The organism is Rhodococcoides fascians NBRC 12155 = LMG 3623 (assembly GCF_001894785.1).
GTDB lineage: Bacteria > Actinomycetota > Actinomycetes > Mycobacteriales > Mycobacteriaceae > Rhodococcoides > Rhodococcoides fascians.
Genome location: NZ_BCWW01000003.1, coordinates 1 through 54,691, shown reverse-complemented (window position 1 = coordinate 54,691; position 54,691 = coordinate 1). Strand labels below are relative to the sequence as shown.

Sequence of the window (54,691 nt, the reverse complement as noted above, 5' to 3'; positions counted from 1 at the left end):
GCCGAGACTTCATGTCACGAACCAGTCTCGATCCCCCCAATTGATCACTGTAGCGCGTCGGTGCGGCTGCGCCGCAGTGGTGCGTTCAGGTGCCCCCTGGGGCACCCAGCCACACCACTACAGTTGCGGCATGCGAGTTCTGTTCGTCTGCACCGGCAACATCTGCCGATCTCCGACTGCCGAGCGCCTTGCGGTCGCCTTCGCCCGTGAGGGCGGATTCGAGCTGACCGCCAGCAGTGCCGGGACACAGGGACTGACCGGGCACGCGATGGACCCGACGGCAGCGTTGGTGTTGTCGCAACTCGGCGGCGATCCCGAGGGCTTCGTGGCTCGACGCCTCACTCCGGCGATCACCGCCGACGCCGAACTCGTTCTGACGATGACCGCGTCGCATCGCGACGCCGTGCTCGCGCTGTCGCCGAGGCACATGCGTCGCACCTTCACCTTGCTCGAGGCGTCGAGCCTGGCCGCGGCGTCGGGCGCACGATCGGTTGCTGCCCTCGCCGACGCGCGGGCCGTCCACAGCGTCGAGACGCTGGATATCGGCGACCCGTACCGGCGCGACCCGTCCGTGTACGAGGAAGCCGGCGAGCTGATCGCAGCATCGTTGCCGAATGTTCTCCGACTGGCGCAGCCGTAACCTTCGACCCACCACGAATTCGCACGCTGCGGTAACGTTCTCGCATCATTGCCGACCACCCGGGTGCGGCCACGGCGTTAGGGTCTGTTCATGCGCGACAAGGTCATCGCGTTGGCAGCAGTGGCGAGTGCCGGAGTCGCCGTCACCGTGGGTCTGGTCATCGGTGCCCTCGGTGGCGCGTTCGACGATTCGAGCCAGGACGTCAGGCCGCCTGCGCTGAAGTCGGACTCCCTCAGTTCGGTCCAGGCGTCTCCGACGTCCGCAATCGTCGTGGTTCCGCCGTCTCCCACCTGGCAGGTCGCGGTGCCCACCACCGCCAAGCCGCCGACGACGACGCCGGAGCGGCCTCAGACGACGACGCGGACGCCCCGAACAACCACCAAGCGGTCGGACCGAACTACCACGACCACCACCGACGAGGACTCGACCGACGAGCCGACGACCGACGAGCCCACGACCACCGAGTCGGGCCGGTAGATCTCACGGACGGCCCGCTGTCAGATCGGGCGCGCTGTCTCCGATTCTCAACGCGGCCACAAGTTCTCGATACAGCTCGTCCGACGCCATGAGCTCCGCATGCGTTCCACGTGCGCGAACCACCCCGTCGTCCATCACCAGGATGGTGTCGGCGTCGAGCACGGTGGACAACCGATGCGCGATGGTGACGACGGCAGCATCCTCGGCGATGGAACGGATCACCTCGTGGATCGCCGCCTCGGTGCGTCCGTCGACCTGAGCCGTCGCCTCGTCGAGCAGCAGGATCTGTGGGCGTCGAACGATGGCCCGCGCCAACGCGATTCGTTGCCGCTGCCCACCGGACACCGTCGAGCCGATCAGGTCGGTGTCCAATCCCTCGTCCAGAGCGCGGATGGTCGAATCCAGGTGCACCGACTCGAGCGCCGCCCAGATGTCACCCTCACTGGCGTCCGGGTGACTGAACAACAGGTTCTCCCGCACAGAACCGGGGATCACCGGCGTCTCCTGCTCCACGTAGGACAGTCGAGAGCGCACCTCGTCGATCGTGAGCTCGCTGTACGGCGTTCCGCCGAGCCGTATCTCGCCGCTCTCGGGCGTCAGGAACCGCAGGATCAGCGAGAACACGCTGGTCTTGCCTGCACCGGAGGGACCGACGATCGCTGTGTGGCCACGCGCGGGGACGTCCAGGTCGATTCCTCGCACGGCCGGATCTCGTCCCGGACCGTAACGTGCTGTCACACTCCGGAATTCGAGCGCCGGAGCAGCGTCGTCAACGGATTGGGTCGGCGCGGGGGCACCTTCCTCCCCCACTTCGACGACGAGGTCGTCGATCTGACGTATCCGCGCCGCCGCGGCCATACCCGCCTGCAACGCGGTGATGTTGGTGGCGAGGGTGGAGACCGGGCTCATGACCTGAAATGCATAGAGCAGAAACGCGATCAAGCTGGATACCGCAAGATCCCCGGTGCTGACGCGGTAGCCACCGAGGCCGAGAATGCCGATGATGGCCAATTGCACGCCGCCACCCGCGAAGGTCCACGCCAGTGCCGAGATCTTGACGGCGTGCACGCTGTGCCGAGCGGAGGTCCGCGCCTCCGCGATGACGCGTTCGGATTCGCGAGTCTCGGCTCTGCTGGACTTGACCGTTCGGATGGCCCGCAGGGTGCCGTCGAGAATGCCGCCGAGTCGTCCGATCGCTTCCTGTGATTGCCTCTGCGCGATGGCGATCGGAGGCATCAGCCGGGCGAACAACACTGCGATCGCCACGATGGCCACCGCGATCGCGCCCAGCAATACCAGATCCAGAACCGCCATCAGGATCAATGCGCCCACCAGACCCACGACGCTGTTGACTATGGCCACCAGCGCATTCGATGTCGCCTCACGCAGCAGCACGGTGTCCGAGGTGACGCGGGTGACCAACTCACCGGTGGGCCGAGTGTTCAGGCTGCCGACCGTGGCACCGAAATACTTCCGCACGATCGACTTGCGTGCGTCGAGCACGATCCGCTCGGCCAACACCCCGAGCACGATCCACTGCAGATACAGAACGGCCGAGCCGACGACCAACAGGGCCACCAGAACGACGACGGGAACGATCAGCGACGCGTCGGTGCCGAGTCCGTCGAGCACACCCTTGGCGACCATCGGCGTAGCCAACGCCGTTCCGGTACCGATCAGGCCGAGCATCATGCCCAGGATCAGGGTGCGCCGATGAGGCCGCACGAACTGCCACAACACCCGTAGGTTGGGTACCGTTATTTTCTTCTTCTCGGCTGTCGCGATCTGCACATCGACCATGTAGTCAGTGTGCAGCAACGATCAGCTGGTACCGATCGCGTCCCAGATCATGTGGACCGTGGTGCCGTTCTGGTCCGACGTCACCGCCGCCGTATCGGCCAGAGCCCGCATCAGTGGGACGCCTCGACCTCGGTTGGGATCGGAATTGCGGGTCGCCCAATCGCCGCGGTCGGTCACCTTCACATCGATCCGGCCCTGCGCACCGCACAACACTCGAATGTCGAGGGTTCCTCGGTCGGTGTGATCGCGATACGCATGTTCGACACTGTTCGCTATCGCCTCGTACGTCGCCAACACGACGTCGTACGCGCGATCCGGGTCGACGCCCAACTCGTTCAACCAGTCACCGAGTTCACGCCGAAGCTCCGACGCTCGATCCGGATCGGCAGGCTCGTCGGTGAACAGCAGTTCTTCCATTCGCGCACCTGCCGTCGAGATCGAACTGTCGGTACGTGAGTCGTCACCTCCGAAGAGAGTCGCCATCATGAGTCCCGTCTACCCAAAACTTCAGGATCTACCCGCATGAATCGCAACGAGCGCCTCGTCGACCGTCGCATAGATGCCGAACACCTCGTCGAGCCCGACCAAAGTCAACGGACGCCCCGTCGCCGGACCGTCCGCCACCACGGCAAACCCGGCACTACCGCCCAGTTGCTGATGCGTCGAAGCCAGCAGCGACATGCCTGCCGATGCGAGGAAACCCACATCGCTGAGATCGATGACCACAGCCGACGGCGACTTCTCGAGCACCAGAGCCACGGACTCGGACAGATCAGGAGCCGTCACCAAATCCAACTCACCCGACACCGACAGAACAACATCCTGATCACGCCATTCAACAATCACATCGAAATGCTGGGGTCCGAGCCCCGATTCGTCCGCAGTCACACGAAGACTTTACCTCGCTCCCCCGCCCCGCCACCGCCGCCGAAGTCCACTCGACGTGACATCGACCCCCGGCAGGTCCACTCAACGTGACATTGACCCCCGAAAAGTGTCGATGGTCGTTCCGCAGGCTCCACTCCGGACCACCGAACGTGACATTGAGTCCCCTCGGGGTCGGCTTCGGGTTGGTTTGCCGCCGTCGGCTCACTCAGCCGAGGGGTATCGATCGCATTAGGCTCGTCCAGGTGATCGAGGGCCTGCATTCCATGGACGGTCGCGGTCTGCGTCGTCGCTCGCTCGGGGAGTACGTCGCGGTCGTTGTGGGCGGCGCGGTCGGTGCGGCGCTTCGGTACGAGGTGTGGACGTGGCGGGCGACGCCGCGGTGGCAGTTGTTGTCCACGTTCGGCGTGAATGTGTTCGGCTGTCTGCTCGTCGGCGCTGCGTTGGGGTATCTGTCCGGTCGTCGGGCTCCGGTGACTCGGGCCGGGCTGTTCGGTCTTGCGTGCGGTCTGACGACTTTCGGTCTGTACGCGTTTCAGGCGGTCACCCATCGCGGGGCGTGGAATTCGGTGATCTATCTGGTGGCGACGCCGGTGTTCGCGTTGATCGCGATGGCCGTCGGGGCTGCGATCACGAGACCGGCACGAACGAGCCAGACGCTGTGACGACGTTGATTCTGGTGGCGGCCGGCGGCGGACTCGCGGCTCTGGGCCAGTTCGTGTTCTCGTTCGCCCTGCGGTCGAGGCGACGGGCGACGGCATTGAATCTGGTGGCGTGTGCCGCGCTGGGGTTGGTGTTCGCACTCGATCCGCCGAATGCTGTTCGCTCCGTGGTGGCGGTCGGGTTTCTGGCGTCGGTGGCTCCGCTGGCGGGGACGACACTGGCGACGATCGGGCTTGCGCGAGATCGTCGGTATCGCTCGGCAGCACTGTTCTTCGGCGCGAACGTGGTGGGTGGAATCGCCGCGGTGATGTTCGGGTTCCTGGCGTGGAAGTCCGGTGTGACGCTCTATCACAAGATTCTGTGACCGAATCCGGTCAGTCGGTTCCCGAATCCTGGCAGGAGCCCTGCACTCCGGCCTTGACGAACCCTGCAATCTGGTACAGGTACGTGAATTCCCATTCGACGAGTGAGAAGTCGTATGAGCGAGGCGTCGGACGCATCGTGACGGTTCCGTCGAAGCACTGATCGAAGACGAATCGAGCCCGCGGGAGGTGGTATCGCCACGTGACGACGATGACGTGGTTCCAGCCGCGTTCGCGGGCAAGGGTTTCGGTGAACATGGCTTCGCCACGGGTGGTCGAGGGCGACGGCGGAATGCACAACACCTCGAACTGCGACGTGGACGCCGCGCAGGCTTTCTTCATCGTCGGATCGCTGGAACCGTAGGGATCGGACAGCACCACTGTCGTGGCCAGGCCTTGTTGGGCGAGCGAGATGCCGTAGGCCTCACGTCCGTCGTGTTCGCCGCCGAGCACCACGATGGCGTCGGCGGCAACGAGCGGATCCACCCGAGCTTTGGTGAACGCGAGGTAGCCGCCGACACCTACCGACGACACCAAGACAACCGGGATCGCCAGGGCGAGAAACAGCAACCAGCGTCCGCGGAACACCTCACCAGGTTAGGGAAGGCGCTCCGCGAGCGCGCGGTCAGCGACTCAGATCACTCGCTGGGCTGCGGCACGGTGACGTTGCAGTCCGTGACCTCGGGGTTGATTCCGAAGTAGTTGAGCGGACCTGCGACGACGGTCAGGGCGATGGTGCCCGCACCTGCACAGTTCTCGGGCGCGTTCTCGAAGTCTCCGCGCTGATACGACGCGAATGCGCCGATGATCAGCCAAACCAGAACGATCAACGTTACGAACCTCATTGGTGCCCCCTTAGGCGGTCAGCCGCCGTTCGGCTGTCGAAGGGCAGGTATGTCCGATTGTGGCAGGCTTCAAACCACGTCACGTGCGCTTCGACAGAGTCTCCGACAGATAATCGTTGAGGGCGCGTTCCTGTACCCGGTCCAGGGCGCGGGCCAGTTCTGCCTGTGCCGATTTCATGGCAAGGCTGCGCATCTTCTCGAACATCTCGGTGGTCTCGGCTACCTCTCCGGACTTGGGCAGCCAACCTGGCCCGTGTTTCGCGGCCAGATGGTCGGTCACGCTCCCGACCATCGACTCGGCGATTTCGTTCATTTTCGACGCGGTCCGCTCGTGCTGGTCGAGCAGACGTTCCAATGTGAAGCCGTACTGACTCAGGTCGACGAACACCTCGAGGAGGGTCGGATCGAGAATCTCGCACTGGTCACCGTCGATTCTGATCAGTTTCGCTTCGATCAGTCGGGCAACGATGTCGTCGTTGTCCTCACCGAGAAATTGCGCAATCAGTTCGACGGGAATGACCGTGGTCTCGGCCGACGACCACTTGCGAGTCACGATTTCCTGCAGGCCCAGGATTTCTTCCAGGTCTTTGCCCTGCTCCCAACCCGACAGGAAATCGGCTATGTGCGCCGAGGTGAACCCCCGCTGAAGCAGCGAGTCGATCACCTTCAATCGAGTCAGGTGATCGTCGTTGTAAATACCTACTCGTCCTCGGAGCGTGGGCGGCGGCAGCAGCCCGCGTTCCTGGTACGCCCGCACGTTGCGAGTGGTCGTCTTGGCCTCTCGGGCCAAGTCGTCGATTCGATACTCCACCGAGCTCCTTACCTCCGCCGCGCGTCGACCTTCAGGATATACGTCGACCACGCGGCGGAAGGAAGAGCCGAATCCGACCGTCATCGAAACGACAAGCGTGCTCTCGAGCGATTCAGGAGTGGGCGACGACCTGTGCCGGTTCCTGCGGCAGGTCGACGCGGCGCGGAACCATGGTGAAATCGCCCTGTTCGACACCTCTGAGTTGGTTGACGTACTGGGTGGCGAAACCCGGGAACATGGTCGCGTTGAAGCCGTCCTCGGTGAGATACCAACTGCTGCAACCGGAATTCCAGGTCGTCTTCGCCAGTTTGCGCTGCATGTCCTCGTTGTAGGCATCCTGGACGTCCTGGCGCACATCGGCGCTGTGCAGATCTCCTTCGAGTACCAGAGAGATCGCCTCGACGATGTAGTCGATCTGCGCCTCCATGTACACCAATGCCGAACTGTGTCCCGGGCCGGAATTCGGCCCGAAGGTGAAATACATGTTCGGATAGCCCGATACTGCAATGCTCTTGTACGCCTTGGCTCCCGCGCTCCATTCGTCGGCCAGCACGCGGCTGTCGCGTCCGGTGATCGGAATGGGTGTTCCGGTGTTGGACACGTCGAACCCGGTCGCGAAGACGATGGCGTCGAACTGATGCTCGACGCCTTCCACGGTTCGAATGCCCTTGGGTGAGAGCGTCGCGATCGGCCAGGTCACCAACGTGCAGTTCGGCTTCTGCAGGGCCGGGTAGTAGTCGCTGGTCATCAGCAATCGCTTGCAGCCGGCCCGGAATCGGGGTGTCAGCTGTCGCCGCAGCCACGGATCGCGAACCTGCTGACGCAGATGCGCGCGCCCGACCAGTTCGACGATGCGCGTCAACGGGGTCTTCCACACGACACCGAGGGCAACGGACTCGTGCCCCCAGAACCACAGCGACCGCGCCAGGGCCTGCGTCTGCGGGTACCGGGCGTATCGATGCTTGGTGCCTGCCTGCACCTTTCGATTGATCCTGGGCAGCGTCCAACCCGGGGTGCGTTGGAACACCTTGACCGTATCGGCGATCTTCACCAGTTCGGGCACGATCTGTACCGCGCTCGCCCCGGTTCCCACGACCGCGACCTTCTTACCCTCGAAGTCGTAGTCGTGATCCCACCGTGCACTGTGGATCTTGTGTCCCTCGTAGGTATCGATGCCTCGAATGTTCGGCAGGCTGGCATTGGCGAGCGGCCCCGACGCCATCACCACCGTGCGCGCCCGAACATCGGGGTGCCCGTCGATGCTCACGTGCCAATGCCCGGCCGCCTCGTTCCAGATGATGTCGACTACGTTGTGTCCGAATCGAATACGCGATCCGATGTCGAACTCACGCACCATTGTGTGGATGTAATCGAGAATCTCACCACTACCGGAATAGGTGTGCGACCAGTTGGGATTGGGCGCGAAACTGTACGAATACAGCCTCGACGGTATGTCGCAGGCTGCGCCCGGGTAAGTGTTGTCGCGCCAGGTTCCACCGACGGCGCTGCCGCGTTCGAGGATCGCGACATTCTCGATTCCACTGTTGCGCAGTCGGATAGCGGTACCGATTCCGGCGAATCCCGCACCGACGATCACGGCGTCGAGTACACCGTCGCGCACATCGAAATCGCTCATGCGACGGGCTCGTAGGTCAGTTCCTTGGCCCAGGTGGGCTCGGAATTGAGAGTCTTGGTCGGGTACCGGCGAGTGAGCTTCACCAGGCCATCCGCAACGCGGTGGTATGGATGCTTGCGGTTGATGACAATGCTGCTGTGCCACTGCACGAATCGATACATCGGCACGCGGAGCGCCTCGGGGCTACGCTCCCCCACACTGCGGAATCGCTTCATCGCGGTGTAGAGCCGCTCCTCGTCGACACCCATCTCGACGATGTTGTCGCGCATCTTGTTCAGCAGTGGGATGTAGCGCAGCAATCCGACGATGAGGGCCGGGTTCATCCAAGCACCGATGGTCTCGACCACCAGCTTGCGCATCCGGGAATGCCCGAGCAATTCGATGACCGCGAAATCGACCGCCAGATGCCGAGATTCGTCGGAGTTGATCTTCTTGAACACGGCCTGACACACCGGATCGTCGATCTCGTCCATGATGAACTTCACCAGCGCGCCGTCCAGGGCCACCTCGAGCATCGGTATGACGGTGCCCAGCACGGTCAGAGACAGCCCGTCGGAATGCTTGTCGAGCCAGTCGATGACGAGCTTGACGTTGACGTTCGGCTCGGGCATCCGGTCACCGTCGAGCATGCCCCAACGACGCATGAGAGCGAGCTCGGCGTTGGCGTGCTTCTGCTCTTCCGCGTGGAAGTAGCGATAGATCTCCGCGAGAGTCTCGTTCGGTGCCTTGAGCGCCATCGCCGCGAAGCCGCGAGCGCCCACGTTCTCGATCCACATCAGATCGGACATGAAGGGCTTGAGTTTGGCGTGCAGTTCGGGGCTGATGGTCTCGGCTCCCGGGCCGTCCCAGTCGATGTCCGCCAATGCCCACTGACGGTCCTTGATCTTGGTCAACATGTCTTCGAAGTCCATTGCCATGTCAGGCTCCTGTGGTTGTCGAGGTGAGGGATTCGTTCTTCGCCGGCTGCTGCTCGGCGGGCAGCACACGATTGAGCAAGCCGAGAAAGCGCACGTACACGGCGGGCAGCAATCTCTTGAACCGCCAGACGGCTTTGGCGTCGAACTGGGGCACGACGTAGAGCCGGCCCCGGTCGAATGCATCGAGCGTTCTGGCAGCGATCTTGTCGGGAGACCGTCCGGTCCAGCGCATCGCGAACTCGGCGAGCCTGGACGAACTCACGGTGATTCGCCCGTCGACGGCCACGTTGGTCTTGACGAACGTGGGGCACAGAACCGACACGCGCACACCGGTACCCGACAGTTCCGCAGCCATCGTTTCCGACAGGCTCATCACCGCGGCCTTCCCGACGTTGTACGGACCCATCAGCGGCGCGGCAGCGAAGCCCGCGGCGGACGCGACGTTGATGATTCCGCCCTCACCGGCGGCTCGAAGCGCAGGAGTGAACGCCTCACAGCCGTGGATCACGCCCCACAGGTTGATCCCCAGTGCCCAGTTCCAGTCCTCGAACCCGATGTCTCCAATGGGTTTTCCACCGATTCCGACACCTGCGTTGTTGATCAGCACCGTGGTCGGTCCGTCGAATTCGATGCCGGCACGAAGCGCCAGTTCCTCGACGTTCTCACGTACCGACACATCGCACTCGACGGCGTATCCGGTGGCACCGAGGGCGTTCACCATCGCTACTGTCTCTTGCGCGCGCGGCAACGAGATGTCAGCGCACATCACGACGCCTCCGCGGCCAGCCAGTTCGAGTGCGAAAGCACGGCCGATCCCGCTACCCGCGCCGGTCACCACCGCTCTCGAACCGTACGAGGGTTTTCCGGTCTTGCTTCTCATCGACTTACCTGCTCCTTCGACTCTTGTTGTACAACAGTGGTTTCGAGTGCATGTTCGATGAACTTGGCTGCATGCTCGAGTGCATGCGCTGCCTCGGGGATCAGCCTCGGGAGAGCGTGGAACACGTGCATCTGATCGGGCCAGATCTCTAGTTCGCTCCGTCCGCCTGCCGCGGTGATCATCGTGTGCAGGTGCCGAGCGTCGCCCCGGAGCATCTCGGCTCCGCCCACCTGGATCAGCGTCGGTGGCAGCTCTCGCACACGTCCGAGATCGAGCCGGAGACGCGGGAGATCCGCATCGTGGCCGTCGGTGTACAGCGCCACGAGTCCTCGCGCTGCCTTCGCCGAAATCATCGGGTCCTTGCGCGTGCGTTCCATGCGCGCCGATAGCTCGAAGTCGAGATCGATCAACGGCGAGAACAACACCAATGCTCCCGGCTGCGGCGTCCCGGTTCGGTCGTTCTCGATGATCAGGTCAGCGGCCAGGTGTCCGCCGGCGGAGTCCCCGGCGATGACGATGTTCGATGCGTCGTACCCCTGGCCCAGCAGCCAGCGGTACGCGGCTTCGAGGTCGTCGGCTGCGGCGGGAAATGGGTGTTCCGGGGCGAGCCGGTAGTCGACCGTGAACACCGGCAGGCTCGTCGCCCTGGACAATCGTGCGGTGAGACCACGGTGCGTCCGCGCCGAGCAGATGACGTATGCACTGCCGTGGATGTAGAGGATCACGCGTGGCCCCGGCGACAGGCCGGGCGCTCGCACCCACTCACCGCGAACCGGGCCTTCGGCCACGAGGTCCACTGCCGTTCCTTTCGGGACCGGACCGCACAGGTTCATCGAGGTGGCGACGAGGCGTCGAGAGAACTCGATGCCGCCGCGTGAGGTCGGCAGCAGGTTCGTCATCGGACGCAGAATCAGCCGAGTCATCAAGGCAGCCAGACGGGTTCGCCGAGACCCGGCCCTGAAAGCGCCGCGAGGCAGGTAGTCGTCGTCGGTGGTCGGAGTCACGTCATCACCCTCACCCGCTATTCGCCATTTGTCAATGGCCTATTATTTAGTGGTGAAGTGTGCGACAGTGGCGTCCAACACCGAAAGCGCAAGGGAGCGAGCACACGTGACGATGTTCAGGAGTAATCCACCGGCGGAACTGGATGCGTCTGCCATCGGTCCCGAGGACAGGATCTTCGAGTTGGAGATCGCCGAGGTGACCCGCGAGACCGAAGATGCGATCTCCCTCGGCTTTCTGGTTCCCGAGCATCGGGAAGCGCAGTTTCGGTACGAGCCGGGACAATTCCTCACCCTGGAGATTCCGTGCACGGACGGCGGATCGGTGGCCCGGTGCTACTCCTTCTCCAGCTCTCCGGTCCGGGCCCCGTTCCCCACTGTGACCGTCAAGCGCATTCAGGACGGTCTGGCATCACACTGGTTGCACGACAACGCTGTTCGTGGGATGCGACTCAAGGCGCTGAAGCCGTCGGGCATGTTCGGACCCAAGAGCTGGGACGACCATTTCGTCCTGCTGGCCGCCGGCAGCGGCATCACCCCGATCATGTCGATACTCGAGACCGCCCTGGTGCAGCACGAGAATCGGATCACCCTCGTCTACGCCAACCAGAATCGCGACTCGGTGATCTTCGCAGAGCGACTGACCGAACTGCAGTCGCGCTTCCCCGAACGACTCGACGTTCACCACTGGTACACCTCGGAATCGGGGTTACCCACCGCTGCCGGACTGGCCTCGATGAACGTGACGACTCCGTCCGACTGCGAGGCCTTCCTCTGTGGACCGACGCAATACATGAACGTCGCCGAGGAGTGGCTCGCTCGCACCGGTACGACGGCGCACAGAACACACCGCGAGGTGTTCTCCTCATTCGACTCGAATCCGTTTCAGGCCAGGGGCGCGTCGATTTCCGACGAACCCGGCGCGAACTCCGTGGCCGCTCATGTCGAGATCGACGGAATGGAGACCGAGTTCACCTGGAATGCAGACACGAAGCTGCTCGACCGACTTCTCGAGCTGGGTCTCGACCCGCCGTACGTATGCCGCGAAGGAACCTGCGGCGGTTGTGCGTACACCCTCACCGAGGGCACGGTGAACATGCTCGCCAACGAGACGCTCGACGAACACGAACTGCAGCACGGCGTCCGACTGGCCTGCCAGTCCGTGCCCGATTCCACGAGCGTTCGTGCGGTGTTCGACCGCTGATCCCGGAGGAGGGCGCTCAGCCCTCGAGCGTCAACGAATGCGGCTTCGAGGCGAACGCCGCGGCGGAGCCGGAGGCTCGTGCAATCCCCGCGATACCGCCCCAGACCATCATGGTGAGGTAGTCGATGAGCTCGTCGACCGTCATGGTCCGGTCGAACATCCACCAGTGCGACGCCAACCGGACCGCACCGATCATGGCGAAAGCGAAGGGCGTCGAGCCGGCCGTCGAGAACTCCCGCTCTCGAAATCTGTCGGCGATGACGGTCGTCAGCAACTCTGCGATCAGTTCTTCCGATGCGGTGACGATGTCCTGGTTGCCACCGACCGCATTGTTCGCATGCACGTAGATGTAGATCTCGGGATCTGTGGCAACCGTCGTGACGTAGGCGGAAATCACTGCGCGAGTGAGGTGATACTCATCGAGGTCCTCGGACATCGCGTCCTGGATCCGCGGCACCAGTGCAGTCTCGACGTATCGAGCCATCGCAGCGTCGGCGAGACCCTTTTTGTCCGCGAAGTGTTTGTACAGAACGGTTTTCGAGACACCGTTCGCTGCGGCGATGGCATCCATACCCACGTCGTGTCCATGCTCACGAATCGCTGCCAGTGTTCGATCGAGCAGTTCACGTCGCCGGGTGATTCTGTGGTCGCGCCACCGGTCGCTTCGCCCGTCCACCTTGACCACCGCGCTCATGCCGACTGCGGTACCGCTCGTGATCCCCTCAGCAGAATCGACGCCACCAGCTGCGGATCGTCCGACATCGGAACGTGCCCGAGACCCGGGTACGTCGTCACTTCGGCCTGCGGAAAGGTTCGACGCACGAGCGGTGCCTGATAGACCGGCAGAACCAAGTCACGACGGCCCCACGCGACGGTGACGGGAACGGTCTCGTCGACCGGAATGCTGAAGCGCGGCACTGCATTTCCGGCTGCGTCGATCGCACGGTTGGTGGTGATGCTGAGTGCGTCGATCGTGGCCGTCGCTGCGGGAACTCGCCACGGCTTGGCGTAGAACACGCCGTTGGCGATCGTGCGGCCGACGACCGAACGCATGACGGTAGGTGCGATCGGGCTGATCACTCGAGACAACGCTCGCAACAGTCGGAACACGAGGAGCGCCCGGGTCTGATCCCAGTGTCCGCGAAAGAATCCGGCCGGTGACAGGGCGGTCGCCGAGGCGACCGACCCGCGGGCAGCCAGTTCGAGCGCAAAGTAACCGCCCAGCGAATTTCCGGCCACGTGCGGCTTCTCGCCGTCCACCGCCACGTGCTCGAGGAATCGCTCCAACTCGGCCACGATCCACGGCCCCAGATCGAATTCCTCGGTGGGCAAGTCCGGTGACGCGCCGTGGCCGGGCAGGTCCACCGTCACTACTCGTCGATGCCGCGCCAGTATGTCGACGACACTGTCCCACGCATGTTGTCGGTGCACGATGCCGTGAATGAGCACCAATGTAGGGCCCTCACCCCGGATCGTGTGCGCAAGGGTCAGACCGTCGATGTCGGAAGTCACTGCGTGCCGACCTTTCTCGGCCAGATGCGGTGCACGGGCGCGATATCCGCCCCCGCCACACGTGCGTTGTCGGCTCGGCCGAATGTCATCGATTCCGTCAGATCGTCGAATTGTGCGTCGATCCTGTCGAGAATGTAGTTCTGCCGCACCGACCAGGGACGTTCGGTCCCTGATTTGGGTAGCTCGTTCAGGGAACGCGTGACGTATCCGGAGGCGAGGTCGACGACCGGACGAGAGTCGACGGCCTTGCCCTGCCGGTCCGGGATTGCATGGGTGTAGCCGTGAGACCGCATGTACACCAACAATTTTCCTACTGCCTGCGCCGTCATGTCGGCCTTGAGCGTCCACGATGCATTCGTGTACCCGATGGACCATGCAACGTTGGGTACGTCCTCGAGCATGTGACCCTTGTAGACGAACTTGTCGTGCACTTCGAGCCGCTCACCGTCCAGAGACAATTCGATACCCCCGAACGCCTGGAGCTTCAATCCGGTTGCGGTGACGATGATGTCGGCGGGGATCTCGTCACCGGATTCCAACCGGATCCCGTCGGCGGTGATCTCGGCTATCCGGTCGGTCACCACGGTCGCGCGGCCGGAGCGAATGGCCTTGAAGAGATCGCCGTCCGGCACGACGCACAGCCGCTGATCCCACGGGGCATACGTCGGCTTGAAGTGCTTGTCGACATCGTATCCACGCGGGAGCTGCGCCTTCGTCATTGCTCGGAACACCCTGCGGGCCGTCTTCGGGGCACGTCGACACAGCTGATACGAGCCGACCATCAACAGCGCATTGCGCCACCGCAGTGCAGTGTGCGCGAGGGAGTCCGGCAGCACACGCTGAGTGAGTGTGGTGAACGGATCGGTCATCGGCAGGGACGCAATGTACGTGGGTGAACGCTGCAGCATCGTCACCGACGCAGCATCGACCGCAAGCGAAGGCACCAAAGTGATTGCGGTCGCGCCACTTCCGATCACGACGACGCGCTTGCCGGTGTGGTCGAGATCTTCCGGCCACTGCTGGGGGTGCACCACCTGCCCGGTGAACTTCTCCATCCCGGGAAGGTCAGGGGTGTACCCACCCGAGTAGTCGAAGTAGCCGGTACACAAGAACACGAATCGACTTCGATACGTCCGCGGAACGCCGTCGGACAGCGTGTCGACGGTCCACAGGTCGGTCGACGAATCCCAGTTCGCCGCAACGACGGAGGTCGAGAAGTGCGTGTGCTCGTCTATGCCGTTGGTGTGAGCGGTATCGACGATGTAGTTGCGAATGTCTTCGCCATGGGCAAGCAGGGTGTTTCCCTGCCACGGCGTGTGCGGAAACGAGAACGTGAAGATGTCGCTGTCCGAACGAATTCCCGGGTACCGGAACAGGTCCCAGGTACCGCCTGCTCGCTCGCGCCCTTCGAGGATCGCGTAGCTGAGCTCCGGTGCCATCTCCTGCAGTCGATACGCGGCTCCGACTCCCGAGATTCCCGCACCGATGATGAGCACGTCCCTGAAGTTGTCGTGGGTCGAACCGTCGACCTCGGGCCAGGTATCTGCATTCATCGACGCGCCTCGCTGTCTCACCGAACACCATCGCCCGGACGCCGACCGAGCAGCGACACCGCGACTAACATCACATAATGTGCCATTGACTGGTGGCGGTGTCAATGGCAGCCTTGGTGACAACACAGACAGGAGCTGCCATGGACCGCACTCTCTTCGCTGGGTGTACACCCAACGCAACCGGAACCAGTAGCCGATGACTCCCGTGGCGGTCGGGGCTGCGGGAGTCATCGCGCTGATCCTGCTCACGTCGAGAGGGTCGGGACTGGACTTCGACCGGCGCTCGTTGTCGACGGCCTACTCAGCACGTGCGACGCGCGCACGCCGTCGAACGTGGTGGCCGCGTTCGACGAAGTAGTCACAGCACGCCGAGCAGCACAAATACGGCTACTCGTCGTAGTGACCCGAAACACCCGTGGTCGGACGTATGTTTCGGACCGTCGAGTTCGACTCATACTTACCGGCGTCGTCCGCGACGTCACCGCTCCGGTTTCCGGAGACGACCTACACGAAAGAGGGATACCGATGGCCGACTTCATCGACAAGGCTCAGCACAAGGCAGAAGAACTGGCCGGGACTGCGAAGGAGAAGGCCGGTGAGGCCACCGGTGACGACAGCCTTCGCGCCGAAGGGGCCACCGACCAGGCCAAGGCCAACACTCAGCAGGCTGCCGACAAGGTTTCCGACGCCGCCGAGAGCGTTGCCGACTCCGCGGCCGGCGCTACCAAGCAGGCCAAGCACGCGGCTGCAGACGTTGCCGACAAGGCAGCCGAGACCGCCGCAGACGTCAAGAGCGCCGTCCAGGACAAGGTCGAGAACGTCGACGTCGACGACGTGAAGGAGAAGGCCTCCCAGGTCGCCGACAAGGCAGCCGAGAAGGCCTCCGCCGTCGCCGACGACGTGAAGACCACGGTCCGCAACATCGACAGCGAGGATGTGGCCGAGGCCGCCAAGATCGGCACTCCGATCATCGCTGCCATTGCAGCCGCCGCCGGTGCCGTCGCATTCGTGCTGATCCGTCGCCGCAACCGTCGACGCAGCGCTGCACACTTGTTCGTTCCGTCGAAGCGCACCACCCGCAAGCTCGCCAAGAAGGCGCGTAAGCACAGCTTCTGAAGGTGATCACCCGAAAGCCCCGCCTCGTTTTCGGGCGGGGCTTTCGCTCGTTCTACAGCGGTTTCAGCGCCCGGCTGGGCACCCAGTGTGTGACGGTTTCGCTCCGGTCTCGCGACATCAGTTCGTAGGTGACGCGACCCAACCAATCGCCGTCGACGGTGATGGACCATTCGACCAGATCCCCCGGGACCACGCGTCGAACATCGAAGCCTTCCGGATTGAACTTCGACGCGTGATGTGGCGGTAGCGGGTAGAGGACGTTCAGATCGATCCACACCTTGAGTGGTGGTCTGAGCATCTTGAACGGACGCACGGCAGACGCGGGTCGAGGTTGAGCGCGTCGTGCCATCGTTCGATCATACGTTCGATTCGATCGCAGTCATACCTGTCCCCGCAACGAGAAACGGCCACCCGCACACGAGGTGCGGGTGGCCGTCTTCGATAAGAAGGAATCAGATGCCGAGCGATCCTGCCAGGAACGGCCAGGACTTGTGCAGGTCGTCCTGCCAGTAGCCCCAGGAGTGGTTGCCGACCGGACGGAAGTCGACAGTTGCCGGAATTCCCAGCTGGTCGAGACGCTTGGCCAGGTTGGACGTGCAGAAGTTGGTGGCCAGCTCGATGCCGCCGCCGACGATGACCTGGTTGGCGAGCGTCGCCGGGTCGTTCTTCAGGCGCGGGTTGGCGAAGGTGTCGTTCGGGATGCCGGGCAGTCCGCTGCCGGTGCTCATGTAGATCTGGGTGCCGCGCAGCTTCTCGGCGTTGAGTAGCGGATCGTTCTCGCGCCACACGGGGCCGTCGAGCGGGCCCCACATGTTCTCGACGTTTCCGCCGCCGTACGTCTCGACGACGAGCTTGACGAACTGCTGCCCGATCGGGTCCGAGGTCTGCGCGCAACCGCTGTATGCCGCGACACCGGTGAACTTGCCCGGGTACTTGATTGCGATGTTGAGAACCGACGTGCCCGTCATGGACAACGCTGCCAGCGACTGGCGACCGTTGGTGTCGAACTGGGCGTCGATCAGCGGAGGCAGTTCTTCACCGAGGAAGGTGCTCCACTTGTTGCTGCCGAGCTTCGGATCGTCCTGCAGCCAGTCGGTGTAGTAAGACCACTTGCCCTTCTGCGGAGTCACGATGTAGGCGTTCTTGTCCGACAGGAAGGCCTCGGCGTCGGTCTGCGACTGCCACGATGCGGCATCCTCGCCGCCACCTGCACCGTTGAGCAGGTACAGCACCGGACGCGACACGCTCTCGTCGGCGGGACGCTGCACCGTTACCGGAATGGTGCGGTTCATCGACGCGGAGTACACCTGGAGCTGAACCTGGCGGCCGTCGAGGGTGTTCACCGATTCGATTCGCGAGCCGTTGCTCGACTGAGTCGTTGCCGCGGGCAGTTCGTCCGCGGACGCGACGGGCGTCATCAGCGCGGTCGGAAGAATCGCCACTGCGAGGGCGACGGCCGCAGCCGAACCGAATCGCTGGAAGCCGTGTCGTCGAGATCGTGGCACGCTGTTTCACCTTTTCGTCGAGTTACACCGGTCGAGTTTCTACATCGGCCGAAGATGAGGTGACGTTACCTCGAGCAAACGTCCCGAGCGTTATGGACCGGACGAATCCGAGACGCGATCGTGATGCTCGCGCTCGGCCCTCGAACCGAGGACGAGACACACCAGGATGACGATCACCGCCACGACAACACCGACGGGAAGTGGCGAATACAGCCAGACAATGGGCGGCACATAGTCGTCGGATGTCCCATCCGTCCAACCGAACACCCGCGGCGGTACCGGTGCCGACACCGAGAACAGCGTCAGTGCGAACGGTACGAGCGGACCGATGGTCGACGCCACCGTGCGCGTCACTCGTGCCGATCCGACGAGCAATCCGACAGCGATGGGATGCAGCACGCAATAGCACACAGTCCCAACGGTATTGATCGAGTCGTCTCCGATGGGCAGTAGACCGGTGGCCGTCACAACGGTCAGCAGTGCACACGCGGCGGTGGTGAGATCGCGTCGCAGGCCCACTCCCACCGCTCCGACGAACAACACCGCGGCCACGACGAGTACCCACCACGACGCGTCGCCCCACCCGAGCGCATTGACTCCTGATGCCGCTATCGCCAAGCCCGACATCACGTATCGGCCGTCGAGGCCACCGAGGTCGAACGCAACACCGTATGCCACCAAGACGACGATGGCGACGGCGAACATCCACGTGGCCGCCGTCGACGTCGTATTGCCCAGATAGATGTAGACCACGAGACAGACGAATCCCAGCACGAGAGCGGCTACTGCGTCGGAGGTTTCGAGTCGGCCCACGGATGCCCGCCGGACGGCCACGAGCAGCACGACAGTGGTTGCGAGAAGGAGGAGTAGCGGGACCGTGGATTCCACCAGATACGGCCCCAGCCCGTCCATCCACCGACCCTCACGCGGTCCGCGTAGCCGGGAGATCGCGCTGTAGAACAACATCGAGCCCAGCAGTCCTCCTGCAAGGCCGCCCGACGGGAGCCTGCGTCCACCGGCGATGAATCCGCAGATGCCGACCAGAGCGCCGGCACCGAGCGCATTGGTCGTCACCGCTTGGTTGGCCGCGATCGGTACGAAGGACGGCAGCGCCACCAGCAGCGAGCCGAGAACGGTTGCTACGGCAGCCGATATCCGGGGGCGACGGCGATGGACCGCCACGAGCACGAGCACCGCCATCAAAACAGTGATAGAGCCAGCCCATTGCGCGGTGACGAACGCTCCGTACCACTTCCCCGTCGACTCGATGTGGAACACATCCTGGCCGAGGGATTCACGAATCGAATATCCGGCCACGAATCCGCCGATGGCCGTGACCACTACGGGCAAGACGCGATCCGCTGCAATCACGCGTTCAATGTAGAGGGCTTCCCAATCGACGGCCATGTGTGGTCTATTCGACGCGAACCCAACGTCAGGAGTGCGCCATGTTTCGTCGTATCGCCGTCACGGTTGCTGTCGTCGCAGGTGCCGCCGCACTCGGAGTCGGTACCGCCGACGCCGACGAATGGCCCGTCGCGCCGCCGTACCCGAGCCCGACTGCTCCGCAGGACGTCACCGGAGTGTTCCTCACTCCTCAGGACCCGGACTACTGGAATCCCTTCGTCAGCGAGAATCGACTGACCTCGCCCTACGGCAACAGCACTCGCATCGTGTGCACCGGATTCCATGGCGTACTGCTGGAGTGCTGGCAGGCCGACTCGAACGGCAACCCGCACAAGCTCATTCCGCTGAACATGAATTACCCGGGTTCGACGGGCCACTTGCTCCCCGGCGGCGGTCCACGGCACTTCGTCTACCCCGGTTACATCCCCGGCATCGGCTGACCCTGGTGCCCGACTAGGACTGCATCACACCAGTTCTCGATCGAGCTTGGCCAAGCGCGCTCGCACCACGAACAGCAGTCCCACCGCCATGGCCATGAAGGCACCCACCACCCAGAGGCCGGCTTTCGAGGTTCCGGTGGTGTCGAGCAGCCAACCCGTCATGTAGGGCGCTGCAAGTCCTGCCGATGCACCGATGGTGTTCACCAGTGCGATGCCCGCTGCGGCTCCAGCCCCGGTGAGGAAGGTAGTCGGCAAGTACCAGAAGATCGGCAGTGCGGAGAAGATACCCACTGCGGTGAGCGTGATGAACACCATCGTGAGGAACGGCGAGCTCATGTACATGGCGATCGGAACACTCACTGCAGCAAGGGCAGTCGGGGCAATGAGGTGCCACATCCGCTCTTTGCGGCGGTCGGATCGTCTGGACCACAGGATCATCGCAACCGAGGCGATAAAGAACGGCACCGCTACGATCATTCCGTTCTCGGCGATCGAGAAGGTGGTGTCGAACTGCTCGGCAAATCCGGCCACGATCGTCGGCAGGAAGAAGCTGATCGCGAACAACCCGTAGCCGATGCCGAAGTACGTCACGCCGAGTAGCCACACCGTCGGGTTACGCAGTGAATCACGAACGGACCCGTGGCCGGACTCGGCCTTCTCGGAGTGCTCGGAATTCATACGCGTGTCGAGCCAGGTGCGTTCATCTGCGCTGAGCCACTTCGCTTCACGCGGCCGGTCGGTGAGGTAGAACCATGCTGCGATGCCGAGCAGGATCGTGGGGATGCCTTCGACGAGGAACATCACTCGCCATCCCTCCAGGCCGAACAGCCCGTGCCAGTACTGGATGATCGCCGCGGAAATCGGTGCACCGAACGCGCTGGACAGTGGTAGCGCAACCATGAACACGCCTACGAGTCGGACTCGCACTGCCCTGGGGAACCAGAACGTCAGGTAAAGCATGATGCCGGGGAAGAAGCCGGCCTCGGCGATACCGAGCGCAACGCGGGCGATGTTCAGCCAGGTCGCGTTGGGTACAAATGCCATCAGCGCCGCAATAAGTCCCCAAGACACCAGGATTCGAGCAATCCAACGACGCGCACCGAACTTGTGCAGAGCCAGGTTGCTCGGCACTTCCAACAGGATGTATCCGACGAAGAACAAGCCGCTGGCGAGTCCGTACATTGTCTCGGTCAGGCCGAGATCCTCACTCATCGTCAACTTGGCGAACGAGATGTTCGTCCGGTCGATGTAGTTCAGGAAATAGGCGAGCCCGAGAAACGGAATCAGGCGCAGTGCGACTTTGCGCATCACGCGGTTGGCCATCTCGTTGTCCGGCGTCGCAGCGCCGGGCAGGTGGGTGCGTGACGTCATCTATCGCTCCAGTCTTCGATCCGAGACCCACCACATGAGGCGGGCTTACACACTGTGCTCCCGCAGTGACCTGAGTCACGACCGTTTACTGACGAACCTCGAGCTCCTAGTTTCCTCTCTTTGTCGAACGCACCGTATAGGGCCCCTTCGAGCCGAATTCACCACGCGTACGCTCGGCCCATGTCGAGAGACAGCGTCCAAGCTGTGGTCGACCGCTTCGCCGATGAGCTCGGCAGATCGGTCGTCGTCAACGACCCCGAAGTACGAATGCTGTTCGCCAGCCGCCACTTCGGCGATGAGGACCCCGTTCGGATCAGAGCTATTCTGAACCGCGATGCAGGCAGCGAGGCCATCGGTTTTCTGCTGTCCAGCGGCATCGGTCAATGGACCAAGCCCGGCAGGATCGACGGGTCCGAAGCGCTCGGTCTTCACGCCCGTGCAGGCGTGCCCATTCGCTGGCGCGGCGAGACACTGGGCATGATCCTTGTGATCGATGCCGAGAAAACTGTCACCGATGCCGATCTGGCTCGAATCGGTGAGGTGGCGAACGAGGTCGCCCCGTTGATGGTGGCAGACCGAATGCCACTCGATTCGGGTCGTTCCGAGGCCCTGGTGACTGCGGCACTCGGGCCTGAAAAGTCCGCGCGCGAGGGTGCCCTCGCGGAACTGGCTGTCATACCCGGAGGTGTACGCGTAGTCACCCTGGCCTTGCGGCAGGGTAAGGACAACGACCTGACTGCGATTGCGCTGCGGCATGCACTGGTCGCCGCTCGTTCCCGCAGTCGCGGCGATGCGCTGCACAGTGTGGACGGCGCCGCCGGGCATCTCGTGTACCTGGCGACTGCCGCACGCGACCTGGACACCGTCGTCGCCGAGGCCCGAACGATGGTGCGCGACGCAGCAGACGTGGCGGGCCGCGGCACGAGTGTCGAAGCCGGAATCGGGGCGCTCGTACCTGCGATGAACGAGGCGTGGTTGTCCGCACGGCAGGCCGGCCTCGCAGCCACAATCGCGCGCCGATTCGGTGAGGACTCGGTCGTCAGCTGGGAACGTGCCGGGGTCCTCGGCGTGCTGGCCAGGATCCCGACACAGGAATTCGACATCACCGCGGTTCCACAGGAACTACGCCGCCTCGCCGAGGTGGACCCGTCCGGCCGATTGCTCGATACGTTGCGGGCTTTCCTCGACCACGCTGGATCGGGCCCGGGAGCCGCGGAGGCCCTCTTCATTCACCGAACCACGTTGTACTACCGACTCGACCGCATCCGCGACGCGGTCGACATCGACCTCGACGACGGCACCGTTCGTCTGCACCTGCACCTCGGATTACGCGTCGCCGACGCCATGAGAGCCGAGGGATTCGATCCGTTCCCGCCCCTCACAGGGCGTTGAGCGACACGGCCGAATCACGAAGTTCCGCCGGCACTCCCTGCGGATAGAGGACCACTTTGCATGCGTCACCGGACAGCATCCCGATGGCCGTTTCCACATCTTCGAGTTCCATGCGGTGCGAGACCAGACGGGAAAGATCAACGCTTCCCGATGCCACGAGGCCGGCAAGTTCCGTCCACGAATCCCAGATCCGACGACCGAAACTGCCGCGCAGGGTCAGTCCCCGGCTGATCAACTGCCGTGTCGCGTTCAGTTCGAGAGGTCGGTTGGTCAACCCGACGCTCACGATGGTGCCCTCGCGGCGGACGACGTCGAACCCAGCCGCAAGCGCAGGGAGGGCTCCGGAACATTCGAGAACCAAGTCGACGCCTTGCGCCGCGCCGGTCCTTTCCCACACCCGCTCCACAAGGTGTTCACCCGACGCCACCAGCGATCCACCCAGTTCGACTGCCATTGCGGCGCGGTGCGAGTTCGGTTCGACCACAAGCACTTCGGCTCCCTTCGCGCGAGCAATCTGCAGCGCGGCCAGACCGACGGGCCCGGCACCACTGACCAGGACGTGCGCGCCGTCCAGGTTCAGCCCGCTCCGTTGCACAGCGTGCATCGCGCTCCCCGCAGGTTCGAGGAGAGCAGCCGTTTCGAGTGTCAGCTCGTCCGGTAGACGGAAACACGTCGACGCCGGGAGTACCACTCGCTCGGCGAATGCGCCGTCCATCGTCAGACCGAGAAGGTCCATCCGCAGGCAATTGTGGGCATTGCCGCGTGTGCACTGGTAGCAGGTCAAGCACCCGACATGAGTCTCGACAGCAACGCGATCTCCCACGCGCAATGTGGATACATCGGCGGCAACCTCGATCACGGTGCCTGCGCATTCGTGCCCCGTGACCACCGGCAACCGCAAGCCGAGGTCGCGGACTGCCGGACCGTACTCGTACGTCTCACGGTCGGTCCCGCACACCGACACTGCACCGACTTCGATGCGGACGTGTCCACGCTCCAGGTCTCGCTCGCGGTAGTCGTTCACCAGGTCGAAGCCCGGAGCAGGTTCGGTCTTGAGCACTGCGCGCACGTCAGCCCCTCATTCTGTGTCGATGTGCACCCAGTCTGTTGCGGCAGCCATCCCCGATCATCGAGCCGAGAGAGGGGAAACGAGTCCAGCTTTCCTCCCGCTGTCGCAACAGCGGCATTCGACAACGAGAGGAATTCGCCGCAAGTCCTCTCGTCCTGCGACGGTGCACCGCAACGTGGCGTACGACGACCATGACAGGGCGTGGGGACGTGATCCGCCTCATGCGACATGACGAGAGGACAGACGTGAGCGCACCGCACATCATCGGCTGGGCACATACCCGATTCGGGAAAAGCGAGAGCCCGGACGTCGAGTCGCTGATCGCCGAGGTGTCGGTCAGCGCTCTCGCCGACGCAGGACTCGACGCCGCGGACGTCGACATCATCACCGTCGGCGTGTTCAACAACGGCTTTTCCCGGCAGGGTTTCGAGGGCGCACTCGTCGGTGCCGGTCAGCCCGATCTGGCTCTCGTTCCTGCTGTGCACGTGGAGAATGCGTGCTCCACCGGCAGCGCCGCCCTCTACACGGGGCTCGACTATCTGCAGGCAGGGCGAGGCCGAGTCGCATTGATCGTGGGTGCCGAGAAGATGACGGCCACCTCGAACGACGCCATCAACGACATTCTCCTTTCTGGTTCTCATCGGGCAACCGAGGAGCACATGGGCAGCTTTGCTGGTGTATTCGCCTCTCTCGCCGATGAATACGCCGATCGCTACGGTGATCCGCGGGAGGCGATGTCCCGCATCGCAGCCAAGAACCACCGCAACGGTGTAGACAACCCCTACGCGCATCTACGACGCGATCTCGGGTTCGATTTCTGCGCGACACCGTCGGACAAGAACCCTGCTGTCGTGGGCAGGCTACTGCGTACCGACTGTTCCCTGGTGTCCGACGGTGCCGCCGCCATGGTCGTCGCGTTGCCGGAGGTTGCCAGCACTTCGCGCCGTTCGGTCCGAATTCTCGGTCGTCATCAAGCCAACGATCACCTCGCGTTGGCCCGACGCAATGACGTGCTTGCGTTCGACGGTGGTGCCCGCGCATTCCGCGGAGCCCTCGCCGCGGCTGGGGTCACCCTCGCGGACCTGGACCTGATCGAGACGCACGACTGCTTCACCATCGCGGAGCTTCTGCAGTACGAGGCATTCGGACTTGCCGAGCCCGGTAAGGGCGGCGAGGTACTGACCGAGGGCCGCACCGAGGCCGACGGGCTGCTGCCGGTCAATCGATCCGGCGGCCTGAAGGCGAAGGGGCATCCACTCGGGGCTACGGGCGTGTCCCAACACGTCATGGCGGCAATGCAATTGACCGGCGAGGCCGGAGACATGCAGTTGCCAAACGCGCATCGGGCCGCGGTCTTCAATATGGGCGGAGCAGCAGTCGCGAACTACGCCACCGTTCTGGAGGGAGTCCGATGAGCATGCCGAGACGTGCTGCGAATCTGGCAGAGATATTGAAGCAAACCGCTCGGCGCCTCCCCGGCAGTACCGCCGTCGTGCACGGCACCACGAGGTGGACCTGGCAGGATCTGGATCGACGTGTCGACGCATTGGCCGCAGATCTGCAGCGCCGTGACGTCCAGAGGGGCGATGTCGTCATGCTCGACAGCCCCAACCATCCCGAGTTCATCCAAGCGATGTTCGCAACGTGGCGCGTGGGTGCTGTTTTGGCACCGGTCAATTCGCGGCTGCATGATGACGACGTCGTGGTCATTGCAGGGGTGTGCAGGCCCAGTGTGATGATCGGACATGCGTCGACCGCCTCGCACGTCGATGCAGTCCAGGCCGCGCACGGTCTGCCCGCGGGAGTCCTGTGGATCGAGAGCGAGAATGCCGGCTCCGTCGCGGACATCGCGTCGTCGACGACGGTGCCCGAAACCCTGGCCACCTGGGAGGGAGATCCGGCCTGGTACTTCTTCACATCCGGCACCAGTGGCACCCCGAAGGCCGCAATTCTGACGCACGATCAGCTCGGTTTCGTCATCAACAATCACCTCGCAGATCTGATGCCGACCACCGACCGCCACGACGTATCACTCGTCGTCGCGCCGCTGTCCCACGGAGCAGGTGTGCACATGTTGCCACAGGTTGCACGCGGTGCCGCGACGGTTCTGCCTTCGTCGGCAAGCCTGGTTCCCGAAGACGTGTGGAGCCTGGTCGAATCGGAGCGAGTGACCAACATGTTCACCGTGCCGACGATTCTGAAGGTTCTCGTCGACGACGCTGCAGTGGACCGGCACGACCACTCTTCGCTCCAGCATGTGATTTACGCCGGCGCTCCGATGTACGCCCCGGATCAGCAGCGAGCGCGCGCGGTACTCGGCGAGGTCCTGGTTCAGTATTACGGCCTCGCCGAGGTGACCGGCAACATCACCGTCCTCCCCAGTGCCGAGCACGGACGGCCGATACCCGCCGGGCTCGCCGCGTCCACGTGCGGTTATCCGCGTACCGGCATGCTGGTCAGTGTCCAGGACGAAACCGGTCACGAGGTTCCGCCCGGCGACATCGGTGAACTGTGTGTCGCCGGACCCGCCGTCTTCGCCGGTTACCTCGACAACGACGACGCGAACGCAAAGGCATTCAGGGACGGTTGGTTTCGTACCGGCGACCTCGGCGTCATGGATACGGACGGGTTCGTCTACGTCACCGGCCGGTCGTCGGACATGTTCATCTCGGGTGGTTCCAACATTCACCCGCGCGACATCGAGGAGAAGATCCTCACCCATGACGCGATCGACGAGGTCGCGGTGCTCGGTGTACCGGACCCGAAGTGGGGTGAAGTCGGTGTTGCAGTGTGTGTTCGGAGCACCGACCGAACAGTGACGGCCGAGGAACTCACAGCCTGGCTCGGTGAGCGAATGGCTCGCTACAAGGTTCCGCGCTACATCCTGTTCCGCGACTCGCTGCCCAAGTCCGGTTACGGCAAAATCGTCAAGCGAACGATTCGTGACGAACTTGCCGAGCAGCAGTGGGGCCCGTACGCAAAGAACCTGGAGACGGCATCATGACCGCCTCCACGGTACTGAAACCGCTTGTGCACCCGGGTGAACAAGCGGTGCAACGACTCGAGTCCGTTACCACGGGGACCGCGGTCGAACGGTTGTCGCTGACTCCCGGCCGCCGCCTTGTCGACGCGATCGACGAGGCACTGACGCGCCTGGGTGCCGATTCGGCGCAGGTGGAACTACTCGGTGGACCATTGTCCCGCGTCTCCTATTGCATCCCCGCACTGTGCACCGACGGTTCCCGCGCAGCCTGGTACAGCGAGACGTTCGAGACCGCAGCGCCTGCCACCATCGTCGCGGGGAGTGCAACGGTAGGTCGCCGGGACGGCGAACGCTTCATGCATTGCCATGCAGCTTGGTTCGACGCGGACGGTGTCCTTCGCGGCGGTCATCTCTGGCCGGACACTATCGTCGGTGCCACTCCGGTGGAGGCAATTGTGCATGCTTTCGATTCGGTTGCTCTCACCAGCGGCGCGGACGACGAGACCGCAATGCCGGTGTTCACTCCGTCGCCGACAGCTGTGTCGCTCAGCAGTTCTCACCGTGCTGTCATGACGCGCGTCCGGCCAGGCGTCGAAATACACGACGCCATCCGACGCGTCATGATCGACGCGGGAATGCAGACCGCATCGGTCCGCGGCAGCCTGGGCAGCCTTGTCGGGGCCACGCTGATTCGCGGCGACGGCACCGCTGTCGCCGACGGGCCGGCAACGGAAGTGACTATCGCCGGCCACGCGAGCGTCGACGGTGACCGGCTCTCCGAGGCGCACGTGTCGGTCTGCGCCATCGATCGCCACGGGACTGTGCACACCGGCGAACTGGCCGAGCGCGGCAATCTCGTCGCGGTGACATTCGAGCTTCTGGTTGAGGAGATCTCGGGATGACCGGCCGACTCGAAGGCAAGGTTGCGCTGGTGTTCGGTGCCGGTTCGAGCGGCGCGGCGTTGAGCAACGGCCGCGCTGCTGCGCTTGCGTTCGCCCGCGAAGGTGCAACCGTTGCCGCAATCGACCGCAACCACGCCGAAGCCCAGTTGACCGCCGCGGAGATCACCGCCGCAGGAGGCAGCGCGGTGGCTTTGGTTGCCGATGTGACCGACGAGCAGCAAGTTCGATCGGTAGTGGCAGAGGCCATCGAGGCGCTGGGCCCACCGACCGTGTTGCACAACAACGTCGGCGCAGCGGGCGTCGGAGACATCACCGAACTCGATCTTGCACAGTGGAACAGATCGGTAGCCGTCAACATGACCGGAGTCTTCCTGACCTGCAAGCACGTCCTGCCTGCGATGCTCGCGCACGGCGGCGGCTCGATCGTCAATGTCTCTTCCACCGCCAGCATTCGCTACACCGGCTTCAACTACCCGAGTTACAGCGCAACGAAGGGGGCCGTCAATCAGCTGACCGTCGCACTGGCCCTGCAATATGCGACCCAGGGCGTCAGGGTCAACGCGGTTCTCCCCGGTCTGATCGACACTCCCTTGGTGACAGGCCAATTGGTGGACCCGAACGCTGCAGCCGAGGCAATGGCGGCTCGACATGCCAGCAGTCCGACCGGCCGGATGGGCTCACCGTGGGACGTCGCGAACGCCGCAGTGTTCCTCGCTTCGGACGAATCGGCCTACATCAATGGTGTCTGCTTGCCTGTCGACGGCGGATTGGCGGTGCGGGCACTGTGACCACCCCGAAGACAGGTGTTGTTGTGCCCCTCGGATCGAAGCGACCTGTTGTCGCACAGTCGACCTGGATTGCCCCGAACGCATCCGTCGTCGGCGCGGTGACACTCGAGGAGAACACGAGTGTTTGGTATGGAGCCTCGCTGCGCGCCGACGCCGAACCCATCACCATCGGCGCAGGAACCAATATTCAGGACAACTGTGTCATCCACACGGACCCTGGAATGCCGGTTCTTGTCGGCAACAGCGTGTCCGTCGGTCACGGTGCGATCCTTCACGGTTGCACCGTCGAGGACGGCGTCCTCGTCGGAATGGGTGCAGTGATCATGAACGGAGCCGTCGTCGGTGCCGGGTCGTTGATCGCCGCAGGGGCTGTGGTCACCGAGCACACCGTGATTCCAGCCGGGTCGTTGGTTGCGGGTGTTCCCGGCAAGATCCGGCGCATGCTCGATGCGGAGACTGTTGAGGCGAACGGCACCAATGCCCACCACTACGTCGAACTTGCTCGAGAACATCGGGCAGCTATCGAGGATCTCCGATGAATGCGCCGGCGACCACCGACATCGCAGCTCTCGTCGATGCCCTGCCCGCCGACATCGTCGTCGTGGACCCAGATATCGTGGCCGGGTATGCCCGGGATCAGTCCCAGTTCACCCACAGCGAGGTTCCGGCAGCGGTGCTCATGCCCCGCACCACCGCTGATGTCGTGGCCTGCATGGCGGCGGCAAGCAAGCATTCGATCGCAGTGATACCACGCGGTGCAGGGAGTGGACTGAGCGGCGGAGCCAACGCCTCTGCCCACTCGGTTGTGCTGAGTCTGCATCGGATGACCCGAATACGTGAACTGGACAGGGTCAACCGCCTCGCCGTCGTCGAACCGGGGGTCATCACTTCCGATCTGCGCACCACGGCATCGGAGGCCGGTCTGTTCTATCCGCCGGATCCAGGCAGCGTCACCTTCAGCACCATCGGCGGTAACGTCGCGACCAATGCGGGCGGAATGTGCTGCGTCAAGTACGGCGTCACCGGCGATTTTGTCCTCGGTCTCGAAGTGGTGCTGGCCGATGGGCGGGTCCTACGAACTGGCCGGCGCACCGTGAAAGGTGTTGCGGGATATGATCTGACGCATCTACTCATCGGCTCGGAAGGCACCCTCGGCATCATCACCGAAATCACCGTTCGGTTATTGCCTGCACCGCGTGCCCCGCACACCCTTGTCGCCGCCTTTCCCACTCTCGAAGGGGCAGGTTCGGCAGTATCGAAGATTGCCTCCGCAGGAATCACCCCATCGATGCTCGAAATCCTCGATCGCACCACGGTGAAGGCAGTCGACGAGATGACGAAGATGGGAATCGGCGACACCACCGCAGCGCTACTGCTGATTCAGAGCGACGACGCTGATGCCGAATCCGTTATGACCGTTCTGGAAACCATCTGTACCGAGTTCGGGGCCGAGGATGTGGTCGTCGGCTCCGATCCCGTGGAGGCGGCGATGCTGCTCGAAGCCCGTCGACTCGCACTCCCTGCGCTCGAACGTCTCGGCGACTGGTTACTGGACGATGTCGCTGTTCCCTGCTCTGCCATCACCGATCTGATCACCTCAGTGGAAGAGATTGCTGCCGAACACGATCTGACCATCGGCGTCTTCGGGCACGCGGGCGACGGCAACCTGCATCCGACCATCATCTACGACGCCGCCGATCCGGCCAGTAGCGCCGCAGCGGTGTCCGCGTTCGATGCGATCACCCGTCGCGCCCTCGCACTCGGCGGAACCATCACCGGTGAGCACGGTGTGGGCAGGCTGAAGAGCAGGTGGCTGACTGTCGAGCACGATGAAGTGTCGATTTCGGTGCAACGGGCGTTGAAAGAGTCTCTCGACCCGGCCGGAATCCTGAACCCAGGTGCCGTACTTTCGGCGGGGCATCCCGTCGACACCGGCAACTGATCTGAGTGTCCACAATTCGCCCTCGAAAGCGGGATTCCGTACGAGGGTGAAAATAGTGGGCGCTCAGGTCAGTTGTACGGTTTGCGCGCCGTTTCCGGGTCGCCGTAGGTGATTGCCCGTTCACGTCGTGTTCCGCTGAGAAGTGTTGCGCCCCAGTTGATCAGCGTCCCGGCTCGGTTGCGTTTACCGGCCAGGAATGCGATGTGGATGACGCCCCACGACAACCAGCCCAGGAATCCCGACATCTTCAGCGGCCCGGCCTGCACCAGTGCGTGTCCGCGGGCGATGTAGGCGGCAGTGCCCAGGTCTCGATACTTGAAATCCGAACGCGAAGAACCGGATACATCTGCTGCGATTGCTGCGCCCGCTGCCCGTCCACCCTGCATCGCCACTTCGGCGACACCGGCGAGACCGTTCAATGCCATGATGTCGCCGACGACGAACACGTTGCGGTGACCCGGCACGGACAGGTCGGGCTGCACAGCGATCCGTCCGGACCTGTCCTGCTCGACGCCCAGGGCGTCGGCCAGGTGCTTCACGAACGGAACCGCTTCGACGCCTGCGGTCCACAGCACGGTGCGAGTGTCGTGGCGTGTGACGGTCTTCGGTTCGGCCTTGGCCGTCACCTCGACGTCGGTGGCCGTGACGTCGGTGACGTGAACGCCGAGATGCGTTTCGACTCCGACCGTGTCGAGGGTGCGCTGAGCCTTCTTCGTCAGGGAGTCGGGGAACGATTCGAGCACTCGGTCACCGCCGTGGAACAGCAGAACGCGCGCTTCCGACGGGTGGATCGAATCGAACTCCTTCGCCAGCGCCCGGGTGGCGAGTTCCCTTATCTGCCCGGCCAATTCGACTCCGGTGGGCCCTCCACCGGCGACGGCGAAGGTGAGCCAGGGGCGACGCTCTTCGGGGGTGGGCAGGGACTCGGCCATCTCGAATGCCGAGATCAGTTTTCGCCTGATCGCCAAGGCGTCGTCGAGGGTCTTCATGCCCGGTGCCCACTGCACGTATTCGTCGTGGCCGTGATACGCCTGCTGCATTCCGACGGCAACCACGAGATAGTCGTACGGCAACTCGAACGTCGACCCGTCGAAGCGGCTCGCCGTCACCACTCCGCCATCGCCCACGGTTGTCACCGAGGTCGCTTCACCGAGCGCCACCTTCACGTTCTTCTGCTTGCGCAACAGGTGCCGCAACGGGCTGGCGATCGAGCCCTCGGAGAGGAGGCCGGTTGCGCACTGGTAGAGCAGCGGCTGAAAGACGTGAGAGGTGCCTCGTTCGAGAACGGTGATGTCGACATCCGAACCGTGCAGCCGGCGGGTTGCATACAACCCGCCGAAGCCGCCGCCGAGGACCAGGACCCGTGGACGTGACATCGTCGATACTCTCCCTCGATCCGACCCGCAGAACACAATTCCTCGCGCGTCACAGCGTACTCGAGGGCAACGGCGTGCAGCCGTCCCCCGCCGGGCCGCGCCCCGGTCTGGGGTGCGGCCCGGCAACGTACCGACAACGGATCAGCCGAGCATCCGCTGCATCGTGTCGATTTCCTGCTGTTGCGTGGCCACGATCGTGCGGGCCATCTCCTGCGCGTCGGGGTTCGAGCCGTCCGCAATCTCGTTGTTCGCCATCTCGATCGCGCCCTCGTGATGCTCGATCATCATCGTCAGCCACTGACGGTCGAACTCCGGGCCCGACAGACCGGTCAGGGCGTCCATGTCCTGCTGGGACATCATGCCCATACCCGAGCTGTGGTCCATTCCGCTCATCTCACCCATGTCCGACGGGGGTGCGGGCTGACCCCATTCGGCGAGCCAGGCCGTCATCCGGTCCATTTCCGGTTGCTGCGCGGCTTGGATCGCCGACGCCAGTGCCACGACGTCCGGATTGTCGGTGCGACCTTGGACCATGTCAGCCATGTCGACCGCCTGCGCGTGGTGCGGGTACATCATCCGCGCGAACATGACGTCGGCGTCGTTGAACTCCGCCGATGCCGATGCCGATGCCGATGCCGATGCCGAATCCTGAACGGAAGCCGATGAGGTAGTCGTCGTCGACGAATCCGACGTGGTGTCGCTACTGCAGCCAGCGACGAGGAATGCGCTCACGGTGGCGGCAGCCAGCGAAGCGACGAGTGTTGTACGCATGTGAATCTCCTTGAACAAGTGTGCAAAACAGGGCTCTAGGTATGCCGATCCGCCGGTGGTCGTGCGTCCACCGGGCCGCCTGTCACACTCGCAAGGTCACCGATCTGTCCAACTCCCACAGAGTCCACGGCGGCGCACGCTCCGATATGGAATGGACGCGCCCACCGATCCCGTCCTCCGGGATGACCGAGTGGACGCCATCGACGCTCGTCACCGGGACCGACAGCGCAGCCCACGACACGGTGGTTCCCGCGCACGGATGCATCATCTGATGTGCCGACGGGCAGTCGTGCTCACCGACTGCCACCTGAACCGGGTCCTCGTGGTGGGTCGCCGACGCCATGGCCGCATGCTCGCTTTGTGCCGACGTGGTCGGTGTCACCGAATGCATCAGCAGTACCCCGAGGATCGTCAGCGCGATCAGCAATCCGGTCGCCGAGGCAAAGCCCGGACGACGGCGTCGGATCACTGAATACATGTCACCGACGATAGCAAGACATACCCCCCAGGGGTAGCGGTCAGGGCATTCCGGCTCGAGCCGAGGGACTTCCGACTCTGTCTGCGCTCCAGCGAACCGGCCATGCTCGAGGTGTACCTGAACACGACAGTCAACGAACGGGAATACAACATGAATGCATCGAGTCGGGTCGTCGTCGGAGTCGACGGATCTGCCACATCGCTCGACGCGGTCCTTTGGGCAACGCGCGAGGCGATACGACGCCACGCCCCGCTCGAGTTGGTCACGTCGTCACTGTTCGCACCGGGAACCTACGGCGATGCCATCAGCCTCCGGATCGGCGCGTTCGCAGATCCGGACGTCGAGGCCAAGCGGGTCCTGACCGCTGCGGTCGACGTTGCACACAAGACCGCGGCAGGCAATTCGCTGATTCTCGACACTCGTCTCGAACATGGCTCGGCTGCACGCAATCTGACGCACTTCGACGTCGCCCCTGCCTTGATCGTCGTCGGTTCGAGAGGCCTCGGTGAGTTCACCGGTGGATTGGTCGGGTCGGTCAGTACCGCCGTCGTGTCACACGCCAAGTGCCCTGTTGCAGTGATCAAGTCGAACACGGTCAGCGACGGGCCGGTGGTCGTGGGTGTGGATTGCACGTCCAACAGCCAGCCGGCCATCGGATTCGCGTTGCGCGAGGCGTCGATGCGAGGTGTCGACCTCGTTGCCGTACACGCGTGGAGCGACCTCGAGCTCGGGAGCGTGCTGACCCGCGACGAAGAAGGTCCGTGGGCCGATTCCGAACTGGCAGAGAAGACTTCGCTGGCCGAGAGCCTGGCCGGATGGTCGGAGGACTACCCCGACGTCACCATCCGCCGGGTAGTGGTTCAGGACAGACCCGTTCGCGAACTGGTCCGCGCCTCCGAGAGCGCGCAGCTGATCGTGGTCGGTAGCCGCGGCCGGGGCGGCTTCGCCTCGATGCTGCTCGGATCGACGTCCCGCGCAGTGCTGCATTCGGTCGATGTTCCCGTCGTTGTCGTACCCACGAACCGATGACCGCGTCCACCACCGAGACCACCTACAGCTCCGATGAACTCGACGCCGATCTGCGCTACTGGGCTGCCGCGAACTACCTGACGGTCGGCCAGATCTATCTGCAGGACAATGTATTGCTACGGCAACCACTGAGGGTGGAACACATCAAGCCCCGACTGCTCGGGCACTGGGGCACCAGCCCCGGTCTGTCGATGATCTACACGCTGCTCAATCGCCTCATCTGCCGAACCGGTTCGGATTGGCTGTATGTCACCGGTCCCGGTCATGGTGGCCCGGCGTTGGTCGCGAACACCTATCTCGAAGGCACGTACAGCGAAATCTATCCCGACATCTCGCTCGACAGCGACGGTGTGCGTCGTCTGTGTCGCCAATTCTCCACTCCCGGTGGCATTCCGAGCCATGTGAGCGTGCAGAACCCCGGCAGTATCCACGAGGGTGGCGAGCTGGGGTATGCCCTGATCCACGCAGCGGGCGCGGCATTCGACAACCCCGATCTGGTGGTCGCCTGTGTCGTCGGCGACGGAGAGGCCGAAACCGGTCCGCTGTCGGGTTCGTGGAAGATCCCGGCGTTCCTGAATCCGGTTCGTGACGGCGCAGTGCTGCCCATTCTGCATCTCAACGACGCCAAGATCTCCGGCCCGACAGTGCTCGGGCGCAGCACCGATCAAGCGATTGCCGACTACCTCGGCGGTCAGGGTTGGGCACCGATCTTCGTCGAGGGCGACGATCCGCGAGAGGTGTTCCCGGCCTTGCAGTTCGCTCTCACCCGCGCCCACGACGATATTCGGAGAATCCAGCGTGCGGCCCGCGGCGGCGAGTCGCACCACGGAAGTGCATGGCCTGCAATCGTCTTGCGCACCCCGAAGGGCTGGACCGGGCCACACGAGGTGGACGGCAAGCTGATCGAGGGAACGCACTGGGCCCACCAGGTCCCGCTGTCCGGCGTCCGCGAGAATCCGTCGCATCTGGCGCAGCTCGAGCAGTGGTTGCTCTCCTACGATCCGAGATCCCTCTTCGACGACAACGGCGTACCCGCGGCGCACATCCGTGAACTCACTCCGACGGGAGACAAGAGGCTCGGGGCCACTCCCCACGCCAACGGCGGTGTGCTGTTGCAGCCCTTGGTCATTCGCGAGCTCGAGAACTACGCTCTTACGATCGACTCCCCGGGACGCGTCTCACACGAGACGACCACCGTACTCGGGGAGATGATGCGGGATATCTACCTCGACAACGCACGACCCGACGGCGGTGGCACTTTCCGCCTGTTCTGCCCCGACGAGACCGCCAGCAACCGTCTGCAGGCCGTGTTCGAGGCCACCGACCGATGCTGGCAGCTGCCGACCACCGAGTTCGACGACAATCTGGCCGCCGACGGTCGCGTCATGGAGGTGCTCAGCGAGCATCTGTGTGAGGGCTGGCTCGAGGCGTACCTGTTGTCGGGCCGACACGGATTGTTCGCGAGCTACGAGGCTTTCGCGATGGTGAGCGTGTCGATGCTGATCCAGCACACCAAGTGGCTGCAGCATGCGGCCACTCTGGCCTGGCGAGCACCCGTCGCCTCGTTGAACGTGCTGCTCACCAGCACGTGCTGGCGCAACGACCACAACGGGTTCAGTCATCAGGGGCCCGGACTGATCGACGCGGTGATTCCTCTGGCACCGGATGTGGTGCGCGTGTGGCTGCCACCGGACTCCAATACTCTTCTCGCCGTTGCCGACCACTGCTTTCGGAGCCGCGGACACGTCAACGTGCTGGTGGTCGACAAACAGAGCCATCCCCAGTATCTGACGCTCACTGAGGCTCGCGCACACGCAGCAGCCGGTGCCTCGCGGTGGGACTGGGCCGGTACCGAGAACACCGCTACTCCGCGCGATCCTGAGATCGTGCTGGCCTGCGCCGGCGACGTTCCGACCGAGGAGACTCTCGCTGCAGCGGACCTGTTGCGTAACTGGACTCCCGAGTTGCAGGTGCGCGTGGTCAACGTCATCGACCTGATGGCGCTACTACCCGTCGCCGATCATCCACACGGGTTCTCGGAGGATCAGTTCGCCGATCTGTTCACCGACTCGGTCGATGTCGTCTTCGCTTTCCACGGCTACCCCCGGGCGGTGCACCAGCTGCTGCACGGCCGTCCGAACGCGCAGAGATTCCACGTCCGCAGCTTCATCGAACAAGGTACCACGACAACACCGTTCGACATGGTGGTGCTCAACAAGATCAGTCGCTACCACCTGGCGATCGAAGCACTCGACCGAGCACACACGGTGCCGGCCGGTGCCGAGGAACTGCGGCAGCACTGCCGGGACCAACTGACCCGGCACGACGCCTACATCCGGAAACACTTCGAGGATCTACCCGAGATTCGCGAATGGCGGTGGTCGTGACGGATCGGTTGCTATCCGCGAGCGATGATCAGCGGACAGTCGACGCGGTGGGCCAGTGACCGAACGGTGGATCCGAGCAGCTGGCCACTGAAACCGGTGCGTCCGCTCGAACCGACCACCACGGCCTCTGCGCGCACCGCCGCGCCCAGGATGCGTTCGACGACGTCGCCGCGCAGCACTGTCTGCTTCACCACCACGTCGGGATACAGCTCGCTCCACCCGGACAGGTTCTCGGCCAACACGGTTCGGCCGGTGGACACAATTGCCTCGGACTTGTCCGACGTCGACGCGTCGGGTGACGAGACGAGTCGGTCCGTCGACACGTGGACTGCAACAAGGCCAGTGCCCCGAAGCGAGGCCTCCTCGAAGGCCAGCCGGACGGCCTCCTGGTTGTGCGCCGAGGCGTCGACTCCGAGGACGACCGGTCCCCGTGCCGAATGTAATTCCACGCTGCGCGGCACGATGACTACCGGACAGCGCGCCTGCACAGCCACCGCCGTGCTCACAGAGCCGAGCAGCTCGGCGAAGTACTCGCCGTTGCCGCGTGAGCCGACCACCATCATCGACGCGGTGGCGGACTCTTCGATCAGCGCCTGAACAGTCGGTCCGACAATCGGTTCGATCATGATCGTCAGCGCGTCGGGTTTCTCGACCGACCGCCGCGCGACGAGGGATGCCGACGTCAGAATCGAATCAGCACGTGCATTCTCCTCGGAGCCGAGGTGCGACGGGAGTGCGACGAAACTGGTGTAGAGGGCCCTGATTTGGTACGCGGACACCAGCTTCAACGGTGCTCCGCGTAATTCGGCTTCGCGTGCGGCCCAGCCGACCGCGTCGAGTGACGAACCGGATCCGTCGACGCCGACGACGATCGCCTTCGAGTTCACGGTACTCATGCGTGCGGCACAACGAGGACGGGGCATTCGGCGTGCCGCAAGACTTTCGTCAACGTGCTTCCCGGCACGCGATCGCGCTCGTGCCCCACCACCAGCAGCTGTGCAGTGTCGGACACCGCGATCAGTTCCGAACCCGCATCGGCCTCGGCGTAGACCGACGCGACCCGCACCGAAGGATAATCGGCGCTGAAGGGTTCCAACCGGACGTCCATTGCCGACTCGGGGTGCAGATGGTCGACCGGACCGCCGATGGCGCTGGCCAGAATGGTCGAGACAGTCTGGGTGTGCACGGCCAACACGCTGGCCCCGCGCATCGACGCTTCGTGGAATGCCTGCGCCACAACGAGGTCCGATGCCGAAACCTTCGCGTCTCCCAGAGCGGCGACGACCGCGCCGTCGCGCTCGGAATCGAAGGTGTGCACGATCGCCACGGGGTTCGGTGAGCATTCGACCACCGTGCGCACCATGGATCCGAGAACCCGTGCAGCGATCGAATTCTCGGTCTTGGCACCCAATACGATCAGGCACGCAGACGCTGCTTCGGACAGCATCACCGTTTCCGGGACACCCTGTAGAACAACAGCTTCCACGATGACGGTCGGGTCGCTCGCCCTCGCTATGATCGCGGCCTGGTCCAAGACGGTTCGCGCATAGTCACCGTCCACGTCGGGTGCTCCGTATACCGTTTCACGCTGAATCTGGGGTTCGATCACATGTACCAGTCGCAGTGATGTTCCTCGGCCTCGCGCCTCACGCACTGCGAAGCGCACTGCATCGAGCGCGGCCGTCGATCCGTCGATTCCGACCAGAACGGGTCCGGTGGTGTGTGAGATGTTCATCGGGTTCCTCTCGGTGGTGCGACGCAGGATCAGCACCGTCACCGAAAACGCTACGAGCTCATCGCCACTCGCGGTAACGGCCGGAGGTCATCGAAAGAGGTGACCAACGACTGGAGCCGTCAGGGCAGTGGTACCGCCCACGTAACATCGGTGCCGCTGCCGGAGGCACCGGGGCAAACGGTCATGGTCCCGCCGCACTCGGCCGCACGGGCCCCCAGGTTGGACAACCCACTGGTGGTGGTGTTGTCGGGCATACCGACCCCGTTGTCGGACACCACGATTTCGAGCTCGTTCCCCACCGACAGAGTAACGGTCACAGTGTCGCCCTGGGCGTGATGAACGACGTTGCTGACAGTCTCGCGGACAACGGCAACGGCATGATCGGCGAGTTTGGTGTCGACGACCGACAGTGGTCCGAACATCCGCACGACGGCACGGATATCGACGTTCTCGGTGAGTTCGAGTACCGCGCTGTTGATACGTTGCCGCAACCGTGTTGCGGAGTGGGATGTGCTCTGCAGGTCGAAAATGGTCGTCCTGATGTCCTGCACCGTGTCCTGCAGGTCGTCGATCGTTCTGGACAGACGCTGCCGTAGGTCCGGGGACTCGGTGCGCTGCAAAGTGCTCTGCAGCGCCAATCCTGCAGCGAAGATCCTCTGAATCACGTGATCGTGCAGGTCACGGGCAATACGATCCCGGTCGGACAACACGTCGAGTTGATGCATTCGCCGGCTGGCGTCCGCGATCTGCATCACCAGCGCGGCCTGGTTGGCGAAGTTCGAGACCAGTTCGAGTTGGGTCTCGACGAACGGTCCCCGGCCCTCTGTGCGAAGTACCACCAGGACTCCACTGACGCCCTCCGCCACGCGGAAAGGTGAAATCATTGCGGGTCCGAAAGCAGAGCCCAGTTCCTTGACCCCGTAGTCGAGTCGCTCCTTCCGCAACGCTGTTCGACGCCGAAAGGCTACTCCCGAGCTCGAGCCCTCGATCGGAACGACTGCCCCGATCATTCGATCGGCCCCGAGTCCCTCGCTGACCGTGACGACGAGTTGCGTGACATCCCCGAAGGCTTGGTCTGCGTCCTCGGGTACCGCGATGAACGCCGCATCGGACCCGGTCAGGTGCAACGACTTACGCGCCACCATCTGCAGCACTTCGTCGATGTCCGTCCCGGAAAGGAGCTCGGTGCCGATGTCCCGCGTTGCCTCCATCCACGCCTGACGCACCCGCGAGTCCTCGTACAGCCTCGAGTTGTCGATGGCGATGCCGGCGGCGGACGCCAACGCCTTGGTGACGACTTCGTCGTCCTCGGTGAACTGCTTGCCGCCCTTCTTCTCGGTGAGATAGAGATTGCCGAAGATCTCGTCGCGAACCCGAATCGGCACTCCGAGAAAGGTTTTCATCGGGGGATGGTTGGGCGGGAAACCCACCGATTCCGGGTGCGATGTCAGATCGTCCAGACGTAGCACTTTCGGTTGGTCGATCAACAGTCCGAGTACCCCGCGGCCGGTGGGGAGCGGGCCGATGGCCACCCGGGTGTCCTCGTCCATGCCGTAGTTGATGAACGCACTCAATCCGTGGCCTTCTCCGCGCACGCCGAGCGCACCGTACTGGGCGTCGACGAGCTTGACGGCCGATTCCACGATCGAACGCAGCGTCACCTCCAAATCGAGTCCCGAGGTGATGACGAGCATCGCGTCGAGCAGACCGTCGGCTTGAATCCTCGCATCGGCGATGCGACCGATACGATCCTGCACCTCGGCAAGCAGCTCCCCGAGCCGGAGTTGCGGTAGCGAAGACCGGGTTTCCCCGTGCTGGTCATCCATCCCGGGACCCCGGTTTCCGGTGGGCAGGCGGATCGCCGTCGGCGAGCTTCGACGCATACACCGCAGCTTGGGTGCGGCGTTCCATCCCGAGCTTGGCGAGCAGCCGAGACACGTAGTTCTTCACCGTCTTCTCCGCCAGGAACATCCTGGCCGCGATCTGTCTGTTGGTCAGGCCCTCTCCCAGCAGATCCAGCAGGGTGCGCTCCTGGGGCGTGAGGTGATCGATAGGGCCCGATGACGCCGTCCCGGCTCGCAATTTGTCCATCAACGCCGCGGCTGCACGGTTGTCGAGCAGCGACCGGCCGGAACCGACGTCCTTGATCGCTCGGGTCAGTTCCATGCCGGTGATGTCCTTGACGACATAGCCGCTCGCGCCCGCGAGTATCGCGTCGAGCATGGCCTGGTCCTCGGTGAACGAGGTCAGCATCATGGTCTTGAGGTTCGGCAGTCGATCGAGAAGCTCACGGCACAGTTCGATGCCGTTGCCGTCGGGTAGCCGCACGTCGAGCACCGCGACGTCGGGCTGCAGGGCCGGAATTCGGGCCAGCGCCTGCGCGCAACTGCCTGCCTCGCCGATGACCTCGAGATCGGGATCGGAGTCGATGAGGTCGATCAGACCGCGCCGCACGATTTCGTGATCGTCCACCAAGAACACCGTGACCACGTCGACACCCCTCTACCTGCGTCCATGTCGAACGCCTCGATTTCTGAGCCTACGGGGGACGGGCGGCGGTGGTCCGACCTTTCGTCACCGAAACAGAGGACCAAAGTCCTCGGTCCAGGTGTTGTTGTCCTGCCGCGCCCGAGGCTGTGCGCGGCGTCTGATGGATGTTCGACACCACGACCGAGGAGGAAATCGATGGGTCCACTTCCGACCATCGTCGGGGTCGACGGTTCGGCGGCGGCTCTGGACGCGGTGCGTTGGGCCGCTCTCGACGCACGATTGCACCTGTCCGATCTCCTTGTCGTCTCAGCGATGTCGCTGCCCAAGGTCTTGACCGGGTTGGGCGTCCTTCCCGATACCGTGGTGCACCAGGCCAGATCGGAAACCGACCGAATTCTCAGCGAGGCCCGGGAGACTGCGACTCGTGGGACGGCGACAGTCACCGTCGATACCGTCTCGTCCGAAGCCTCTGCGGTGTCCACATTGCTCGAACTGTCCGAGACAGCTCGCATGGTGGTCATTGCCACGCGGGGGCTCAGTGGCACCGAGCAGCGGTCACTCGGCTCGATCGGGTTCGCCGTCACCACTCATGCTCGCTGCCCGGTCACCGTGGTGCGTGGCTGGACCGACGGCAGTATCGACCACGCGAGCCAACCGGTGGTCGTGGGCGTGGACGGCACCAAGGCGAGCGCTGCCGCAATGACGTCGGCGTTCGAGGAGGCGGATGTTCGATCGGCACCACTGACTGCGGTGCACTCCTGGTCGGACACGGATCTGTCGATCGGCTTCCCGATTCGAGGAATGGAGTGGCCGGACAACCGACGCGCGGCTGCAGATCACTTGGCGCGGCTGCTCGAACCGCACACTCGACTCCATCCGACGGTGTCGGTGCGGTCCGTGGTGGTCAAGGACAAACCGGTGCAGGCACTTCTCGATCACGCCCAAGGTGCTCAGCTGGTGGTGATCGGTAGTCACGGACGCGGCGGCTACGCGGAGATGATGCTCGGCTCGACCAGCCGGTCGGTGCTGACGCGAGCGCACTGCCCGGTCACCGTCGTGCCGTCGCCCGGTCGCCTCGCCGCTGTCACCCACCGGCCCATCATGTGACTGTCCCCGACCGGACAATGCCGTTCGTCGACCTACGAGGGTCCTAATGCCCTACGACGGCCGAGCCGAGCCGAGCACGCTGTGTCCATGAGCCGACCGGACACCGCCGCCTACGCCATCGAAGTACGCGCACTGAGCAAGAGCTACGGCGGGAAGCTCGTCATCGAAGACCTGTCGTTCGTCGTCGAACCCGGCACCGTCACAGGCTTTCTCGGCCCCAACGGATCGGGTAAGTCCACCACGATGCGATTGATCGTCGGATTGGATCGCCCCAGCGCGGGCACCGCACTGATCGGGGGCGTCGAGTACGCGCAGCTGCACCGCCCACTACTCACGGTCGGCACCTTGCTGGATTCCGAGGCCGTCCACCCGGGCCGGACCGCATACGACCACTTGTTGTATCTGGCTCAGACTCAACGTATCCCGGTCACACGCATCATCGACGTACTGGAGCTGGTCGGTCTATGCGACGTCAGTGGCGAACGTGCCGGGTCGTTCTCGCTCGGCATGAGAAAACGACTCGGAATCGCCGCGGCCCTGCTCGGCGACCCCGCTGTGCTGATCTTGGACGAGCCGATCAACGGGTTGGATCCGGACGGCATCTACTGGATGCGCAACCTCATGAAGAACCTGGCGGGAGAAGGGCGAACGGTCTTCGTCTCCAGCCATCTGATGGGTGAGATGGCCCAGACCGCAGACCATCTCGTCGTCATCGATCACGGCAAGCTCATTGCCGAATGCACTCCCGCCGAGCTGATTGCCCGCAGCAGTCGGGCCTCGGTGCTGGTGTCGTCGTCCGATTCTGCGCGGCTGGCAACAGCCATCGAGGCAACCGGGGGTACCGCCGTTGCCCTCGACGACGATCGACTCACCGTCAGTGATCTCTCGGCGCATCGAGTGGGGGAACTCGCCCAGCAGCAGAACATCGCGATCTATCAGCTGACCCCGCAACAGGCATCGCTGGAGGAAGCGTTCATGACCCTCACCCACCTCGACGACATCGAGCACGACCGACATCTCGTCACTCACTCACTCACGCGGACAGGCGACACCATGAGCATCACCGCACCGGCTCCCCTCGAGCGCGAGCGTCTGCGCATGGATGTTCCAGGACTGCTGGCGTCGGAGTGGACAAAGCTCAGATCACTCAGATCGACGGTCTGGTCTCTCGTGGCGCTCGTGGTCGTGACCCTCGGCTTCACCGGACTGTTCACCTGGTTCACAGTTGCGTACTGGGACAGGGTCGATCCCGTCTCGCAGTCGCAGATCGTTGCCGACCCTGCACGTCAGATTCTCGGCGCGGGGTTTCAGCTCGGGCAGCTGGCGGTGTGCGTTCTCGGCGTTCTGGTGGTCACCAGTGAGTACGCGAGCGGCACGATCAGAGCCAGCCTGCTGGCGGTTCCCGCACGAATCCCTGTGTTGGCAGCCAAGACCGGCGTGTTCATGGCCGTTGTACTCGTGATCGGTGAGATCACGGCCTTTCCAACATTCTTCCTCGGCTCGGCCATCATGGATTCGCGGGCCTCGGTGTCGCTGACCGATCCGGGTGTGCTGCGAGCGGTGATCGGTGCCGGCTTGTACCTCGCGTTGCTCGGTGCCATGGCGGTGGCCGTCGGTGCCATCGTTCGTCACACCGCGGGTGCCATCACCGGCGTCATCGGATTCGTCCTCGTACTGGCCCCGCTGACACAGCTGATCCCCGGCACTGTCGGCCGACACATTCAGGCGTACCTACCCTCGCAGGCCGGCAGCCTGATCGCCTCACCTCGGCAAGCCCCCAGCGACTTGCTCACTCCTTGGCAGGGATTCGGAGTCGCCGCGCTGTGGACCGTCCTGCTGCTCGCACTCGCGGCCTATCTCCTGCGCCGACGCGATGCGTGAGTCCGGGGCGGAGATCGCCGAGTCTGCCGGTGGCGCAATCCTGATCGCGTTCCATGTCCTGGCCTCGGTGCCCCTGCGCAAGTGGCGCACGACGTGGGGCGCGACGCCGGCCGAGGTCGACGAAACACTGCCCGGTGACGAGAGCGTGCCGCACCCGGCCTGGGGATACACCCATGCGATCGAGATCGACACGACACCGGATCATGTGTGGCCATGGCTGATTCAGCTCGGTCAGCAGCGGGCGGGCTTCTACAGCTATCGAGGCTTGGAGAACATGGTCGGCTGCAACATCACGTCGGCGACGGGAATCGACCCTGGGTTCCAGACCCTCGCGGTCGGCGACTCCGTGCTCCTGCATCCGCAGTCACCACCGCTGACGGTGACCATGGTCGACGACGGGAGGGCGTTCGTGTTGTTGGGCGCAGACCCCGACTCGGCCGACCGGGCACTGTGGTCGTTTCATCTGCGCGCCCTGCCAGGGGGAAGGGCGCGACTGATCGAACGCGGAAGATACTCGCATTCGACGTCACTGAAGAGCCGCGTCATCTTCGGTCGCTACTTCATCGAACCCATCGGGTTCGTCATGAGCAGAAAGATGTTGCGGACCATCGCGGCAAATGCGGCTGCGGCGCAACAGATCTAGCCTCGTGGCAACATCGTGTCCAGGCTCCCTGTCGTGAGTAGGAGACGACCCGCAATCCCCTTGCTCTGTGCCGAGCGGTGTTGCACGTGTCATGACGGGCCCTTCTCGGTGGGAACCGTCGGGGCAGCCGACCGTGCGTCGGGCGAGAAATGCTCGCTCGGCCGAACACCTTCGGCGATCGGTGTGGGTCATAAGTCCCTGTTGTCCGATGCTCCGGCCCGGCAGAGTCATCGTCAGTGATGTTCACGCGCAACCGACAGGATCGATCGGCATGACACTCTCCCTCACCCTCGCTCTGGCGGTCACGGCATTGTGTTTCGGGTTGCTGCGGTCCGGTTTTCGGACTCCAGCGTGGGCGAGGCCCCACACCGCGGCCGGGCCCGACACGTTGGAGGAGTTGTTCGCCGCGCGGTACGCACGTGGCGAGATCGACTTCGCTCAGTACCGCGCATCCGTGAATCTCTTGGCAGCTCAACTTCATTACCGGCCAAACGCCGAGCCCAGAAAGAGAAAGAAGAAGACATCATGCGCATCCTGATCGCGACGGCAAGCCGTCATGGTTCCACCCGTGAACTCGGGCAGTGGCTGGGTTCGTCGATTTCGGCGAGGCTGGCGAATTCCGCGGTACCGGCGACGGTCGATGTCCGTGATGCCGCCGATGTGGACAGCATCGCCGAGTACGACGCCGTCGTCATCGGAAGCGGCGTCTACATGGGGCGTTGGCTCCGCGATGCCCGATCACTGGTTGCCCGTGAACAATCCGAGCTCGAGACCAGGCCGGTGTGGTTGTTCTCCAGCGGGCCGATCGGGAGTGATACACCCGCAGCGACAAGATCGAAATGGAACGAGGCGTCCTGGGCGATCGAGCACAAGGTGTTCGGCGGCAAGCTGGACCGATCGATGTTGTCGAGATTCGAGCGCGCAGTGGTGAAGATGATCAATGCCGACAACGGGGACGACAGATCACGGGCGGAGGTCGACGAGTGGGCCGGTGCCATCTGCGCAGCCGTGGTCGCCCGGACCTCGAGCCCCCGATGACGGCTACAAGGCCGATCAGGGTGCCTGCGGAGGAAACCATCCGCGGGCATCACGCAGGGTCCGTCGCGCCACTTCCGCTGTCGGCGTTCCTGATTGCGCGGCCAACCGATGCAGTTCGGCCCGGCCTTCCACCGCGCTGCGCCCGCCCGCGATGAGCACGCCGATCGCCTGATTCACCTCGCTCACCGAAGCGAGAGCATGGGTACCGGACTCGGTCGATCCCGACCCGTCGGCACCGCGCAGGTGTCTGTCCAGAACTGCGGACTCGACGCCGAGCCCTATCGACCGGCTCACGTCTGCGGCGAAGTCCGTGAGAGCGCCTGCGGTGCCGGACAGAATGAGCAGGTACTTCCGTGTACCGGTGCGGTGCGGGTCAGCGAGGGTGACTCTGAGCGACGACGCGGGCATGCGGTCGGCGCTGCCTCCCGTCGACGCCGACACCTCGAAGTATTCGCCGTCGACGATCACGGTGAGGGTTACCGAGACGACGGCCGGCACGGCCGCATCGATGTCCGACAACAGCCGGTCGACCGACTGTGCGAGGTCGACCGTGGAGCAGTCGAGTGCCGTGGTCAAGCGCGCCAGATCGGCGAGCGGACGAGTGTGTAGTTCCATAGAGGATCCCCGGGCGGCCCGACCGCCTGTTCGGTTCTTTCAGGTCCTGCCACGGTGGTACTCCACCGTCCGGTTCGAGTGTGAGGCCCGAGTCGGACTCCCAGCCTCGGATTCACCCGCAACCTCGACGCTACGCGCTTGCGCTCACCCGATCCAGGTGTGCCGGTGACGCGGCCGTGCAGCATTCCTCGACTCCGCCACCATCGCTTGTGCGACCACAGCGGTCCTCTTTTGCTCGGTCCGACCGATGGACCGCAGTGTGTCGTACCCTTCCGCGTCGCTGCACCCGGTTCTACTGATCAGTATGCCGATGGCCTGATCGATCGCAGCCCGACTACCCAACGCCTTCTCGAGCTGCTCGGTCAGCTGTACGGCATTGTCCAGCGCGCGCGCATTCTGCACCTGAATCGCTGCATTCATCACTGCTCGATTCCTTGTGAGCACACGCGCTGGTCCAGCGCGTGTCTGCCCACAAGGAACCTTACGGCGAATCGAGCCGAAGGGGAACACTCATCGAGATCGGAGAGCCCCTCAGAACTCCAAGACCTGACGAGCGGTGACGCGTCCGGCCATCAGGTCGTCGAAGCAGTCGTTGACCTCGTCGAGTTTGCGCGAGACCGCCGATACCGTCGTTCGTCCGGCCTCGTGCAGTGCGAACACTTCACGCAGATCTGTCCTGGTGCCGACGATCGAGCCGAGTACGGAGATTCCGCCGACCACCGTCTCGAAGATCGGGATCGGGAACACGCCGTGCGCCGGCATCGACACGCACACCAGACGTCCTCCGCGGCGTAGCGACCGGAAGGCCTGATCGAACACACTCGGGATGACGGCCAGGACGATCGCGACATCGGCTCCACCGAGCGCCTGAATTGCCTCCACCGGATCGGTCGTCACCGAGTTGACGGTGTGGTCTGCGCCGAGTTCTCGTGCGAGGTCGAGTTTTTCGTCCTCGATATCGACCGCGGTGACGAAGCCGCCGGCGATCTTGGCGTACTGCACCGCCATATGACCGAGCCCGCCGACACCGAAGATGGCCACGCGCTGCGCCGGGGTGACGCCACCGACCTTGACAGCCTTGTACGTGGTCACGCCGGCACAGGTCAGTGGGGCAGCGTCGAACGAGGAGATCCCGTCGGGAACATGGACGACATACTTCGCATGGGCGACAGCGTATTCGGCGTACGCACCGTCGATCGAGTAGCCGCTGTTCTGTTGCGTCTCGCACAGCGTCTCCCAACCCGAGACACAGTGATCGCATTCGCCACATGCCGAACCGAGCCACGCGATGGCGACTCGCTCACCGATTCTGTCCTTCGACACCTGCGACCCGACCGCCTCGATCACTCCGATGCCCTCGTGCCCGGGGACGAAGGGCAAGGTCGGCTTGGCCGGCCAATCCCCCTGCGCAGCATGGATATCGGTGTGACACACACCGCACGTCTCCATCTTCACCAGCACCTGTTCGGGCGCGGGCTGCGGTATCGGGATGTCCTTGACTATTAGGGGCCCGCCGAACTCGGTGACAACAGCTGCTTTCATCGTGAACTTCCTCCAACATCAGAAACCGGTGCCGTTCTCGACCGTCGAGCAATGCACACCGTCGATGATCGGCGCTGCGGCGGCGGGCACGTAGGGCCGGAAGTCATCGACCGGTCGGGACGTCTCCCGAGGTGCGCGTGGGGAGGCAAAAGGCACAGCAGTCATGGACTTTCGTCCCTGGTGACTCTGGCGATCAGGGGCCACACTAGGCACCATGGACACTTCTGCACCCTCCGATTCGAAGACTTGCGAACGATGAACCTGTGGAGAAGACATCCGGGCGTTCGAACCGGTGATGCACTGACCACGGGTGAGCGTGCGGCGGATTACGTCCGAAACGGAATGGGCTCCTGGCCGTTCGTATTCCTGTTCCTGGGCGTGATGGCGCTGTGGGCCGCGTACAACCAGAACGACGGGTTCGATCCGTACCCTTTCATCCTGCTCAACCTGTTCCTGTCGATGATCGCAGGACTGCAGGGCGCCATTCTGCTGATCTCGGCCAAGCGCGCGGACTCGGTGAGCAGTGAGGTTGCCGTACATACACTTTCGAATACCGCACTGCTGCAGGACATGATCGAAGCGAATACCGTCTTGACCGAATCGGTGGCACAATTGGCGGCAGAGATTCACGAGCACGTCTGCCCGTCCGCTCGGCGTGTCGGTGCAGGCACGTTCACGAAGGTCACGAGCCCGGTGTCCCAGCCGTGAGACAGGCAAGGATCTCTCGGGCCCAATTGCACACATGAACCCAGTCCCGGAAGTCTCCGGCAACCGCGCCGGAGTTGTCGAAGATCTGACGTTCGCCCACCGAGAGCCGTTCCGCGTCGAGCCGACAGGGAAATGTTCGATGCGAGGATGCATCCAACATCGATACCGCGCGTGCGGCGTCGGCGGTGTCGTTGACCGGTCGGTCGCTCGAATGCAATGGCCCGCAGGAGAACAGCCACACGGGTGGGTGCGCAGACCCGGAGACCCGCTCGACGAGCCGCTTGGCGGTGGGGACCCACCGATCGGAATAGACGGCACTTCCGATGACCAGGGCGTCGTAGCCACTGATATCGACGACGGAATCCGGAGCGCAGACGTCGACCTCGGCTCCCCCGTGCCGGAACACACGGGCCATCTCCTGCCCGAGCGAGTTCGTCGCTCCGTGCCGTCCGGCGGTCGAGACCAGGATTCTCATGCGATGCGACGTGCGAGGCGGTTCGTGTACGCCGTGATCCGCCACCCTCGGAGGGCGACGAGAACTCCCAGTACGCCGAACATGCCCTGCAGCCAACTCGTTTCGCCGATCACAAGCGGTTGGACCACTATCCAGGCAGCGAGCAGTACGCCCGCCGTGTGGGCGATGGGGCCGGTCTTGCCGCCACCCGCCAGAGCCGACGCCGCCGCCAGTCCCATCGGCACTCCGACGACCAGAACCAACGCGAGGCCGGCGAGCGCCGTATTCGACAGCGGTAGGCGTGCGTGCGCCTCGGTGCTCAGATCGATGGCGCCCGAGGCCAAACCGATCGCGCCACCGAAAGCGTTGATGGAAATTCCGGCGCACACTGCGCCCAGCCACGGCCATCGTCGGTCTTTCGTGGTGAGCGCTCGCGTAGTCGACATCATGAGCTCAGCGTGGCTGCCGAACAATCCGGGAGCTAGGGCACAAGGTCCGCCGCCACGAGGACTTCTCTCCACTTCGTGACTGAACCGTCCACCGCCCCCGCCGTATCGGGACCTTGTGCCCTTACTTACGAGTGCACGGCGTCGGAGACTCGTAATCGACGCCGAACACACGGCGGTGAGGGGTAGGTGACCGCATGCTCGCAGAACTCGCGCACCGGTGGTGGCGTCGAACTCCTTGGTGTTCCAATCCGCTGATGCGACTGCCCGACAGGATCGAACGAACGGCCTACGTCGTCGGTGTCGCGGTCCTTCTGTTGCTGATACCCGTCGCCGCGACGATCGGTTCGGTGACCTACAGCGACCTGTCGACGCGGTCACGTCAGCAACGGGCACACTACGTTCAGGTCGACGCCCGAGTGATCGACACCGCGCAGTCCACGAGTACCGGCAGCGACAGCACCACGCTCGCCACCGGTGTCGCAACGGTGCAATGGAGTGCACCGGACGGGTCGATTCGCTCGGAATCGACCGAGGTTCCCTCGGACGTCCACATCGGTGAGACCACTCCGATTTGGTGCGACGCGAACGGAACCCTCGCGCGTGCGCCCGTCAGCGAAGTCGGTGCCGTCATCAACGGGGCCTCCACAGCCGTGTTCGTGTGGGTTCTCGGCGCGGTCTTGGTCGGATTCCTGGTCTATCTCACCACCGTGGCCGGTGATCGAGTTCGCATGCGGCGTTGGGACAGCGACTGGAAAGACTTCCTGCAGGCGCGAAACCACCCCTCGCGGTAGAGCCGTCGAGCATCCACCGTTCGAGGAGACAATGACATGAGCGATCTCGACACCGAATATCGGTCCGCCCGCATCGACTACGAGCGCAAACTCATGCGCAGCCCTCTGACGGCGCAGCTGCGTGTTGTCGAGCAGCTGATGAGACTGATGATGGCCGAGCAAGGCGTGCTGCACCCTCGTGATCTCGTTGCGTCGGCGCTGCCGCCGAACATGCACCCGACGCTGAACTCTGCCTGACGTCGGCGGCGTCGTATGACCTTCGAGACGCTCGCCCTGTGTGCCGCGGTGGGTTTGTTCGGCCCACTTCTGGCGCTTCCGCGTGGGCTTCGGATACCGGTCGTCATCGGAGAACTCGTCGCTGGAATTGTCATCGGTCACACAGGCTTCGGCGTCATCGATCCGAGTGAGCAGACACTGAGTTTTCTGGCGCAGGTCGGGTTTGCGCTCGTGATGTTCGTGGCGGGCAATCAGGTACCGATTCGCGATCCTCGACTGCGGGTCGGCCTCCGGGTGGGCGCTGCGCGGGCTGTGGCCGTCGGGCTGCTGGCTACCGCACTCGGCTGGGCCGTCTCCACTGCGTTCGATCCACCGCACCCCGGTCTCTACGCGGCGTTGATGGCATCGTCCTCGGCCGCGGTCATCATGCCCATAGTCGAATCCAGCAAGACGGCCACATCCGGCGACACTTCGACCTCACCGGACTGCGTCGCCGAATCCACCATGTATCTGCCCAGCGTAAGTTCGCTCTCGAATTGCGACTCAACCTGGTTCTGCTGTTCGGCCTCGCGGCCCTCGCGGTCCACACTCATGCGTCGGTGATGCTGGCCGGCTTCGGCTTCGGACTGGCCATCGCTGCGATCGGAGAACCGCGACGTCTGGCGAAACAGCTGTTCGCCATCACCGAAGGTTTCCTGGGTCCGCCGTACTTCGTCTGGCTCGGCGCGTCACTCGACCTGCGTGCACTGGGTGGCCACCCGAGCATGATCGTGCTGGGGCTCGTGTTGGGTCTGGGTGCAATCGCGGTGCACGGTGCGATGCGCGCGACAGGCCAGCCCGTCGGGCTTGGGATACTCGCGGCCGCCCAACTGGGCGTTCCGGTTTCGGCCGTGACTCTCGGGGAGCAGAGCAGCGTGCTGGCACCCGGTGAAGGCCCCGCCATCGTGCTCGGCGCACTGGTGACCATCGCGGCGGCGGCCGTCATATCTCGGTCTGCTGCTCGTCGTCCTGCCTGAGCGGTGGGCCAGAACTGCGCGGCTCAACGGCGGGTCTTCGGCGCCGCAAGGCATTTGGTTGTTTCGAGTCTCCAGGGATGGGGAATAAGCGTTGTGGAACGATCGGCACGACGCGAAACGGATCACGACGATGACGGATGACCAGGTCTGGCGCCTCAAGGGTGCGTGCATCGAAGACATGGATGCATACGACTCGCAACAACTTCCTCGGCACGGACGCAAACGCGCAGAGAAGGCATGGCGGCTGTGCGCCGACTGCCCGGTGTTGCGGAACTGCGCCGAGCAGACGGCTCGCGATATCGAGTCGGGTCGAATTCCGGTCGGCGTGGTCGTCGCCGGCGCGGCGTATCACGACAATGCCAGCAACGGTCGGCGAACGGATGCCTACCGCACCCTCGAACTTCTGATCGGGAGACCTCTGGCCAACCCGGCTGCCTGATAACGAGGCGGTTACGGAACGCTACGCCACCGGTAACGGCTACGGCACGGTCTGTCGCTTTCACCGCGTGTCTTTCTGTCTCTGACCTGCATGGACGTCAGGTGCGCAACAATGACTGCATGAGCACAGCGCACGTGACGAGGATCGAGGGCCCGCTCGATCTCCAGGACGCGTTGGCGCGTCGCGCGCCTATCGAACAGGCAAAGGGAATCCTGATGGCGGTGCACCGCATCACTGCCGACGAGGCGTTCGCTTTGTTGGTCGAAAGGTCGCAACGTGCCAATCGCAAAGTGCACGACATCGCTCTGGATTTCGTGCACGAGATGTCCGAGTTGCCCTGACCGACAAGTCGACCCCGCACGCTGTGTTTTCAACGTACGGGGTCTGAGCAATGTGGCAGTCCGGACTACTTCATCACCTGTTGTGCCGTATGCCCTGCCGTGGCTGCCCGAAACATCCAGTACGCACACCGCCGACTCGATGGTTCAGAAGCGCGCGAGAATTGCACGGGCGCAACGGACTACGGTGGCGCGGTCGTACGACATCACATAGTCGAATTCACGATCCGCATCGGCTTCGCCCCGGTGTAGGTCGATGGCAGCGAGCACTCCGCAGAAATGCGGGCCGAGAACTACAACGTTCCATTCCTCGACGAGTGAGTCCGTCGGGTCGAGCGGGGCGTGCACGATGCCGCCCTCTTGCACGTAGCCCATCCCCACGCCGTAGACGCCGGCATACGAGATCTGCTCCGCCATCGACACCCACCGCGCACGGCTGGTCGGTGTGAAATGCTCGGCCCGCTGAAAGGTGCCGAGTACCAATGTTTCCGGGCCCGACGCCGATGCCTGCATCTCCAGGGACGTGCTCATGGCCACCAACAGACGCTTGGTGCTCCGCGTCGCGACCTTGCCTGCGGCGGCAATTGCGTACGGCGACTCCAGCGCGGTGGCGGGGGTGCTCCAGGTGGGGAACGGCGGCATGATCTCCGCGGCGTCGGCCGGCAACTCTTCGGTCGTCTGAGCAGCCGGGTACAGCTCGCCCACTCCGTAGGTGGCACCGAGACCGAGTGCCCGGCTGCGGTGCACAGCGGTGTCGACTCCGCTGGCCACGACCACGGCACCGGTTCGCTCCACCTGAGCCGACACCGCGTGCGCCGTACGGGCGGTGGCCAGATCGGGCCGGGTGGAGACCATGGAGGAAGACAGAATGATGACATCGGGTTCGATGAGCGGCAGCAGCGTCAGGGACTGCGGTCGGCGACCGACGTCGTCGACGGCAACCACTTTTCCGTCGCGACGTGCCTTGTCGATCGCGGCCAGTGTGCGCGCCGGGCTGTCCACGAGTGCCGCCTCGGTGACGACGACGATGTCGCGACGCAACTGTTCTTCGGTGGCTTCGTCGAGTGCTGCAAGCGAGTCGACATCCATCGAGACCAGCATCGGCAGCCGAACGGCGCTTTCCAGCCGGGCCACTCCCCACGCGAGAACATCGAGTTCACGCTTGGCGTCCATGGCGCGAGCAGCGCGCTTCAGTGCATCGGCGGAGGCGAGTGGCCCATCCTTCGGGCCGCGCAGTTGTACTTCGATTGCCGCCAGCGCACCGTTGTCCAGTCGACAGACCGGGGCGAAATACGGCTGCACCGTCAACTCTCCCGTGTCCGTGTCGACTGTTGAACCTACTTCGGCCAGCGCGAACGTCACACCACAGTTTGACATGGAAAAACCACCCCCGTCACCCAGGGGTTGCTATCTGTTTCAAACCTCTTCGGGTCGTCTTTTCTCGCTGACGCCAGCTTGAACGACTCAGGTGTCGCCGAAGCAATACGGCGCGTCTCGTTTCGGTAACGAACCATAACGGTTCGATAACGCCGCAGATGGGTGTTCGACGCGCCCACCATGCCGACTCCCCCAGGAAAAACGGGCCGAAAACCCATGAAGCGCATACCTTCCGAGGTGCCGACCGAAATCAATACCAAGACTTACAACAAACATACCGACCGGATTGTGACTTGTCACTGTCTTGCAAAAGAACATATCCGACATCCATTTCGTCGTCCTAATGTTCGTTTCGGCTGCCGGAGCACCGGTGCCACCGGATGCCCGTCTGGGAGCCGGAAGCTGCTCGGACTTGGAGGATCGATGACGCTCAACCTGCCGTCCCGTACCCGAACGTTCACCACTGTCGCTGCTGCAGTCGCGATTGCCGGGGCCACCCTCGGTGCCGGAAGTGCCGCTGCCGCCACCATCTCACCGGCGAATACCGCCTTCACCGCACCCGGCACGATCGTCGTCACCACACCGGCCTCGTTCGGGGTACCCGTCAGCTGCTCGATCACCCTGTCCGGATCCACCAGCGCGGACGGCTCGTCGGCGTCGATCACCGACGCGAAGATCAGCGGATCGAACCGCCTCTGCGGCCTGCCGCAGCTGAAGAACCTGCCGTGGACCCTCACTCCCACCAGCTCCACCACCGGTGAGGTCTCGAACGTCGGCTTCTCGCTTCTGGGCTACAACTGCGGGCCCGCAACGCTCGCAGGTTCGTTCGACAACATGACCAACACTCTGACGTCGAGCAACCAACCGATGTCGGGCAACTGCACGGTGAACAGCCTGTCGGTGCAGCCGAACCCGGCATTCACCTTGTCCTGATCGCCAATCCCTTTCCAGCACAACAACAATATTCAGGAGAGCACGTGAAGATCCGTAACAAAGCCGTCGTCACCGCGACGGCCTTGGCGTCGAGTGTCGCTCTGGCGACCTTGGTCGCCGGCCCGGCCAACGCTGCCGACACCCTTCCCATCACGTTCCAGGCCGACACCACGACCTTGATCGCCAAGACCGGCCAGCCGGTGGTCTTCCCGACCACCGCTCTGTCCACCGACGTCGACCTCGTCGGCGGAACGGTGACCGGCACTCTTGCCTTGCCGCAGGCGTCGGCCGATCTCAAGCTCGGCCCGGCGACGCTCGCCAACTTCACCATCTCGATCGTCGACGCCACTCCGGTCTCCGGCACCATTGCAGCCGGCGGTCCCGCCGAGGCACCGCAACTGGAGCTGAATGTCGCGCAGAGTTTCAAGATTCGCATCGACTCCGTCAAGCCCCTCGGCATCGGCGGCACCGGATCGTCCGGGTCGGCGGCACTCGACCTGATTCCCCCGGGCAGCAACTGTGTCACCAGCGAGACCACCGCCAATCTGACCGGTGCCCTCGACGCGATCGATCTGATTCAGAACAACGAGGCCGACACCCATGTGAAGGGCACGTACACGATTCCGCAGTTCCAGAACTGCGGCACGTACACCTCGTTGCTCAACGGTCTCATCGCCGGCCCCAACAACACCCTCGACGTGCACCTGACCAACCCGGTCTTCGACGTCGGAACGCAGCAGGCCATCGCGTCCAAGGTTGCTCTGTAGCAACATCTTT

General features: G+C 63.8%; 60 protein-coding genes and 1 pseudogene. 29 read left to right on the top strand and 32 right to left on the bottom strand.

What is annotated here, in order from left to right:
• Positions 1–130: 130 nt before the first annotated feature.
• Positions 131–640, top strand: coding sequence for an arsenate reductase/protein-tyrosine-phosphatase family protein (locus RFA01S_RS08110; protein ID WP_032366897.1), 510 nt, complete (start codon positions 131–133; stop codon positions 638–640).
• Between the two features lie 90 nt (positions 641–730).
• Complete coding sequence (locus RFA01S_RS08105; protein WP_032366898.1) at positions 731–1,117, top strand: hypothetical protein; 387 nt, start codon at positions 731–733, stop codon at positions 1,115–1,117.
• Positions 1,118–1,120: 3 nt separating this feature from the next.
• Here RFA01S_RS08105 and RFA01S_RS08100 read toward each other — a convergent pair whose 3' ends face one another.
• The 3 genes from RFA01S_RS08100 to RFA01S_RS08090 are packed head-to-tail and all read right to left on the bottom strand — an operon-like array spanning position 1,121 to position 3,760.
• Positions 1,121–2,917: an ABC transporter ATP-binding protein gene (locus RFA01S_RS08100; RefSeq protein WP_052060430.1), complete on the bottom strand. Its 1,797-nt coding sequence runs from the start codon at positions 2,915–2,917 to the stop codon at positions 1,121–1,123.
• A 21-nt stretch (positions 2,918–2,938) separates the two neighbouring features.
• The gene (locus tag RFA01S_RS08095) at positions 2,939–3,403 is read right to left on the bottom strand and encodes an ATP-binding protein (RefSeq protein WP_052060429.1); all 465 of its coding nucleotides are present in this window, start codon (positions 3,401–3,403) and stop codon (positions 2,939–2,941) included.
• Between the two features lie 21 nt (positions 3,404–3,424).
• On the bottom strand, positions 3,425–3,760 hold the full coding sequence (locus RFA01S_RS08090) for an STAS domain-containing protein (RefSeq protein ID WP_032372037.1): 336 nt from the start codon (positions 3,758–3,760) through the stop codon (positions 3,425–3,427).
• A gap of 287 nt (positions 3,761–4,047) precedes the next feature.
• Between RFA01S_RS08090 and RFA01S_RS08085 the strand changes: the two genes are divergently transcribed.
• Positions 4,048–4,467, top strand: coding sequence for a FluC/FEX family fluoride channel (locus RFA01S_RS08085; protein WP_080730144.1), 420 nt, complete (start codon positions 4,048–4,050; stop codon positions 4,465–4,467).
• Positions 4,464–4,829, top strand: a complete 366-nt coding sequence (locus tag RFA01S_RS08080; RefSeq protein WP_032389785.1) for a CrcB family protein — start codon at positions 4,464–4,466, stop codon at positions 4,827–4,829. The genes RFA01S_RS08085 and RFA01S_RS08080 overlap by 4 nt, the downstream gene beginning before the upstream one ends.
• A 10-nt stretch (positions 4,830–4,839) precedes the next feature.
• On the opposite strand, the gene RFA01S_RS08075 is transcribed toward RFA01S_RS08080, so the two are convergent.
• From RFA01S_RS08075 to RFA01S_RS08045, 7 genes are all read right to left on the bottom strand, one after another.
• Positions 4,840–5,415: a YdcF family protein gene (locus tag RFA01S_RS08075; RefSeq protein WP_032406179.1), complete on the bottom strand. Its 576-nt coding sequence runs from the start codon at positions 5,413–5,415 to the stop codon at positions 4,840–4,842.
• A 50-nt stretch (positions 5,416–5,465) separates the two neighbouring features.
• Entirely contained in the window at positions 5,466–5,672 is a 207-nt protein-coding gene (locus RFA01S_RS08070; RefSeq protein WP_027495611.1) for a hypothetical protein, read from the bottom strand.
• Between the two features lie 79 nt (positions 5,673–5,751).
• Positions 5,752–6,483: a MerR family transcriptional regulator gene (locus RFA01S_RS08065; protein WP_032406178.1), complete on the bottom strand. Its 732-nt coding sequence runs from the start codon at positions 6,481–6,483 to the stop codon at positions 5,752–5,754.
• A gap of 112 nt (positions 6,484–6,595) precedes the next feature.
• Positions 6,596–8,119, bottom strand: a complete 1,524-nt coding sequence (locus tag RFA01S_RS08060; RefSeq protein ID WP_032406177.1) for a flavin-containing monooxygenase — start codon at positions 8,117–8,119, stop codon at positions 6,596–6,598.
• Positions 8,116–9,036 carry a hypothetical protein gene (locus RFA01S_RS08055; protein ID WP_032366903.1) on the bottom strand — a complete coding sequence of 307 codons (921 nt, stop codon included), beginning with the start codon at positions 9,034–9,036 and terminating at the stop codon, positions 8,116–8,118. The genes RFA01S_RS08060 and RFA01S_RS08055 overlap by 4 nt, the downstream gene beginning before the upstream one ends.
• A 1-nt stretch (position 9,037) precedes the next feature.
• Positions 9,038–9,916, bottom strand: coding sequence for an SDR family NAD(P)-dependent oxidoreductase (locus RFA01S_RS08050; RefSeq protein ID WP_032406176.1), 879 nt, complete (start codon positions 9,914–9,916; stop codon positions 9,038–9,040).
• Positions 9,913–10,920 (bottom strand): alpha/beta hydrolase, encoded by a 1,008-nt coding sequence (locus tag RFA01S_RS08045; protein ID WP_307718870.1) that lies wholly within the window; start codon positions 10,918–10,920, stop codon positions 9,913–9,915. The genes RFA01S_RS08050 and RFA01S_RS08045 overlap by 4 nt, the downstream gene beginning before the upstream one ends.
• Positions 10,921–11,032: 112 nt before the next feature.
• Here RFA01S_RS08045 and RFA01S_RS08040 point away from each other — a divergent pair, with 112 nt between their 5' ends.
• Positions 11,033–12,121, top strand: coding sequence for a ferredoxin--NADP reductase (locus RFA01S_RS08040; protein ID WP_072692069.1), 1,089 nt, complete (start codon positions 11,033–11,035; stop codon positions 12,119–12,121).
• 16 nt (positions 12,122–12,137) lie between these two features.
• On the opposite strand, the gene RFA01S_RS08035 is transcribed toward RFA01S_RS08040, so the two are convergent.
• Genes RFA01S_RS08035 through RFA01S_RS08025 form a run of 3 tightly spaced genes read right to left on the bottom strand, consistent with a single transcriptional unit; the run spans position 12,138 to position 15,186 of the window.
• Positions 12,138–12,815, bottom strand: coding sequence for a TetR/AcrR family transcriptional regulator (locus tag RFA01S_RS08035; RefSeq protein ID WP_052060427.1), 678 nt, complete (start codon positions 12,813–12,815; stop codon positions 12,138–12,140).
• Positions 12,812–13,612, bottom strand: a complete 801-nt coding sequence (locus tag RFA01S_RS08030; protein ID WP_032406268.1) for an alpha/beta fold hydrolase — start codon at positions 13,610–13,612, stop codon at positions 12,812–12,814. Before RFA01S_RS08030 ends, RFA01S_RS08035 begins: the two co-directional genes overlap by 4 nt.
• Positions 13,613–13,629: 17 nt before the next feature.
• The gene (locus RFA01S_RS08025) at positions 13,630–15,186 is read right to left on the bottom strand and encodes a flavin-containing monooxygenase (RefSeq protein ID WP_052060426.1); all 1,557 of its coding nucleotides are present in this window, start codon (positions 15,184–15,186) and stop codon (positions 13,630–13,632) included.
• Positions 15,187–15,711: 525 nt separating this feature from the next.
• Here RFA01S_RS08025 and RFA01S_RS28505 point away from each other — a divergent pair.
• Complete coding sequence (locus tag RFA01S_RS28505; RefSeq protein WP_072692050.1) at positions 15,712–16,302, top strand: CsbD family protein; 591 nt, start codon at positions 15,712–15,714, stop codon at positions 16,300–16,302.
• 52 nt (positions 16,303–16,354) lie between these two features.
• Here RFA01S_RS28505 and RFA01S_RS08015 read toward each other — a convergent pair whose 3' ends face one another.
• From RFA01S_RS08015 to RFA01S_RS08005, 3 genes are all read right to left on the bottom strand, one after another.
• Positions 16,355–16,651, bottom strand: a complete 297-nt coding sequence (locus RFA01S_RS08015) for a hypothetical protein (protein WP_027495602.1) — start codon at positions 16,649–16,651, stop codon at positions 16,355–16,357.
• Between the two features lie 103 nt (positions 16,652–16,754).
• Positions 16,755–17,720, bottom strand: coding sequence for an alpha/beta hydrolase (locus RFA01S_RS08010; protein ID WP_205914390.1), 966 nt, complete (start codon positions 17,718–17,720; stop codon positions 16,755–16,757).
• Positions 17,721–17,897: 177 nt separating this feature from the next.
• On the bottom strand, positions 17,898–19,178 hold the full coding sequence (locus RFA01S_RS08005; RefSeq protein ID WP_139278417.1) for a hypothetical protein: 1,281 nt from the start codon (positions 19,176–19,178) through the stop codon (positions 17,898–17,900).
• Between the two features lie 77 nt (positions 19,179–19,255).
• Between RFA01S_RS08005 and RFA01S_RS08000 the strand changes: the two genes are divergently transcribed.
• A complete protein-coding gene (locus RFA01S_RS08000) occupies positions 19,256–19,654 on the top strand; it encodes a hypothetical protein (protein ID WP_032406266.1) in 399 nt (132 codons plus the stop codon).
• Positions 19,655–19,678: 24 nt separating this feature from the next.
• Here the strand turns inward: RFA01S_RS08000 and RFA01S_RS07995 are convergent, their stop codons facing one another.
• Positions 19,679–21,025: an MFS transporter gene (locus tag RFA01S_RS07995; protein ID WP_032406173.1), complete on the bottom strand. Its 1,347-nt coding sequence runs from the start codon at positions 21,023–21,025 to the stop codon at positions 19,679–19,681.
• Between the two features lie 180 nt (positions 21,026–21,205).
• Here RFA01S_RS07995 and RFA01S_RS07990 point away from each other — a divergent pair, with 180 nt between their 5' ends.
• Positions 21,206–22,417 (top strand): PucR family transcriptional regulator, encoded by a 1,212-nt coding sequence (locus RFA01S_RS07990; protein ID WP_032406172.1) that lies wholly within the window; start codon positions 21,206–21,208, stop codon positions 22,415–22,417.
• Here the strand turns inward: RFA01S_RS07990 and RFA01S_RS07985 are convergent.
• A complete protein-coding gene (locus tag RFA01S_RS07985) occupies positions 22,404–23,486 on the bottom strand; it encodes a zinc-dependent alcohol dehydrogenase (protein WP_032406171.1) in 1,083 nt (360 codons plus the stop codon). The two genes, RFA01S_RS07990 and RFA01S_RS07985, sit on opposite strands and share 14 nt — an antisense overlap.
• Before the next feature lie 245 nt (positions 23,487–23,731).
• Here RFA01S_RS07985 and RFA01S_RS07980 point away from each other — a divergent pair, with 245 nt between their 5' ends.
• Genes RFA01S_RS07980 through RFA01S_RS07955 form a run of 6 tightly spaced genes read left to right on the top strand, consistent with a single transcriptional unit; the run spans position 23,732 to position 30,101 of the window.
• Complete coding sequence (locus RFA01S_RS07980; RefSeq protein ID WP_032406265.1) at positions 23,732–24,901, top strand: thiolase domain-containing protein; 1,170 nt, start codon at positions 23,732–23,734, stop codon at positions 24,899–24,901.
• A 2-nt stretch (positions 24,902–24,903) separates the two neighbouring features.
• Positions 24,904–26,490, top strand: a complete 1,587-nt coding sequence (locus tag RFA01S_RS07975) for an AMP-binding protein (protein WP_081371305.1) — start codon at positions 24,904–24,906, stop codon at positions 26,488–26,490.
• Complete coding sequence (locus RFA01S_RS07970) at positions 26,487–27,371, top strand: PCC domain-containing protein (protein ID WP_027495593.1); 885 nt, start codon at positions 26,487–26,489, stop codon at positions 27,369–27,371. The genes RFA01S_RS07975 and RFA01S_RS07970 overlap by 4 nt, the downstream gene beginning before the upstream one ends.
• Positions 27,368–28,159: an SDR family NAD(P)-dependent oxidoreductase gene (locus RFA01S_RS07965; protein WP_027495592.1), complete on the top strand. Its 792-nt coding sequence runs from the start codon at positions 27,368–27,370 to the stop codon at positions 28,157–28,159. Before RFA01S_RS07970 ends, RFA01S_RS07965 begins: the two co-directional genes overlap by 4 nt.
• A gap of 23 nt (positions 28,160–28,182) precedes the next feature.
• Positions 28,183–28,698, top strand: coding sequence for a gamma carbonic anhydrase family protein (locus RFA01S_RS07960; protein WP_027495591.1), 516 nt, complete (start codon positions 28,183–28,185; stop codon positions 28,696–28,698).
• Positions 28,695–30,101 carry an FAD-binding oxidoreductase gene (locus tag RFA01S_RS07955; RefSeq protein WP_032406169.1) on the top strand — a complete coding sequence of 469 codons (1,407 nt, stop codon included), beginning with the start codon at positions 28,695–28,697 and terminating at the stop codon, positions 30,099–30,101. The genes RFA01S_RS07960 and RFA01S_RS07955 overlap by 4 nt, the downstream gene beginning before the upstream one ends.
• 68 nt (positions 30,102–30,169) lie before the next feature.
• Here RFA01S_RS07955 and RFA01S_RS07950 read toward each other — a convergent pair whose 3' ends face one another.
• The 3 genes from RFA01S_RS07950 to RFA01S_RS07940 form a co-directional block, all read right to left on the bottom strand.
• Positions 30,170–31,477 carry an NAD(P)/FAD-dependent oxidoreductase gene (locus RFA01S_RS07950; RefSeq protein ID WP_032406168.1) on the bottom strand — a complete coding sequence of 436 codons (1,308 nt, stop codon included), beginning with the start codon at positions 31,475–31,477 and terminating at the stop codon, positions 30,170–30,172.
• A 141-nt stretch (positions 31,478–31,618) separates the two neighbouring features.
• Entirely contained in the window at positions 31,619–32,248 is a 630-nt protein-coding gene (locus tag RFA01S_RS07945; RefSeq protein WP_032406263.1) for a DUF305 domain-containing protein, read from the bottom strand.
• 82 nt (positions 32,249–32,330) lie between these two features.
• Positions 32,331–32,726, bottom strand: a complete 396-nt coding sequence (locus RFA01S_RS07940) for a DUF6153 family protein (RefSeq protein ID WP_032406167.1) — start codon at positions 32,724–32,726, stop codon at positions 32,331–32,333.
• A gap of 150 nt (positions 32,727–32,876) precedes the next feature.
• Between RFA01S_RS07940 and RFA01S_RS07935 the strand changes: the two genes are divergently transcribed.
• Both RFA01S_RS07935 and RFA01S_RS07930 read left to right on the top strand, forming a co-directional pair.
• Entirely contained in the window at positions 32,877–33,755 is an 879-nt protein-coding gene (locus RFA01S_RS07935) for a universal stress protein (RefSeq protein WP_032406262.1), read from the top strand.
• Positions 33,752–36,142, top strand: coding sequence for a phosphoketolase family protein (locus RFA01S_RS07930; protein ID WP_032406166.1), 2,391 nt, complete (start codon positions 33,752–33,754; stop codon positions 36,140–36,142). The genes RFA01S_RS07935 and RFA01S_RS07930 overlap by 4 nt, the downstream gene beginning before the upstream one ends.
• Positions 36,143–36,153: 11 nt before the next feature.
• Here the strand turns inward: RFA01S_RS07930 and RFA01S_RS07925 are convergent, their stop codons facing one another.
• The 4 genes from RFA01S_RS07925 to RFA01S_RS07910 all read right to left on the bottom strand — a co-directional run bounded on the left by RFA01S_RS07925 (position 36,154) and on the right by RFA01S_RS07910 (position 40,367).
• Positions 36,154–37,038 (bottom strand): universal stress protein, encoded by an 885-nt coding sequence (locus RFA01S_RS07925; protein WP_032406165.1) that lies wholly within the window; start codon positions 37,036–37,038, stop codon positions 36,154–36,156.
• On the bottom strand, positions 37,035–37,877 hold the full coding sequence (locus RFA01S_RS07920) for a universal stress protein (RefSeq protein WP_139278416.1): 843 nt from the start codon (positions 37,875–37,877) through the stop codon (positions 37,035–37,037). Before RFA01S_RS07920 ends, RFA01S_RS07925 begins: the two co-directional genes overlap by 4 nt.
• Positions 37,878–37,996: 119 nt before the next feature.
• Complete coding sequence (locus RFA01S_RS07915) at positions 37,997–39,703, bottom strand: GAF domain-containing sensor histidine kinase (RefSeq protein WP_081371303.1); 1,707 nt, start codon at positions 39,701–39,703, stop codon at positions 37,997–37,999.
• Positions 39,696–40,367, bottom strand: coding sequence for a response regulator (locus RFA01S_RS07910; protein ID WP_027495581.1), 672 nt, complete (start codon positions 40,365–40,367; stop codon positions 39,696–39,698). The genes RFA01S_RS07915 and RFA01S_RS07910 overlap by 8 nt, the downstream gene beginning before the upstream one ends.
• Before the next feature lie 195 nt (positions 40,368–40,562).
• Between RFA01S_RS07910 and RFA01S_RS07905 the strand changes: the two genes are divergently transcribed.
• The 5 genes from RFA01S_RS07905 (at position 40,563) to RFA01S_RS07885 (ending at position 45,036) form a co-directional block, all read left to right on the top strand.
• Complete coding sequence (locus RFA01S_RS07905) at positions 40,563–41,474, top strand: universal stress protein (protein ID WP_032406163.1); 912 nt, start codon at positions 40,563–40,565, stop codon at positions 41,472–41,474.
• A gap of 87 nt (positions 41,475–41,561) precedes the next feature.
• A complete protein-coding gene (locus RFA01S_RS07900) occupies positions 41,562–43,355 on the top strand; it encodes an ATP-binding cassette domain-containing protein (protein WP_072692049.1) in 1,794 nt (597 codons plus the stop codon).
• Entirely contained in the window at positions 43,348–43,998 is a 651-nt protein-coding gene (locus RFA01S_RS07895; RefSeq protein ID WP_052060423.1) for a hypothetical protein, read from the top strand. Before RFA01S_RS07900 ends, RFA01S_RS07895 begins: the two co-directional genes overlap by 8 nt.
• Before the next feature lie 271 nt (positions 43,999–44,269).
• Positions 44,270–44,536 (top strand): SHOCT domain-containing protein, encoded by a 267-nt coding sequence (locus RFA01S_RS07890; RefSeq protein ID WP_139278415.1) that lies wholly within the window; start codon positions 44,270–44,272, stop codon positions 44,534–44,536.
• The gene (locus tag RFA01S_RS07885; protein ID WP_032366918.1) at positions 44,524–45,036 is read left to right on the top strand and encodes a flavodoxin domain-containing protein; all 513 of its coding nucleotides are present in this window, start codon (positions 44,524–44,526) and stop codon (positions 45,034–45,036) included. Before RFA01S_RS07890 ends, RFA01S_RS07885 begins: the two co-directional genes overlap by 13 nt.
• A gap of 15 nt (positions 45,037–45,051) precedes the next feature.
• On the opposite strand, the gene RFA01S_RS07880 is transcribed toward RFA01S_RS07885, so the two are convergent.
• The 4 genes from RFA01S_RS07880 to RFA01S_RS27695 form a co-directional block, all read right to left on the bottom strand.
• Positions 45,052–45,651 (bottom strand): hypothetical protein, encoded by a 600-nt coding sequence (locus RFA01S_RS07880; RefSeq protein ID WP_032366919.1) that lies wholly within the window; start codon positions 45,649–45,651, stop codon positions 45,052–45,054.
• 144 nt (positions 45,652–45,795) lie between these two features.
• A complete protein-coding gene (locus RFA01S_RS07875; RefSeq protein WP_027495574.1) occupies positions 45,796–46,071 on the bottom strand; it encodes an ANTAR domain-containing protein in 276 nt (91 codons plus the stop codon).
• Positions 46,072–46,182: 111 nt separating this feature from the next.
• The gene (adhP, locus tag RFA01S_RS07870) at positions 46,183–47,193 is read right to left on the bottom strand and encodes an alcohol dehydrogenase AdhP (RefSeq protein WP_032406162.1); all 1,011 of its coding nucleotides are present in this window, start codon (positions 47,191–47,193) and stop codon (positions 46,183–46,185) included.
• Positions 47,194–47,211: 18 nt separating this feature from the next.
• Complete coding sequence (locus RFA01S_RS27695; protein ID WP_155290474.1) at positions 47,212–47,358, bottom strand: hypothetical protein; 147 nt, start codon at positions 47,356–47,358, stop codon at positions 47,212–47,214.
• A gap of 90 nt (positions 47,359–47,448) precedes the next feature.
• On the opposite strand from RFA01S_RS27695, the gene RFA01S_RS07865 reads away from it, so the two are divergent.
• Positions 47,449–47,901, top strand: coding sequence for a DUF1003 domain-containing protein (locus RFA01S_RS07865; protein ID WP_027495572.1), 453 nt, complete (start codon positions 47,449–47,451; stop codon positions 47,899–47,901).
• On the opposite strand, the gene RFA01S_RS27690 is transcribed toward RFA01S_RS07865, so the two are convergent.
• Positions 47,876–48,376: a flavodoxin domain-containing protein gene (locus tag RFA01S_RS27690; protein ID WP_032406161.1), complete on the bottom strand. Its 501-nt coding sequence runs from the start codon at positions 48,374–48,376 to the stop codon at positions 47,876–47,878. The two genes, RFA01S_RS07865 and RFA01S_RS27690, sit on opposite strands and share 26 nt — an antisense overlap.
• Positions 48,373–48,804, bottom strand: a complete 432-nt coding sequence (locus tag RFA01S_RS27685; protein WP_032371842.1) for a hypothetical protein — start codon at positions 48,802–48,804, stop codon at positions 48,373–48,375. Before RFA01S_RS27685 ends, RFA01S_RS27690 begins: the two co-directional genes overlap by 4 nt.
• 194 nt (positions 48,805–48,998) lie before the next feature.
• On the opposite strand from RFA01S_RS27685, the gene RFA01S_RS07850 reads away from it, so the two are divergent.
• From RFA01S_RS07850 to RFA01S_RS28115, 5 genes and pseudogenes are all read left to right on the top strand, one after another.
• A complete protein-coding gene (locus RFA01S_RS07850) occupies positions 48,999–49,595 on the top strand; it encodes an Rv1733c family protein (RefSeq protein WP_032371841.1) in 597 nt (198 codons plus the stop codon).
• A 36-nt stretch (positions 49,596–49,631) separates the two neighbouring features.
• Positions 49,632–49,832 carry a hypothetical protein gene (locus RFA01S_RS07845; RefSeq protein WP_032371840.1) on the top strand — a complete coding sequence of 67 codons (201 nt, stop codon included), beginning with the start codon at positions 49,632–49,634 and terminating at the stop codon, positions 49,830–49,832.
• A gap of 15 nt (positions 49,833–49,847) precedes the next feature.
• Positions 49,848–50,827 (top strand): annotated as a pseudogene (locus RFA01S_RS28625) (cation:proton antiporter).
• Positions 50,828–50,957: 130 nt separating this feature from the next.
• Complete coding sequence (locus RFA01S_RS28120; RefSeq protein ID WP_135043299.1) at positions 50,958–51,266, top strand: WhiB family transcriptional regulator; 309 nt, start codon at positions 50,958–50,960, stop codon at positions 51,264–51,266.
• Positions 51,267–51,385: 119 nt separating this feature from the next.
• Entirely contained in the window at positions 51,386–51,607 is a 222-nt protein-coding gene (locus RFA01S_RS28115; protein ID WP_032406160.1) for an ANTAR domain-containing protein, read from the top strand.
• A 144-nt stretch (positions 51,608–51,751) separates the two neighbouring features.
• On the opposite strand, the gene RFA01S_RS07825 is transcribed toward RFA01S_RS28115, so the two are convergent.
• On the bottom strand, positions 51,752–52,981 hold the full coding sequence (locus RFA01S_RS07825) for an EAL domain-containing protein (protein ID WP_081371299.1): 1,230 nt from the start codon (positions 52,979–52,981) through the stop codon (positions 51,752–51,754).
• Between the two features lie 423 nt (positions 52,982–53,404).
• Between RFA01S_RS07825 and praA the strand changes: the two genes are divergently transcribed.
• Positions 53,405–53,914 (top strand): alkane oxidation protein activator PraA, encoded by a 510-nt coding sequence (gene praA / locus RFA01S_RS07820; protein WP_032366927.1) that lies wholly within the window; start codon positions 53,405–53,407, stop codon positions 53,912–53,914.
• A gap of 44 nt (positions 53,915–53,958) precedes the next feature.
• A complete protein-coding gene (locus RFA01S_RS07815; protein ID WP_032406158.1) occupies positions 53,959–54,681 on the top strand; it encodes a hypothetical protein in 723 nt (240 codons plus the stop codon).
• Positions 54,682–54,691: the final 10 nt, after the last annotated feature.

What these genes read in the sequence shown, in the direction of transcription:
- RFA01S_RS08110 (WP_032366897.1), top strand. Translation starts at nt 131, where the DNA reads ATGCGAGTTCTGTTCGTCTGCACCGGCAACATCTGCCGATCTCCGACT.
- RFA01S_RS08105 (WP_032366898.1), top strand. Translation starts at nt 731, where the DNA reads ATGCGCGACAAGGTCATCGCGTTGGCAGCAGTGGCGAGTGCCGGAGTC.
- RFA01S_RS08100 (WP_052060430.1), bottom strand. Translation starts at nt 2,917, where the DNA reads ATGGTCGATGTGCAGATCGCGACAGCCGAGAAGAAGAAAATAACGGTA.
- RFA01S_RS08095 (WP_052060429.1), bottom strand. Translation starts at nt 3,403, where the DNA reads ATGATGGCGACTCTCTTCGGAGGTGACGACTCACGTACCGACAGTTCG.
- RFA01S_RS08070 (WP_027495611.1), bottom strand. Translation starts at nt 5,672, where the DNA reads ATGAGGTTCGTAACGTTGATCGTTCTGGTTTGGCTGATCATCGGCGCA.
- RFA01S_RS08060 (WP_032406177.1), bottom strand. Translation starts at nt 8,119, where the DNA reads ATGAGCGATTTCGATGTGCGCGACGGTGTACTCGACGCCGTGATCGTC.
- RFA01S_RS08055 (WP_032366903.1), bottom strand. Translation starts at nt 9,036, where the DNA reads ATGGCAATGGACTTCGAAGACATGTTGACCAAGATCAAGGACCGTCAG.
- RFA01S_RS08050 (WP_032406176.1), bottom strand. Translation starts at nt 9,916, where the DNA reads ATGAGAAGCAAGACCGGAAAACCCTCGTACGGTTCGAGAGCGGTGGTG.
- RFA01S_RS08040 (WP_072692069.1), top strand. Translation starts at nt 11,033, where the DNA reads ATGTTCAGGAGTAATCCACCGGCGGAACTGGATGCGTCTGCCATCGGT.
- RFA01S_RS08035 (WP_052060427.1), bottom strand. Translation starts at nt 12,815, where the DNA reads ATGAGCGCGGTGGTCAAGGTGGACGGGCGAAGCGACCGGTGGCGCGAC.
- RFA01S_RS08025 (WP_052060426.1), bottom strand. Translation starts at nt 15,186, where the DNA reads ATGAATGCAGATACCTGGCCCGAGGTCGACGGTTCGACCCACGACAAC.
- RFA01S_RS28505 (WP_072692050.1), top strand. Translation starts at nt 15,712, where the DNA reads ATGGCCGACTTCATCGACAAGGCTCAGCACAAGGCAGAAGAACTGGCC.
- RFA01S_RS08015 (WP_027495602.1), bottom strand. Translation starts at nt 16,651, where the DNA reads ATGGCACGACGCGCTCAACCTCGACCCGCGTCTGCCGTGCGTCCGTTC.
- RFA01S_RS08010 (WP_205914390.1), bottom strand. Translation starts at nt 17,720, where the DNA reads ATGACGCCCGTCGCGTCCGCGGACGAACTGCCCGCGGCAACGACTCAG.
- RFA01S_RS08000 (WP_032406266.1), top strand. Translation starts at nt 19,256, where the DNA reads ATGTTTCGTCGTATCGCCGTCACGGTTGCTGTCGTCGCAGGTGCCGCC.
- RFA01S_RS07995 (WP_032406173.1), bottom strand. Translation starts at nt 21,025, where the DNA reads ATGACGTCACGCACCCACCTGCCCGGCGCTGCGACGCCGGACAACGAG.
- RFA01S_RS07990 (WP_032406172.1), top strand. Translation starts at nt 21,206, where the DNA reads ATGTCGAGAGACAGCGTCCAAGCTGTGGTCGACCGCTTCGCCGATGAG.
- RFA01S_RS07975 (WP_081371305.1), top strand. Translation starts at nt 24,904, where the DNA reads ATGCCGAGACGTGCTGCGAATCTGGCAGAGATATTGAAGCAAACCGCT.
- RFA01S_RS07970 (WP_027495593.1), top strand. Translation starts at nt 26,487, where the DNA reads ATGACCGCCTCCACGGTACTGAAACCGCTTGTGCACCCGGGTGAACAA.
- RFA01S_RS07965 (WP_027495592.1), top strand. Translation starts at nt 27,368, where the DNA reads ATGACCGGCCGACTCGAAGGCAAGGTTGCGCTGGTGTTCGGTGCCGGT.
- RFA01S_RS07955 (WP_032406169.1), top strand. Translation starts at nt 28,695, where the DNA reads ATGAATGCGCCGGCGACCACCGACATCGCAGCTCTCGTCGATGCCCTG.
- RFA01S_RS07950 (WP_032406168.1), bottom strand. Translation starts at nt 31,477, where the DNA reads ATGTCACGTCCACGGGTCCTGGTCCTCGGCGGCGGCTTCGGCGGGTTG.
- RFA01S_RS07945 (WP_032406263.1), bottom strand. Translation starts at nt 32,248, where the DNA reads ATGCGTACAACACTCGTCGCTTCGCTGGCTGCCGCCACCGTGAGCGCA.
- RFA01S_RS07940 (WP_032406167.1), bottom strand. Translation starts at nt 32,726, where the DNA reads ATGTATTCAGTGATCCGACGCCGTCGTCCGGGCTTTGCCTCGGCGACC.
- RFA01S_RS07935 (WP_032406262.1), top strand. Translation starts at nt 32,877, where the DNA reads ATGAATGCATCGAGTCGGGTCGTCGTCGGAGTCGACGGATCTGCCACA.
- RFA01S_RS07930 (WP_032406166.1), top strand. Translation starts at nt 33,752, where the DNA reads ATGACCGCGTCCACCACCGAGACCACCTACAGCTCCGATGAACTCGAC.
- RFA01S_RS07925 (WP_032406165.1), bottom strand. Translation starts at nt 37,038, where the DNA reads ATGAGTACCGTGAACTCGAAGGCGATCGTCGTCGGCGTCGACGGATCC.
- RFA01S_RS07920 (WP_139278416.1), bottom strand. Translation starts at nt 37,877, where the DNA reads ATGAACATCTCACACACCACCGGACCCGTTCTGGTCGGAATCGACGGA.
- RFA01S_RS07915 (WP_081371303.1), bottom strand. Translation starts at nt 39,703, where the DNA reads ATGGATGACCAGCACGGGGAAACCCGGTCTTCGCTACCGCAACTCCGG.
- RFA01S_RS07905 (WP_032406163.1), top strand. Translation starts at nt 40,563, where the DNA reads ATGGGTCCACTTCCGACCATCGTCGGGGTCGACGGTTCGGCGGCGGCT.
- RFA01S_RS07900 (WP_072692049.1), top strand. Translation starts at nt 41,562, where the DNA reads ATGAGCCGACCGGACACCGCCGCCTACGCCATCGAAGTACGCGCACTG.
- RFA01S_RS07895 (WP_052060423.1), top strand. Translation starts at nt 43,348, where the DNA reads ATGCGTGAGTCCGGGGCGGAGATCGCCGAGTCTGCCGGTGGCGCAATC.
- RFA01S_RS07890 (WP_139278415.1), top strand. Translation starts at nt 44,270, where the DNA reads ATGACACTCTCCCTCACCCTCGCTCTGGCGGTCACGGCATTGTGTTTC.
- RFA01S_RS07885 (WP_032366918.1), top strand. Translation starts at nt 44,524, where the DNA reads ATGCGCATCCTGATCGCGACGGCAAGCCGTCATGGTTCCACCCGTGAA.
- RFA01S_RS07880 (WP_032366919.1), bottom strand. Translation starts at nt 45,651, where the DNA reads ATGGAACTACACACTCGTCCGCTCGCCGATCTGGCGCGCTTGACCACG.
- RFA01S_RS07875 (WP_027495574.1), bottom strand. Translation starts at nt 46,071, where the DNA reads ATGAATGCAGCGATTCAGGTGCAGAATGCGCGCGCGCTGGACAATGCC.
- adhP (WP_032406162.1), bottom strand. Translation starts at nt 47,193, where the DNA reads ATGAAAGCAGCTGTTGTCACCGAGTTCGGCGGGCCCCTAATAGTCAAG.
- RFA01S_RS27695 (WP_155290474.1), bottom strand. Translation starts at nt 47,358, where the DNA reads ATGACTGCTGTGCCTTTTGCCTCCCCACGCGCACCTCGGGAGACGTCC.
- RFA01S_RS07865 (WP_027495572.1), top strand. Translation starts at nt 47,449, where the DNA reads ATGAACCTGTGGAGAAGACATCCGGGCGTTCGAACCGGTGATGCACTG.
- RFA01S_RS27690 (WP_032406161.1), bottom strand. Translation starts at nt 48,376, where the DNA reads ATGAGAATCCTGGTCTCGACCGCCGGACGGCACGGAGCGACGAACTCG.
- RFA01S_RS27685 (WP_032371842.1), bottom strand. Translation starts at nt 48,804, where the DNA reads ATGATGTCGACTACGCGAGCGCTCACCACGAAAGACCGACGATGGCCG.
- RFA01S_RS07850 (WP_032371841.1), top strand. Translation starts at nt 48,999, where the DNA reads ATGCTCGCAGAACTCGCGCACCGGTGGTGGCGTCGAACTCCTTGGTGT.
- RFA01S_RS07845 (WP_032371840.1), top strand. Translation starts at nt 49,632, where the DNA reads ATGAGCGATCTCGACACCGAATATCGGTCCGCCCGCATCGACTACGAG.
- RFA01S_RS28120 (WP_135043299.1), top strand. Translation starts at nt 50,958, where the DNA reads ATGACGGATGACCAGGTCTGGCGCCTCAAGGGTGCGTGCATCGAAGAC.
- RFA01S_RS28115 (WP_032406160.1), top strand. Translation starts at nt 51,386, where the DNA reads ATGAGCACAGCGCACGTGACGAGGATCGAGGGCCCGCTCGATCTCCAG.
- RFA01S_RS07825 (WP_081371299.1), bottom strand. Translation starts at nt 52,981, where the DNA reads ATGTCAAACTGTGGTGTGACGTTCGCGCTGGCCGAAGTAGGTTCAACA.
- praA (WP_032366927.1), top strand. Translation starts at nt 53,405, where the DNA reads ATGACGCTCAACCTGCCGTCCCGTACCCGAACGTTCACCACTGTCGCT.